The 53,643-nt window shown below is 67.6% G+C and carries 58 protein-coding genes, 1 other RNA gene and 1 pseudogene (2 of these 60 cut by a window edge); 29 read left to right on the top strand and 31 right to left on the bottom strand.

Annotation, left to right across the window (positions count from 1 at the left end):
• From ileS to tipF, 7 genes are all read right to left on the bottom strand, one after another.
• On the bottom strand, positions 1 to 2,235 hold the 5' portion of the coding sequence (gene ileS / locus ACODSL_RS08160) for an isoleucine--tRNA ligase (protein WP_488900167.1). The gene continues 681 nt to the left of window position 1, outside the view; only the first 2,235 of its 2,916 coding nucleotides appear in the window; it begins with the start codon at positions 2,233 to 2,235; its stop codon lies beyond the left edge, outside the window.
• 69 nt (positions 2,236 to 2,304) lie between these two features.
• Positions 2,305 to 2,349, bottom strand: a complete 45-nt coding sequence (locus ACODSL_RS08165) for a hypothetical protein (RefSeq protein ID WP_488900297.1) — start codon at positions 2,347 to 2,349, stop codon at positions 2,305 to 2,307.
• Positions 2,350 to 2,502: 153 nt separating this feature from the next.
• Entirely contained in the window at positions 2,503 to 3,579 is a 1,077-nt protein-coding gene (locus ACODSL_RS08170; RefSeq protein WP_488900168.1) for a S1C family serine protease, read from the bottom strand.
• 206 nt (positions 3,580 to 3,785) lie between these two features.
• Positions 3,786 to 4,718 carry a bifunctional riboflavin kinase/FAD synthetase gene (locus ACODSL_RS08175; protein ID WP_488900169.1) on the bottom strand — a complete coding sequence of 311 codons (933 nt, stop codon included), beginning with the start codon at positions 4,716 to 4,718 and terminating at the stop codon, positions 3,786 to 3,788.
• Positions 4,718 to 5,140, bottom strand: a complete 423-nt coding sequence (locus tag ACODSL_RS08180) for a MaoC family dehydratase (RefSeq protein WP_488900170.1) — start codon at positions 5,138 to 5,140, stop codon at positions 4,718 to 4,720. Before ACODSL_RS08180 ends, ACODSL_RS08175 begins: the two co-directional genes overlap by 1 nt.
• A gap of 26 nt (positions 5,141 to 5,166) precedes the next feature.
• On the bottom strand, positions 5,167 to 6,027 hold the full coding sequence (locus ACODSL_RS08185) for a TIGR01459 family HAD-type hydrolase (RefSeq protein WP_488900171.1): 861 nt from the start codon (positions 6,025 to 6,027) through the stop codon (positions 5,167 to 5,169).
• A gap of 158 nt (positions 6,028 to 6,185) precedes the next feature.
• Positions 6,186 to 7,445, bottom strand: coding sequence for a flagella assembly cyclic-di-GMP phosphodiesterase TipF (gene tipF / locus ACODSL_RS08190; protein WP_488900172.1), 1,260 nt, complete (start codon positions 7,443 to 7,445; stop codon positions 6,186 to 6,188).
• 151 nt (positions 7,446 to 7,596) lie between these two features.
• Here tipF and ACODSL_RS08195 point away from each other — a divergent pair, with 151 nt between their 5' ends.
• Together ACODSL_RS08195 and feoB are read left to right on the top strand one after the other, a co-directional pair.
• A complete protein-coding gene (locus ACODSL_RS08195) occupies positions 7,597 to 7,935 on the top strand; it encodes a FeoA family protein (protein WP_488900173.1) in 339 nt (112 codons plus the stop codon).
• A 26-nt stretch (positions 7,936 to 7,961) separates the two neighbouring features.
• Complete coding sequence (gene feoB / locus ACODSL_RS08200; protein ID WP_488900298.1) at positions 7,962 to 9,806, top strand: ferrous iron transport protein B; 1,845 nt, start codon at positions 7,962 to 7,964, stop codon at positions 9,804 to 9,806.
• Between the two features lie 4 nt (positions 9,807 to 9,810).
• On the opposite strand, the gene ACODSL_RS08205 is transcribed toward feoB, so the two are convergent.
• Positions 9,811 to 10,686 carry a 3-hydroxybutyryl-CoA dehydrogenase gene (locus ACODSL_RS08205; protein WP_488900174.1) on the bottom strand — a complete coding sequence of 292 codons (876 nt, stop codon included), beginning with the start codon at positions 10,684 to 10,686 and terminating at the stop codon, positions 9,811 to 9,813.
• A 129-nt stretch (positions 10,687 to 10,815) separates the two neighbouring features.
• Complete coding sequence (locus tag ACODSL_RS08210) at positions 10,816 to 11,700, bottom strand: LysR substrate-binding domain-containing protein (RefSeq protein ID WP_488900175.1); 885 nt, start codon at positions 11,698 to 11,700, stop codon at positions 10,816 to 10,818.
• Between the two features lie 122 nt (positions 11,701 to 11,822).
• On the opposite strand from ACODSL_RS08210, the gene ACODSL_RS08215 reads away from it, so the two are divergent.
• From ACODSL_RS08215 to ACODSL_RS08225, 3 genes are all read left to right on the top strand, one after another.
• Positions 11,823 to 12,191 carry a TonB C-terminal domain-containing protein gene (locus ACODSL_RS08215; protein ID WP_488900176.1) on the top strand — a complete coding sequence of 123 codons (369 nt, stop codon included), beginning with the start codon at positions 11,823 to 11,825 and terminating at the stop codon, positions 12,189 to 12,191.
• A 122-nt stretch (positions 12,192 to 12,313) separates the two neighbouring features.
• Positions 12,314 to 12,589, top strand: coding sequence for a type II toxin-antitoxin system ParD family antitoxin (locus ACODSL_RS08220; protein WP_488900177.1), 276 nt, complete (start codon positions 12,314 to 12,316; stop codon positions 12,587 to 12,589).
• Positions 12,586 to 12,879, top strand: coding sequence for a type II toxin-antitoxin system RelE/ParE family toxin (locus ACODSL_RS08225; RefSeq protein WP_488900178.1), 294 nt, complete (start codon positions 12,586 to 12,588; stop codon positions 12,877 to 12,879). The genes ACODSL_RS08220 and ACODSL_RS08225 overlap by 4 nt, the downstream gene beginning before the upstream one ends.
• A gap of 66 nt (positions 12,880 to 12,945) precedes the next feature.
• Here the strand turns inward: ACODSL_RS08225 and ACODSL_RS08230 are convergent, their stop codons facing one another.
• Both ACODSL_RS08230 and ACODSL_RS08235 read right to left on the bottom strand, forming a co-directional pair.
• Positions 12,946 to 13,875, bottom strand: a complete 930-nt coding sequence (locus ACODSL_RS08230) for an electron transfer flavoprotein subunit alpha/FixB family protein (RefSeq protein ID WP_488900179.1) — start codon at positions 13,873 to 13,875, stop codon at positions 12,946 to 12,948.
• The gene (locus ACODSL_RS08235; RefSeq protein ID WP_488900180.1) at positions 13,875 to 14,624 is read right to left on the bottom strand and encodes an electron transfer flavoprotein subunit beta/FixA family protein; all 750 of its coding nucleotides are present in this window, start codon (positions 14,622 to 14,624) and stop codon (positions 13,875 to 13,877) included. The genes ACODSL_RS08230 and ACODSL_RS08235 overlap by 1 nt, the downstream gene beginning before the upstream one ends.
• Positions 14,625 to 14,771: 147 nt before the next feature.
• Between ACODSL_RS08235 and ACODSL_RS08240 the strand changes: the two genes are divergently transcribed.
• A complete protein-coding gene (locus ACODSL_RS08240; protein ID WP_488900181.1) occupies positions 14,772 to 15,110 on the top strand; it encodes a hypothetical protein in 339 nt (112 codons plus the stop codon).
• Between the two features lie 46 nt (positions 15,111 to 15,156).
• Here the strand turns inward: ACODSL_RS08240 and ACODSL_RS08245 are convergent, their stop codons facing one another.
• A complete protein-coding gene (locus ACODSL_RS08245; RefSeq protein ID WP_488900182.1) occupies positions 15,157 to 15,735 on the bottom strand; it encodes a cob(I)yrinic acid a,c-diamide adenosyltransferase in 579 nt (192 codons plus the stop codon).
• Between the two features lie 4 nt (positions 15,736 to 15,739).
• The gene (locus ACODSL_RS08250; RefSeq protein ID WP_488900183.1) at positions 15,740 to 15,946 is read right to left on the bottom strand and encodes a twin transmembrane helix small protein; all 207 of its coding nucleotides are present in this window, start codon (positions 15,944 to 15,946) and stop codon (positions 15,740 to 15,742) included.
• 306 nt (positions 15,947 to 16,252) lie between these two features.
• On the opposite strand from ACODSL_RS08250, the gene ACODSL_RS08255 reads away from it, so the two are divergent.
• From ACODSL_RS08255 to ACODSL_RS08265, 3 genes are read left to right on the top strand one after another with little or no spacing between them, the layout of a single operon-like run.
• On the top strand, positions 16,253 to 16,474 hold the full coding sequence (locus ACODSL_RS08255; protein ID WP_488900184.1) for a hypothetical protein: 222 nt from the start codon (positions 16,253 to 16,255) through the stop codon (positions 16,472 to 16,474).
• Positions 16,471 to 17,118, top strand: coding sequence for a TetR/AcrR family transcriptional regulator (locus tag ACODSL_RS08260; RefSeq protein ID WP_488900185.1), 648 nt, complete (start codon positions 16,471 to 16,473; stop codon positions 17,116 to 17,118). The genes ACODSL_RS08255 and ACODSL_RS08260 overlap by 4 nt, the downstream gene beginning before the upstream one ends.
• A 55-nt stretch (positions 17,119 to 17,173) precedes the next feature.
• Positions 17,174 to 17,776, top strand: coding sequence for a TetR/AcrR family transcriptional regulator (locus ACODSL_RS08265; protein WP_488900186.1), 603 nt, complete (start codon positions 17,174 to 17,176; stop codon positions 17,774 to 17,776).
• A 40-nt stretch (positions 17,777 to 17,816) separates the two neighbouring features.
• Here the strand turns inward: ACODSL_RS08265 and ACODSL_RS08270 are convergent, their stop codons facing one another.
• Positions 17,817 to 19,508: an acyl-CoA dehydrogenase family protein gene (locus ACODSL_RS08270; protein ID WP_488900187.1), complete on the bottom strand. Its 1,692-nt coding sequence runs from the start codon at positions 19,506 to 19,508 to the stop codon at positions 17,817 to 17,819.
• 144 nt (positions 19,509 to 19,652) lie between these two features.
• Between ACODSL_RS08270 and ACODSL_RS08275 the strand changes: the two genes are divergently transcribed.
• Positions 19,653 to 20,279 carry a glutathione S-transferase family protein gene (locus ACODSL_RS08275; protein WP_488900188.1) on the top strand — a complete coding sequence of 209 codons (627 nt, stop codon included), beginning with the start codon at positions 19,653 to 19,655 and terminating at the stop codon, positions 20,277 to 20,279.
• 138 nt (positions 20,280 to 20,417) lie between these two features.
• Here ACODSL_RS08275 and ACODSL_RS08280 read toward each other — a convergent pair whose 3' ends face one another.
• The 6 genes from ACODSL_RS08280 to cysS all read right to left on the bottom strand — a co-directional run bounded on the left by ACODSL_RS08280 (position 20,418) and on the right by cysS (position 26,238).
• Positions 20,418 to 21,194, bottom strand: coding sequence for an alpha/beta fold hydrolase (locus ACODSL_RS08280; RefSeq protein ID WP_488900189.1), 777 nt, complete (start codon positions 21,192 to 21,194; stop codon positions 20,418 to 20,420).
• 189 nt (positions 21,195 to 21,383) lie between these two features.
• The gene (gene thrS, locus ACODSL_RS08285) at positions 21,384 to 23,306 is read right to left on the bottom strand and encodes a threonine--tRNA ligase (RefSeq protein ID WP_488900190.1); all 1,923 of its coding nucleotides are present in this window, start codon (positions 23,304 to 23,306) and stop codon (positions 21,384 to 21,386) included.
• The gene (yidD, locus tag ACODSL_RS08290) at positions 23,303 to 23,542 is read right to left on the bottom strand and encodes a membrane protein insertion efficiency factor YidD (protein ID WP_488900191.1); all 240 of its coding nucleotides are present in this window, start codon (positions 23,540 to 23,542) and stop codon (positions 23,303 to 23,305) included. Before yidD ends, thrS begins: the two co-directional genes overlap by 4 nt.
• A 58-nt stretch (positions 23,543 to 23,600) precedes the next feature.
• A complete protein-coding gene (locus tag ACODSL_RS08295; protein WP_488900192.1) occupies positions 23,601 to 24,053 on the bottom strand; it encodes an iron-sulfur cluster assembly scaffold protein in 453 nt (150 codons plus the stop codon).
• Between the two features lie 156 nt (positions 24,054 to 24,209).
• A complete protein-coding gene (locus tag ACODSL_RS08300; RefSeq protein WP_488900193.1) occupies positions 24,210 to 24,659 on the bottom strand; it encodes an SRPBCC family protein in 450 nt (149 codons plus the stop codon).
• 196 nt (positions 24,660 to 24,855) lie between these two features.
• Positions 24,856 to 26,238, bottom strand: coding sequence for a cysteine--tRNA ligase (gene cysS / locus ACODSL_RS08305; protein ID WP_488900194.1), 1,383 nt, complete (start codon positions 26,236 to 26,238; stop codon positions 24,856 to 24,858).
• 165 nt (positions 26,239 to 26,403) lie between these two features.
• Here cysS and folE point away from each other — a divergent pair, with 165 nt between their 5' ends.
• On the top strand, positions 26,404 to 27,036 hold the full coding sequence (folE, locus tag ACODSL_RS08310; RefSeq protein ID WP_488900195.1) for a GTP cyclohydrolase I FolE: 633 nt from the start codon (positions 26,404 to 26,406) through the stop codon (positions 27,034 to 27,036).
• 85 nt (positions 27,037 to 27,121) lie between these two features.
• On the opposite strand, the gene ACODSL_RS08315 is transcribed toward folE, so the two are convergent.
• Positions 27,122 to 28,003: a DUF817 domain-containing protein gene (locus tag ACODSL_RS08315; protein ID WP_488900196.1), complete on the bottom strand. Its 882-nt coding sequence runs from the start codon at positions 28,001 to 28,003 to the stop codon at positions 27,122 to 27,124.
• A gap of 42 nt (positions 28,004 to 28,045) precedes the next feature.
• On the opposite strand from ACODSL_RS08315, the gene hisI reads away from it, so the two are divergent.
• Positions 28,046 to 28,447, top strand: a complete 402-nt coding sequence (gene hisI, locus ACODSL_RS08320; RefSeq protein ID WP_488900197.1) for a phosphoribosyl-AMP cyclohydrolase — start codon at positions 28,046 to 28,048, stop codon at positions 28,445 to 28,447.
• Positions 28,448 to 28,535: 88 nt separating this feature from the next.
• On the opposite strand, the gene ACODSL_RS08325 is transcribed toward hisI, so the two are convergent.
• Positions 28,536 to 30,206 carry an alkaline phosphatase D family protein gene (locus ACODSL_RS08325; protein WP_488900198.1) on the bottom strand — a complete coding sequence of 557 codons (1,671 nt, stop codon included), beginning with the start codon at positions 30,204 to 30,206 and terminating at the stop codon, positions 28,536 to 28,538.
• A gap of 175 nt (positions 30,207 to 30,381) precedes the next feature.
• Here ACODSL_RS08325 and ACODSL_RS08330 point away from each other — a divergent pair, with 175 nt between their 5' ends.
• The 3 genes from ACODSL_RS08330 (at position 30,382) to rpoH (ending at position 32,960) form a co-directional block, all read left to right on the top strand.
• Positions 30,382 to 30,693, top strand: a complete 312-nt coding sequence (locus tag ACODSL_RS08330; RefSeq protein ID WP_488900199.1) for a ferritin family protein — start codon at positions 30,382 to 30,384, stop codon at positions 30,691 to 30,693.
• On the top strand, positions 30,690 to 31,709 hold the full coding sequence (locus tag ACODSL_RS08335) for an RluA family pseudouridine synthase (protein ID WP_488900200.1): 1,020 nt from the start codon (positions 30,690 to 30,692) through the stop codon (positions 31,707 to 31,709). Before ACODSL_RS08330 ends, ACODSL_RS08335 begins: the two co-directional genes overlap by 4 nt.
• Positions 31,710 to 32,072: 363 nt before the next feature.
• A complete protein-coding gene (rpoH, locus tag ACODSL_RS08340; RefSeq protein ID WP_488900201.1) occupies positions 32,073 to 32,960 on the top strand; it encodes an RNA polymerase sigma factor RpoH in 888 nt (295 codons plus the stop codon).
• On the opposite strand, the gene ACODSL_RS08345 is transcribed toward rpoH, so the two are convergent.
• The 4 genes from ACODSL_RS08345 to ACODSL_RS08360 form a co-directional block, all read right to left on the bottom strand.
• The gene (locus tag ACODSL_RS08345; RefSeq protein WP_488900202.1) at positions 32,961 to 33,767 is read right to left on the bottom strand and encodes a response regulator; all 807 of its coding nucleotides are present in this window, start codon (positions 33,765 to 33,767) and stop codon (positions 32,961 to 32,963) included.
• Positions 33,768 to 33,837: 70 nt separating this feature from the next.
• Complete coding sequence (locus tag ACODSL_RS08350) at positions 33,838 to 34,971, bottom strand: hypothetical protein (protein ID WP_488900203.1); 1,134 nt, start codon at positions 34,969 to 34,971, stop codon at positions 33,838 to 33,840.
• 69 nt (positions 34,972 to 35,040) lie between these two features.
• Complete coding sequence (locus ACODSL_RS08355; RefSeq protein ID WP_488900204.1) at positions 35,041 to 36,327, bottom strand: adenylosuccinate synthase; 1,287 nt, start codon at positions 36,325 to 36,327, stop codon at positions 35,041 to 35,043.
• 150 nt (positions 36,328 to 36,477) lie between these two features.
• Positions 36,478 to 37,305, bottom strand: coding sequence for a tetratricopeptide repeat protein (locus tag ACODSL_RS08360; RefSeq protein WP_488900205.1), 828 nt, complete (start codon positions 37,303 to 37,305; stop codon positions 36,478 to 36,480).
• A gap of 80 nt (positions 37,306 to 37,385) precedes the next feature.
• On the opposite strand from ACODSL_RS08360, the gene ACODSL_RS08365 reads away from it, so the two are divergent.
• Both ACODSL_RS08365 and ACODSL_RS08370 read left to right on the top strand, forming a co-directional pair.
• On the top strand, positions 37,386 to 38,762 hold the full coding sequence (locus ACODSL_RS08365) for a leucyl aminopeptidase family protein (RefSeq protein WP_488900206.1): 1,377 nt from the start codon (positions 37,386 to 37,388) through the stop codon (positions 38,760 to 38,762).
• Between the two features lie 81 nt (positions 38,763 to 38,843).
• Positions 38,844 to 39,610: pseudogene (locus ACODSL_RS08370) on the top strand (IS5 family transposase).
• 121 nt (positions 39,611 to 39,731) lie between these two features.
• Here the strand turns inward: ACODSL_RS08370 and ACODSL_RS08375 are convergent.
• Entirely contained in the window at positions 39,732 to 40,655 is a 924-nt protein-coding gene (locus tag ACODSL_RS08375) for a hypothetical protein (RefSeq protein WP_488900207.1), read from the bottom strand.
• A gap of 94 nt (positions 40,656 to 40,749) precedes the next feature.
• Positions 40,750 to 41,421, bottom strand: a complete 672-nt coding sequence (locus ACODSL_RS08380) for a c-type cytochrome (protein ID WP_488900208.1) — start codon at positions 41,419 to 41,421, stop codon at positions 40,750 to 40,752.
• 167 nt (positions 41,422 to 41,588) lie between these two features.
• Between ACODSL_RS08380 and ACODSL_RS08385 the strand changes: the two genes are divergently transcribed.
• The 3 genes from ACODSL_RS08385 to ACODSL_RS08395 all read left to right on the top strand — a co-directional run bounded on the left by ACODSL_RS08385 (position 41,589) and on the right by ACODSL_RS08395 (position 43,767).
• Positions 41,589 to 42,329 (top strand): 3-deoxy-manno-octulosonate cytidylyltransferase, encoded by a 741-nt coding sequence (locus ACODSL_RS08385; RefSeq protein WP_488900209.1) that lies wholly within the window; start codon positions 41,589 to 41,591, stop codon positions 42,327 to 42,329.
• Entirely contained in the window at positions 42,326 to 43,174 is an 849-nt protein-coding gene (locus tag ACODSL_RS08390) for a prephenate dehydratase (protein ID WP_488900210.1), read from the top strand. The genes ACODSL_RS08385 and ACODSL_RS08390 overlap by 4 nt, the downstream gene beginning before the upstream one ends.
• Positions 43,175 to 43,326: 152 nt before the next feature.
• Positions 43,327 to 43,767: an MAPEG family protein gene (locus ACODSL_RS08395; RefSeq protein WP_488900211.1), complete on the top strand. Its 441-nt coding sequence runs from the start codon at positions 43,327 to 43,329 to the stop codon at positions 43,765 to 43,767.
• A 3-nt stretch (positions 43,768 to 43,770) separates the two neighbouring features.
• Here ACODSL_RS08395 and nudC read toward each other — a convergent pair whose 3' ends face one another.
• A complete protein-coding gene (nudC, locus tag ACODSL_RS08400) occupies positions 43,771 to 44,703 on the bottom strand; it encodes an NAD(+) diphosphatase (protein WP_488900212.1) in 933 nt (310 codons plus the stop codon).
• A gap of 227 nt (positions 44,704 to 44,930) precedes the next feature.
• On the opposite strand from nudC, the gene ffs reads away from it, so the two are divergent.
• The 7 genes from ffs (at position 44,931) to def (ending at position 50,917) form a co-directional block, all read left to right on the top strand.
• An RNA gene (ffs, locus tag ACODSL_RS08405) (signal recognition particle sRNA small type) lies at positions 44,931 to 45,029 on the top strand.
• Positions 45,030 to 45,095: 66 nt separating this feature from the next.
• Positions 45,096 to 46,946, top strand: a complete 1,851-nt coding sequence (locus ACODSL_RS08410) for a DNA polymerase III subunit gamma/tau (protein ID WP_488900213.1) — start codon at positions 45,096 to 45,098, stop codon at positions 46,944 to 46,946.
• A gap of 171 nt (positions 46,947 to 47,117) precedes the next feature.
• On the top strand, positions 47,118 to 47,927 hold the full coding sequence (locus tag ACODSL_RS08415; protein ID WP_488900214.1) for an SDR family oxidoreductase: 810 nt from the start codon (positions 47,118 to 47,120) through the stop codon (positions 47,925 to 47,927).
• A gap of 197 nt (positions 47,928 to 48,124) precedes the next feature.
• On the top strand, positions 48,125 to 48,727 hold the full coding sequence (gene recR, locus ACODSL_RS08420; RefSeq protein ID WP_488900215.1) for a recombination mediator RecR: 603 nt from the start codon (positions 48,125 to 48,127) through the stop codon (positions 48,725 to 48,727).
• Positions 48,724 to 49,068, top strand: coding sequence for a RidA family protein (locus ACODSL_RS08425; protein ID WP_488900216.1), 345 nt, complete (start codon positions 48,724 to 48,726; stop codon positions 49,066 to 49,068). Before recR ends, ACODSL_RS08425 begins: the two co-directional genes overlap by 4 nt.
• Before the next feature lie 32 nt (positions 49,069 to 49,100).
• Positions 49,101 to 50,366 carry a DNA recombination protein RmuC gene (locus ACODSL_RS08430; RefSeq protein WP_488900217.1) on the top strand — a complete coding sequence of 422 codons (1,266 nt, stop codon included), beginning with the start codon at positions 49,101 to 49,103 and terminating at the stop codon, positions 50,364 to 50,366.
• 5 nt (positions 50,367 to 50,371) lie between these two features.
• On the top strand, positions 50,372 to 50,917 hold the full coding sequence (gene def / locus ACODSL_RS08435) for a peptide deformylase (RefSeq protein WP_488900218.1): 546 nt from the start codon (positions 50,372 to 50,374) through the stop codon (positions 50,915 to 50,917).
• Between the two features lie 120 nt (positions 50,918 to 51,037).
• Here the strand turns inward: def and ACODSL_RS08440 are convergent, their stop codons facing one another.
• Positions 51,038 to 51,352 (bottom strand): cell surface protein, encoded by a 315-nt coding sequence (locus ACODSL_RS08440; protein ID WP_488900219.1) that lies wholly within the window; start codon positions 51,350 to 51,352, stop codon positions 51,038 to 51,040.
• 102 nt (positions 51,353 to 51,454) lie between these two features.
• Between ACODSL_RS08440 and fmt the strand changes: the two genes are divergently transcribed.
• Positions 51,455 to 52,381 (top strand): methionyl-tRNA formyltransferase, encoded by a 927-nt coding sequence (fmt, locus tag ACODSL_RS08445; RefSeq protein WP_488900220.1) that lies wholly within the window; start codon positions 51,455 to 51,457, stop codon positions 52,379 to 52,381.
• Complete coding sequence (gene truA / locus ACODSL_RS08450; RefSeq protein ID WP_488900221.1) at positions 52,381 to 53,136, top strand: tRNA pseudouridine(38-40) synthase TruA; 756 nt, start codon at positions 52,381 to 52,383, stop codon at positions 53,134 to 53,136. Before fmt ends, truA begins: the two co-directional genes overlap by 1 nt.
• Here truA and dapE read toward each other — a convergent pair.
• Positions 53,112 to 53,643, bottom strand: partial view of a succinyl-diaminopimelate desuccinylase gene (gene dapE, locus ACODSL_RS08455; RefSeq protein WP_488900222.1) — the end only. The gene runs 620 nt beyond the window's last position; 532 of the gene's 1,152 nt are visible here — the last part of the coding sequence; the start codon falls outside the window, past its right edge; the stop codon is at positions 53,112 to 53,114. The genes truA and dapE overlap by 25 nt on opposite strands.

Below are 53,643 nucleotides of genomic sequence, written 5' to 3' on the forward strand. Positions count from 1 at the left end.
GTAGGCCTTCCGCACTTCGCCATCGAGCTGCCAGAGCCGGTGAAGGATATACTGCTCCAGCGGCGGCATGTCGGCGACGGCGACGCGCTCGGCGTCTTCGAAACCGTTCAGGGCTCCGAGCAGGTAGCGCAGGGTGTTGCGCAGCTTGCGATAGGCGTCGGTGGTGGTGGCCAGGATCGTCTTGCCGATCCGCTGGTCCTCCCGGTAGTCGACCATGGCGACCCACAGGCGGAGAATCTCGGCGCCGCTTTCGCGGAAGATGATCTCCGGGTCGATCACGTTGCCCTTCGACTTGCTCATCTTCTCGCCGTTCTCGTCCATGGTGAAGCCATGGGTCAGGACGGTGTCGTAGGGCGCGCGACCGCGGGTGCCGCTGCTTTCCAGCAGTGACGACTGGAACCAGCCGCGATGCTGGTCCGAGCCTTCGAGATAGAGGTCCGCCGGCCAGCGCGTATTGGCCCGGCCTTCGAGGGCGAAGGCGTGGGTCGAGCCGCTGTCGAACCAGACGTCGAGGATGTCCTCGACCTTTTCGTAACGGGCGGGATCGTGGTCGCCGAGGAAGTCGGCGGCCGGGCGCTTGAACCAGGCGTCGGCGCCCTCGGCCTCGACGGCCGCGATGATCCGGGCGTTGACGGCCGGATCACACAGCGGCTCGGCGGTATCCTTGTCGACGAACATGGCCAGTGGCGCGCCCCAGGCGCGTTGACGGCTGATCAGCCAGTCCGGACGGCTCTCGACCATCGAGCGGATGCGGTTGCGACCGCCCTCGGGCACGAAGGTGGTGGCGTCGATGGCTGACAGCGCCACCTCGCGCAGGGATGCCCCGCCGTTGATCGGCGCGTCCATGCGGATGAACCACTGCGGGGTGTTGCGGAAGATCACCGGCGCCTTGGAGCGCCAGCTCATCGGATAGCTGTGCTCCAGCCGGCCGCGGGCCAGCAGGTTGCCGGCCTCGATCAGCTTTTCCATCACCGCGCCATTGGCGGGCCCGAACTTGCCGACCTTCTTGCCTTCGGTCTCCAGCACCTTGAGGCCCGCGAACAGCGGCACGTCATGGTAGTAGGCGCCGTCGGGGCCAACCGTCTCGGGGATGGTCGCATCGATGCCGGCCGCATCGAGCTGGGCCTTGCTCTTGAGCCAGATCAGGTAGTCGTCCGCGCCATGGCCAGGGGCTGTGTGCACAAAGCCCGTGCCGGCGTCGTCGGTGACATGATCGCCCGCGAGCATGGGCACCTTGAAGCCGTAGCCTGCGTCGAGCTTCGCGAGCGGGTGGGCCAGGGTGTAGCTGGCGCAGTCGGCGGCTTCGACGCGCGTCCATTTCGCCACTTTGGCGGCCTTGAACACGTCCTCCGCCAGCTTGTCGGCCAGGATCAGTCGGTCGCCCGGCGCGGCCCAGGGGGCGAACTCGAGGCCTTCTTCCAGCGCCTCGACCTTGTAGACGCCGTAGGCGATGCGCGGGCTGTAGCTGACGGCGCGGTTGGCGGGGATGGTCCAGGGCGTGGTGGTCCAGATCACGACGCTGGCCCCATCTGCCTTGAGGGGGCCACCGACAACCGGGAACTTCACCCAGACCGTCGGGCTGACGTGATCGTGGTACTCGACCTCGGCGTCGGCCAGGGCGGTCTGTTCCACCGGGCTCCACATCACCGGCTTGGAGCCGCGATAGAGCTGGCCGCTCATCATGAATTTGTGGAACTCCGAGACGATCACCGCCTCCGAGCTGAAGTCCATGGTGGCGTAACGGTTCTCCCAGTCGCCCAGGATGCCCAGCCGCTTGAAGCCGCCCATCTGCACGCCGATCCAGTGTTCGGCGTAGGTGCGGCAGCGCTCGCGGAACTCGGTCGGCGACACGTCGCCCTTGCGACGGCCGGCGGCGCGCAGCTCCTCCTCGACCTTCCACTCGATCGGCAGGCCGTGGCAGTCCCAGCCCGGCAGGTAGTCGACGTCGTAGCCGAGGGCGAACCGCGAGCGGACGGTGAAGTCCTTCAGCGTCTTCTGCAGCACATGGCCGATGTGGATCGCGCCATTGGCGTAGGGCGGGCCGTCATGCAGCACGAACGGCGGCGCGCCGGCCGCCTGCCGCGTCTTGCGGACGGTGTGATAGAGGTCCTGCCCGGCCCAGGACTCGAGGATCTTCGGCTCGAGGGTCGGCAGACCGGCCCGCATCGGGAAGGCCGTCTCTGGAAGGAATACGGTTTCGCGGTAGTCGCGCTGGGAAGCGGCGTCGTCAGCCATGGGACTTTCTCGGAAATCTGGAAGGAACGGGTTTCGCGACCCGGCGTGCATCGCCTTCGTCCAGCGACGTCACGCCGGGCGGATAATTCGCGAAATCTTCCGAACCGAAGTCATGGCCGGGCTGTAGCAGAGGGCGCGGATGTTTGCGAGTACCCCAACGCCCGCTCATCCCGGCGAAGGCCGGGACCCAGGTTTTTTCGGGAACCCCCAGACCTCGACATTCAGATCAAAACGCCTGGGCCCCGGCCTTCGCCGGGATGTGCGGATTTATGATTTCTTCCGCGCCTTCGGTGTCACGGTGACCTTCATCCGTGTCCCGGCCCGGACGATGTCGAGCCCCAGCGGCTTGTCGATGCTGGCGGGGCCCAGGGCGCGCAGCAGATCGTCCAGGCCGGTGATCAGCTTGCCGTCGGCGGCCACGATCAGGTCGCCGGCCGCGATGCCGGCCTTCTCGGCCGGGCCACCGGCGTCGACCGAGGCGACCCAGACGGCGTAGGGCTGGATAACGCCGGCTGATTTGGCGATGGCCGGCGGGATCGGGGTCTGCTGTGCGACGACGCCGATGGTGCCGCGCCGCACGTGGCCGTGCTTGGCGATCTCGGCCATGACGAACGAAGCGGTGTTCGAGGCGACCGCAAAACACAGCCCCTGGGCGCCCATGATCACGGCGGTGTTGATGCCGATCACCTCACCATTCGAGCTGACCAGCGGTCCGCCCGAGTTGCCGGGGTTGAGCGCCGCGTCCGTCTGGATCAGGTCCTCGATCAGCCGGCCCTTCTCGGCGCGCAGCGAGCGGCCGAGCGCAGAGACCACGCCGGTGGTCACGGTGGCCTCGAAGCCCAGCGGCGCGCCGATGGCGATGACCAGCTGGCCGCGACGCAGCTTCTTGGAGTCACCGAGCCTGGCGAACGGCGCCTTGACCGGCTGCTCGACCTTGAGCACGGCGATATCGGTATCCGGGTCGTCGCCGATCGGCCGGGCGGTCAGGGCGCGGCCTTCGGCGGTGATCACCGCCAGACGCGAGAAACCGCCGACCACGTGGCTGTTGGTCACGATCAGGCCGTCAGCCGAGACGAAGAAGCCCGAGCCCTCCCCGGCGAAACTGCCGTCGGTGGTGATCGGGGCGACGCGGACCACGGCCGGACCGACCGTCTCAACCGCCTTCACCACGGCGTCGGAGTAGGCGTCCAGCAGGTCCATCTCGCCGCGCACCAGCCGCGGCTCGACGCGGGTGTCGAGTACGAACGAGGCATCGGGCGGGAAGGCGAACGATTCGGGCTTCACCCGCGTCGCCGCGGGGCGTCGCGCGCGGGCGAACAGTTCGTACTTGCGTGCCTTGGACATCGGGCCCCCACCGGATTGGTTAACAGGGAACACGAGCAGGGCCGCGGCGCCAAGGGGCGTTCGCCCGGAGGGGGAATAAGTGCGTGGTTCGAGACGCTCGGCTGATGCCTCGCTCCTCACCATGACGAACGATCGTGCAGTCCAAACCCTCAACGTCATCCTGAGGAGCGATCCCTCAGGATCGCGTCTCGAAGGACGCAAGCTGACTATGCCCCGAGAATCCCCCGCGCCTTCGTCTCGTCCCGGCGGATCTGCACGACCATCTCGTCGATCGAGGCGAACTTTTCTTCCGAACGAAGGAACGCGATGAGCTCGGTCTCGATGACCTGGCCGTAGAGGTCCTCATCGAAGTCGAACAGCCAGACCTCGAGGCGGGTCTCCACTTCGCCGGTCGTCGGGTTGTTGCCGATGTTGGCGACGCCTGCATAGACCCGCCCGTCGGGCAGGCGCGTGCGGGTAGCGTAGACGCCGAGTTTCGGCACGACATAGTCAGCCATGAAGACATTGGCGGTCGGGAAGCCCAACGTACGGCCCAGCTGCTGGCCGCGACGCACAACGCCCTCGATGGCGAACGGGCGGCCGAGAATCGCCGTGGCGTCTTCGGGATGGCCGGCCCGCAGCGCGGCGCGGACGGCCGTGGAGCTGAACTTCTCCGCCCCCTCCCCAGCCGCCTCGGCGACCGAGACAGTGAAGCCCAGTTCGTCGCCGTAGGCCTTCATCGCCTCCGGACTGCCCGTGCGGCCCTTGCCGAAGGAAATGTCGAAACCGACCGCCACATGCCGCACGCCCAGGCCCTCGTGCAGCACATGCTCGACGAAGCCACGATCGGAGAAGTTGGCCATCTCGAAGTCGAAGTTCAGGACGTAGAGGATATCCACGTCCATCTCGCCCAGCGCCCGGGCCTGCTGCTCGACGGTCATCAGCCGGAAGGCCGGCTCGTCGGGCTGGAACAGGCGGCGCGGATGGGGGTCGAAGGTGATCACGGCCAACGGCGCGCCGGTGGCCTTCGCGGCCGCCGCCGCGCCGGCGATCACCTGCTGGTGACCCCTGTGAACGCCGTCGAAGTTGCCGAGCGCCACCGCCGCCCCGCGATCAGCGGACGCCAGATGCTTCCAGCCGTGAACGATCCTGGGCGTCATCAGGCGGGCCGGCGGGGAACCATGATTGTCGCCTCGCCATCGAGCACGGCCTTGCCGCCGACGGTGCAGACCGTCGACAGGACAGCGCGAGCCTTTTCGGCGTCGAGGCTGGTGATGGTGGCGGTGACGGTCACCTCGTCGCCGATCTTCACCGGACGTTTGAAGGTCAGGGTCTGGCCGAGATAGATCGCGCCCGGCCCCGGCAGCTTGCCGGCGATCAGCGCCGAGATGTAGGCGGCCGACAGCATGCCGTGGGCGATGCGACCCTTGAACTGGGTCGTCGAGGCGAACGCCTCGTCCAGATGCACCGGATTATGGTCGCCGCTGACGTCAGCAAAGGCCTGAATGGCCGCCTCGTCGACGGTGCGTGTCAGGTCCGCCGACTGGCCGACGGTGAGGTCCTCGAAGAACAGGGCCGACATCTCGCGCATCCTCTTGTTGTTGTCCGCTACCAGACCAGATCGGCCACGGCATAGCGCGCCTTGACGCCCTCGGCCGCCAGCAGGGCGTCGACGGCGGGAGCGGACAGCGTTCCATCCGGCCCCATGGCGGCGTCGCCATGAATGCCCTTGGCGACGAACAGACAGTCCAGCCCGCGCTCTTCCGCACCCTGGACATCCGTATGCACGCCATCGCCGATGCACAGCACCCGCGCGAGGTCGGCGTCGCGTCCCAGCAGCCGGGCCGCCTCGGCGAGGCTCAGCTCGTAGATCGGGGCGTAGGGTTTGCCGGCCATCAGAACCTCGCCGCCCATGTCCTTGTAGAGGTCCGCCAGGGCGCCGCCGCAGTAGATCAGCTTGCTGCCCCGCTGGACGACCCGGTCGGGGTTGGCGCAGATCATCGCCAAGCCCCGGGCGGCCGGGCCGACGAACCGATCGCGGTAGTCCTCGGGCGTCTCGACCTCGTCATCGAACGGTCCGGTGCAGGTGATGAAGGCGGCTTCATGCGGCTCGGCCCAGCTCAGGCCGAGGCCTTCGTACAGGGTGTTGTCCCGCTCCGGTCCGATGACCCAGGCCGGCCCCGGCGCGCGCTGGGCCAGCAGCAGGCGGGTGGCGTCTCCAGAGGTCACCAGGGTGCTCCAGGCCTCGCGCGGCACGCCGAGCGCGTCCAGCTGGGGGATCACGTCATGCGCCGGACGCGGCGAGTTGGAGATCAGCACCACGGGTCCACGCTCAGCCCGGAACCGCGCCAGGGCGGCGCAGGCCTCGGCGAAACTCTCACGGCCATTGTGGATCACCCCCCAGACATCGCTGAGCAGGACGTCATAATCGTTGGCGAGGTCGGCGAGGCCGGAAGGCAAAGCGGTCATGGGGTTCCGGCTAACGAACCGACCGCGCCGGGTCAATGATGCGTGGTTCGAGACGCTCGCTTGAGGCCCGCTCCTCAGGATGACGAACAGAGGCTGGCTTCAAAGGTATCCGTCATGGTGAGGAGCGATCCCTCGGGATCGCGTCTCGAACCACGCAGCTACCAGCCGGATGCGCGGCGCAGACTGGTGCGCATGAAGTCGGCGGGCGGATCAGCCTCGGCGAGAATGGCGTCGCGGATGGCCCGGGGTTCGCCGAACAGGTGGCCCTGGCCGAACGCCATGTCGAGCTCGAGGATGTCGACGATCTGCCGCTCGCTCTCGACCTTCTCGATGATCACCTCGACGCCGTAGCGGCGCGTCAGGCGGGCGAAGTCGTTGGCGTGCAGGTCGGGCAGCGAGCGGATGACCAGGCGGCCTTCGCTCTCCTCGAGCTGGTCGAGCAGCATCTGGGCGCCGATCTTGATGAACTTGATGTCCGAGCGGGCCAGGTCCTGGAAGTCGAGGTCGAGGTCGGTGACCTTGTCGAGGCTGAAGCGGAAGCCGAGGTCGGCCAGCCGCGCCATGTGACGGGCCTCGACCGCGCCGCGGCGTTCGAACGCCGCCTGGCCCAGTTCGAAGATCAGGGCGCCGGCCATGTCCTTGTTGGCCGACAGGAAGTCGAGGAACTGCGGGAAGAACTGCTCGTCCGACAGGCTGGCCAGCGAGATGTTGCAGAAGATGCCGACCTTGCGGTCCTGCTTGGCCAGACGACGAACAATCTGCACGCAGCGGAACAGCAACAGGTTGTCGATCGCCGCGACCAGCCCCTCGGGCTCGGCCACCGACAGATACTCGGCGGGCATCATCACCCGGCCGGTCTCGTCGCGCAGACGCGAGAAGCTCTCGTAGAAGACGGTGCGGCGCTGCGGCAGCGAGACGACCGGCTGCAGATAGAGGTCGACACGGTTGCCGGCGAGCGCGTCCTTGACCGTATCGAGCAACGCGGCGGACTGCGGTCCCCGGCCCAGCGCGTTGGGACCGGCGGCGGCGACGCGGCTCGACAACTGCGCCTCCATCTTCTCGGCCATCTTCTGGACGGCGTCCTCAAGCGAGTGCACCTCGCTGGTCAGCGCCTCCGACCGGCGCAGGGCGTCGGTGGTGACCGTGTCCACGACCTCGTTCAGGCGCGCGTCGATCCGCTCCAGCTGGCGGGCGATGATCAGGTGAGCTTCGCGGATATTGGAAAGGTCGTCTTTCAGCCGGACGCTGTTGATCGCGCCCTCGATGAGTCCATGGAAGGCGAAGGCCAGAGCCAGACTGCCGACCAGGGCCGCGATGCCCGCACTCCATTGGCCGCTGCTCCGCCATAGGCCGATAGCGACGATCAAGGACAGTGAAAGGTAGGCGCCGCTCAGCAGCGCAAGGGTAAGCCGTCGCATCGTTTCGCCTGCACGAATCGTCCGGAGTATCCGATGCGATAGATCATGGTGTCCAAGATATTAACGCCGCACTCTCGACCGCACCGGATTCTGCGGAATCGACACCGCGCGTCCGAAATGATAATCATTCGCAATGACCTTCGGGATTGCCATGACTGACGCCGCCATCCTCGAACCGCCGGCCGCCATCGCCGGGGACATCGCGATCGAGGCCGAGATCATAAATCTCGGCGCGCTCAGCGCCGCTTCGGTCGGCGACCGTGGCGTGATCGCCCGGGTCTCGGCCTTCGAAGGCGCCCTGCCCGCCGCAGAACTGGAGCGCCGCCTGCTGGAACTCGGGTTCGTCGAGGGCGCGACCATCGAGGTGCTGCAGGAAGGCCTGTTCGGCCGCGATCCGATCGCCGTCCGGCTCGATGACATGCGCGTGGCGATCCGCCGTCGCGAGGCCGCCGCCATCCAGATCCGCTTCGATCCGAAGGCCGACGCTTGACCGACACGGCCCTCGCCCCGACGCGCATGGCGCTCGTGGGCAACCCCAACACGGGCAAGACCGCCCTGTTCAACGCCCTGACGGGCAGCCGTCAGAAGGTCGCCAACTACGCGGGCGTTACCGTCGAGCGGAAGGAGGGCGTGCTCACATCGCCCTCTGGCCGGATCATCAACGTGATCGACCTGCCGGGCACCTACTCCCTGCGCGCGCGCAGTCCGGACGAGGCGGTGACCCGCGACGCGGTGCTCGGCCGCCTGACCGGCGAGACGCCGCCGGACGTGATCGTCTGCGTCGCCGACGCCACCAACCTGCGGCTGGTGCTGCGGCTTGCCCTCGAACTGAAGCAGGTCGGCCGGCCGTTCGTGCTGGCGCTCAACATGTTCGATATCGCCCAGCGTCAGGGCCTGCGCATCGACCTGGAGGGTCTGGCGCGCGAGATCGGCGCCCCGATCGTCACCACGGTCGCCACGCGCAAGCGCGGCATCGAGGACCTGGTCGCCCGGGCCGAAGCGCTCGCCGACACCGTGCCGGTGGGCGACAATATCTGGCATGAACCCTCGGCCGCCGAGATCCGGCACGCCCATGCCGAAGCCCAGCGGGTCCTGAAGATCTATGTCCGACCGCCCGAGCGACCGGACACCTGGACCAGCCGGATCGACAGCGTTCTGCTGCACCCCGTGGGGGGCCTGCTGATCCTGTCGGCGGTCATGTTCGTGATGTTCCAGGCCGTGTTCGCCTGGGCCACGCCGGTGGCTGATCTGATCGAGGCCGGCTTCACCGCCCTTGGCGGCCTCGTCGCGACGGTGACGCCGGAGGGCCTTTTGCGCAGCCTGCTGGTCGATGGCCTGATCGCCGGCGTCGGCAGCGTGCTGGTCTTCCTGCCGCAGATCCTGACCGTGTTCTTCTTCATCCTGCTGCTGGAAGACAGCGGCTACATGGCCCGGGCAGCCTTCCTGATGGACCGCATCATGGGCGCGGCTGGCCTGCACGGACGCGCCTTCATCCCGCTGTTGTCGAGCCACGCCTGCGCCATTCCGGGCGTCATGGCCGCGCGGGTGATCGACCAGAAGCACGACCGGCTGACGACGATCCTGATCGCGCCGCTGATGACCTGTTCTGCGCGGATCCCGGTCTACACCCTCATCATCGGGGCCCTGATCCCCCGCACGACCGTCTGGGGCTTCCTGAACCTGCAGGGGCTGGTGATGTTCGGCCTCTACGCAGCCGGCATCCTGTCCGGGCTCCTCGTCGCGACCGTGATCCGGACCCTGTTCTGGCGGAGCGCGTCCGAGCCCTTCATGATGGAGCTGCCGACCTACCGCTGGCCTGATCCGGAAAACGTCCTGCGCAATCTGTGGCAGCGGGCGATGATCTTCATCAACCGGGCGGGCCGGATCATCCTGCCGCTGATGGTGCTGGTCTGGGTGCTGTCGACCTTCCCCTACCCGCCCGAGGGCGCGACCGGCCCGGCCATCGACTACAGCTTCGCCGGCATGATAGGGCATTTCATCCAGCCCCTCCTCGCCCCGATCGGCTTCAACTGGCAGATGGCCGTGGCCCTGGTGCCCGGCATGGCCGCCCGCGAAGTCGCGGTGGCGGCGCTGGGGACGGTCTATGCGGTCGGCGCCGCCGACGGCGCGGGTCAGGCGACGCTCGCCTCGATTCTTCATACCCAGTGGAGCCTGGCCACCGGCCTGTCGTTCCTGGCCTGGTACGTGTTCGCGCCGCAGTGCGTGGCGACACTCGGCGTCGTCAAGCGCGAGACCAACGGCTGGCTCTGGCCGACGGTGATGTTCAGCTACATGTTCGCCCTGGCCTACGCGGCCTCGCTGGCGACCTACTGGGGCGCGGTGGCGCTGGGCTGGGGTTGACGCTCTAGCGCGTCGGAACCGGCACGTCGCCGCGGTAGTCGTAGAAGCCGCGACCGACCTTCTTGCCCAGCCAGCCGGCCTCGACGTACTTCACCAGCAACGGGCAGGGGCGGTACTTGCTGTCCGCCAGGCCCTCGTGCAGCACGTTCATGATCGACAGCACCGTGTCGAGGCCGATGAAGTCGCCCAGCTCAAGCGGGCCCATCGGATGGTTGGCGCCCAGCTTCATCGCCGTATCGATCGAGTCGACGGTCCCGACGCCCTCGTACAGCGTGTAGATCGCCTCATTGATCATCGGCACCAGAACGCGGTTGACGATGAAGGCGGGGAAGTCCTCGGCGTTGGTCGTCGTCTTGCCCAGCGACTGGGCGAAGGTCACAGCCGTCTCGTAGGTGGCGATGTCGGTGGCGATGCCGCGGATCACCTCGACCAGCTTCATCAGCGGGACGGGGTTCATGAAATGCAGGCCGATGAACCGCTCGGGCCGGTCGGTCGTCGAGGCCAGTCGCGTGATCGAGATCGACGAGGTGTTCGACGCCAGCAGAGTGTTGGGGCCCAGGTGCGGCAGCAGCGAGCGGAAGATGGCCTTCTTGGTCTCTTCGTTCTCGGTCGCCGCCTCGATAGCGATGTCCGCGCCCGCCACCGCTTCGATCGAAGCCGGCTTGATGCGGGCGAGCGCCGCTTTCATGGCTGCATCGTCGATCAGCCCGCGGCCGACCTGGCGGGCCATGTTGTGTTCGATCTGGTTTAGCCCGGCGGTAATCCGGTCGCTGTCCAGGTCATTGAGGAAGACGTCGTAACCGGCGAGCGCGCTGACGTGCGCGATGCCCGATCCCATCTGGCCCGCGCCGATGACGCCGACCGACCTGATAACCGCCATGAAGTTTCGCCCTTGACGGCGGCGCGGTGACTTTTGGGGAGGTCCACGCCGCAACTCTTGTGGCGGCTTTCTAGCACGAGAGTCCTAACAGCCGCCAAGGCCTTTGCTGCGATGCAGCGCAACAGCGGGTCAGGCCGGCGCGTTGAGCGCCGCGGCCTCGGCCAGAAGCCAGTCCCGCAGCGCCAGAATGCGCGGCAGCTTGGCGCTGTCCGCCCGCCAGACGAAATGATAGCCGCCCTCGATCCCGACCTCGCCGGCGACGGGGCGGACGAGGCGGCCGGACAACAGGTCCTCTTTCACCAGCCCCCCGCGGGCCAGCGCGACGCCCAGCCCCTGTGTCGCGGCCTCGATCAGCAGGGCCGAGTCGTCGAAGATCAGACCACCTGCCTCCTCGGGGGCCTCAAGCCGCATGAGCTGGAACCACAGACTCCACCGCCAGACCGTGTGGCGCAGCAGCGGAACCCGGCGCAGATCCGCAGGGTCGCGGATCGCATGCCGCGCCAGAAAGTCCGGACTGCAGACGGGGAACAGGGTCTCAGGAAACAGCGGCGCCGAGGACAGGTCCGGCCAGGGCCCGACGCCCATGCGAAGCGCGGCGTCGACGCCGTCGGAGACCAGATTGGCCATACGGGCGTCGACCTGCATCTGGATATCGCCCACGGCCGGAGGCAGGCGGCCGAGGCGCGGTGCGAGCCACCGCCCCGCGAACGCCGGCACGGTGCTCAGCACCAGGGGACCGCAGCAGGCGTCATCGGTCAGGGTCGCGACCCCGTCATGCAGGATGCCGACGGCCTCGGCCACCCTGGCGGCCAGCGCGGCGGCGGCCGGGGTCGGCTCCATGAGGTTTCCGCGACGAATGAACAGGCGGGTCCCGAATGTCTCCTCCAGGCGCCGTATCTGCTGGCTAACGGCGCCGTGGGTCACCGCCAGTTCATCGGCGGCGCGGCTGTAGCTGCGGTGACGCGCGGCCGCCTCAAGGGCGCGAAGAGCGATGAACGGCGGCAGACGGCTCATGCAGCGTTGTTAGCGGACCTCACAAGCCCGAGCAAAAGGTATCGTTCGTAACAAGCGCCCGGGACGCCCAAATTCCTGTTGCGACGCCGCTTCCTCCCAACCGAAACCCGAGAGACAAGACCATGAAGACCGAGCCTATCGCGCTCGCGGCCGGCGCCCTGCTGTCCGTTGCGACACTGACCATCGCCCATGCCTCGCCCGCCGGCGACCAATGGCTGACCGACGCCCGCGCTTCGCTGGAAGCCCGCCTGGCCGCCGATGATGCGCCGGACGCAGGTCGCAGCATCGTCGTGAAGCTGAACGCCACCACCGAGCCCCGCACCTACAATCTGCGGATCGTGCACTCGAGCGGCTCCCCCGAGTACGACGACGCAGCCCGCCGCGCCCTTCGTGGTCTGAAGCTGACCGCGCCGCCCGAGGAGTTGCGCGGGCGCAGCGTGACCTTTGCCCTGGGCGGCACGGCGGCCGGAGCCTCGGCCGCCGCCCGGTGACAGCCCGGGGCGGGCCTTCTGATGGAGCACGAAGGCCGACGCGCGAGCGCCGGGCTTTTGCGCTTCGCATCAAGCGGTCTCAATGGTAGGAAGAAGTGCTACCAATTTTGCTGGAGGCGGACATGGCCAAAGTCGACAAGATCAGCGTGGCCCTGCCCTCGGAAATGGTCGACGGTGTCCGCGAGGCCGTTGAATCGGGCGAGTACGCCACGGTCAGCGAAGTCATTCGCGATGCGCTGCGCGACTGGAAGATCAAGCGTCGGCTCACGGGGATGGAAATCGAAGAACTTCGCGGCCTGATCCGGGAAGGTATGGAAAGCGGCCCGGACCAATCCGCCGACGCGGTGTTCGCACGCCTCACGGCCAAGTACGCCGCCATGGCGGATCTGACCAAATGAAGGTGGTGTTTTCTCCGCGGTCAGAAGAGGACCTGGAGGAAATCGCAGACTTCATCGCTCGCGATAGTCCACGACGCGCAGTCCGCTTCATCGCCGAAGTCCGGGCGACCTGTGAGAAGATCTCCGATGCGCCGTTGGGATACGAACTTCAGCCGCAGCTGCAACCGGGCATTCGCCGCGCGGTGCACGGTCGCTACCTGATCTTCTATTCAGTCAATGCGGACCTGATCCGCGTCGAACGCATCCTGCATAGCGCCAGGGATCTGAACGAAGATATGTTCGACATATAGCGGCCAGCGAAAAGGCCCGGAGCACGCGCTCCGGGCCTTCGTCGTTTCAGGCCCTGAGCGGGGCCATCAGCCCAGCGCGGCCATCAGCTCCGGCACGGCGGTCTTGTAGTCGGCGACCAGGCCGTAGTCGGCGACCTGGAAGATCGGCGCGTCGGCGTCCTTGTTGATCGCGACGATCACCTTGGAGTCCTTCATGCCGGCCAGGTGCTGGATGGCGCCCGAGATGCCGATGGCGATGTACAGCGCCGGGGCGACGACCTTGCCGGTCTGGCCGACCTGGTAGTCGTTCGGCGCGTAGCCGGCGTCGACCGCGGCCCGCGAGGCGCCGACAGCGGCGCCAAGCTTGTCGGCCAGCGGCTCGATGACCCGCTGGAACTCTTCGGCCGAACCCATGGCGCGACCGCCGGAGACGACGATCTTGGCGGCCGTCAGTTCCGGGCGGTCCGACTTGACCATCTCTTCGGAGACGAACTTCGCGCCGGAACCGGCGGCGGCGGCGGTCTTCTCGACCGAGGCTGAACCGCCTTCAGCGGCGGCCTTGAAGGCCGTCGGGCGAACCGTCAGGACCTTCTTGGCGTCCGAAGTCTGGACCGTTTCCAGCGCGTTGCCGGCGTAGATCGGCCGGACGAAGGTGTCAGCGCTGACCACTTCGATGACGTCAGAGATCGGCGAGGCGTCGAGCTTGGCCGCCACGCGGGGGGCGAAGTTCTTGCCGGCCGAGGTGGCCGGGACCAGCAGCGCGTCATAGCCGCCCATCAGGCCGGCGATCGTGTCAGAGATGGCTTCCGCCAGCCCGTGACCCACGTCCGCGCCCTCGGCGAGGATGACCTTGCGCACGCCGGCGATCTTGGCGGCGGTGGCGGCCACGGCGTCAGCGCCCTGGCCCAGGACCAGAACGTCGACGTCGCCCGACATCTGCAGGGCGGCGGTGACGGTCTTGTGGGTAGTGTCGCGCAGGTGCGCGTTGTCGTTATCGGCGACGACGAGAACGGCCATCAGAGGACCCCCGCTTCAGTCTTCAGCTTGCTCACCAGATCGGCAGCGGTTTCGACCTTGATGCCGGCCGAGCGCTTGGCGGGCTCGGTGACCTTCAGGACCTTCAGGCGCGGCGCGACGTCGACGCCGTAGTCGCCGGTCGCCTTGACCGCGATTTCCTTCTTCTTCGCCTTCATGATGTTCGGCAGCGAAGCATAGCGCGGCTCGTTGAGACGCAGGTCGGCGGTGATCACCGCCGGCAGCGCGACTTCGAGAACCTGCAGGCCGCCGTCGACTTCACGGGTCACGGTGGCTTTGCCGCCGGCGATCTCGACCTTGGAGGCGAACGTCGCCTGCGGCCAGCCGAGGATCTGCGAGAGCATCTGGCCGACGGCGTTGTTGTCGCCGTCGATGGCCTGCTTGCCCATCAGCACCACGTCCGCGCCTTCTTCCTTCGCCACGGCGGCGAGGAGCTTGGCGACGGCCAGCGGCTCAACATCGACGTCCGACTGGATCAGGATGCCGCGATCGGCGCCCATGGCCAGAGCCGTACGGATGGTTTCCTGCGCCTGGGTCGGGCCGACGGAGACGGCGATGACCTCGGTGGCGACGCCCTTTTCCTTGAGACGGACGGCCTCTTCGACCGCGATCTCGCAGAAGGGATTCATGGACATCTTGACGTTCGCCAGGTCGACGCCCGACTGGTCGGGCTTCACCCGAGCCTTCACGTTATAATCGATAACCCGTTTGACCGGGACCAGCACCTTCATGGGTTTGTCCGCCCGTGTTTGTTGCGTTGCGAAAAATTTTGCGCGGGGAAGGCTGATAACGACTCCGCCGCGCAATGCAAGTTTCCGTCAGGGTCAAGCTAGGCCGGAAAATTGCCGTCGCCAGCCTGTTCGTATAGACGGCCTCCCATGAACCCGACGATCAATCGCCTGAAGATCCTGTTCCTGATCCTCTTCGCCATCGGCGCGGTGGCGATCTGGGGCTACCAGATCTTCTACGTCTGGCCGGCCCAGAAGTGCGACGACCGGGAAGGCTGGTGGGATCGCAAGAGCCGCATCTGCGCCTCGCCGATCTACATTCCCAGCATCACCGGCCGCCCGGCCGGCATGAGCCGCAAGGAATGGTCGGAGCGGCAGGCCGCAAGGGAGGCGGTTCACGAACGCGAAGGCTATCCGGCGCCGGACAGCTCGCCGGCGGCTGACGCTCGGGCTCCGGCGGCCAAGGCGGATACCCCCGCAAAGAAGTAGGCGCGCCGCCGTGCCGAACCACGCAGAGACGCCGTAGCGCGGCTGCCTACCGGCTTCCGCCCGGGACCCAGAGCACATCCCCCGCGCCCTTGTCGTTGGCCCAGCGGCCGGCGACAAACAGCAGATCCGACAGCCGGTTCAGGTATTTGATCGCCGCGGCGCTGACCGGCTCGTCGGGCTGGCCTGCCAGCGCGACACAGGTGCGCTCGGCCCGGCGGCAGACGGTGCGCGCCTGGTGCAGCGCCGCAGCAGCCGGCGTCCCGCCCGGCAGTACGAACGAGGTGAGGTCCGACAGCTCCTCGTTCAGCCGGTCGATCTCGGTTTCCAGACGGTCGACCTGGGACTGCAGGATGCGCAGCGGCTCCCATTCGACAGGTTTGCCGCGATCGGGCGTGGCCAGATCGGCGCCAAGGTCGAAAAGGTCGTTCTGGATTCGCCCCAGGATCGGATCGAGCACCGCGTCCGCGGCGGTGTGCAGCCGCACCAGACCGAGGCAGGCGTTGGTCTCGTCCACGCCGCCGTAGGCCTCGACCCGCAGGCTGTCCTTGCGCGCCGGCTCGCCGGTCGCCAGCCGGGTGACGCCGTCGTCGCCCGTGCGGGTGTAGATGCGGTTGAGCGTGACCAAGCCGCTAGACCGCGTGGCTCTTGCGCCACCACAGGGCGGCGACCAGGACCAGAATGGCGATGAACTGCAGCAGTACGCGCAACCGCATGAGCTTGTTTGAGTAGGACCGCCCGAAGTCCCCGCCCCTGAACAGGGCATAGAGACCGAACAGCAGGGCGCCGAGCACGGCGGCCAGCGACACGGGGATCAGAATATCGAAGAGCTTGTCCATGTCCCGCAACCTAGCGCGCGCGAGGGGCTCCGGCCACAGGGGCGGTGACAATCCGCCGCAGCCCGCTTTCGACGAATACGTTCATTGGGCGAATGTGTCGCATTCTTGCGTTCACGGAACGGGATTACCCCTGCCCTTGCGCTGATCGACCTGATTCTCGCCACGAAATTTGTGTTTGACGAGTATCAGTGTTCGCTATAGACGCCGCACCCCACTGCTCAATGAGCATGTTCAATGAACGCGATCAACTCCTCACCGTGGGTCGCGAGCTTTCATCCATAACGGGGAGGACGAGACGGAGAAGTCATGGGCCTGCCCCAAGTCGCCGCCGCCGTCCCTGGCGCGGACCGAGATGAAACCATTGCCGAGGTTCGGCAGTTGATCATGGACCTGCGCGACGCCGCGCAGGACGGCCGGGAGCTCGCGCGGCGCTACGCCGACGTCCTGCAGAAGGTCGTCGATGAGTACTGCGGAGAATTCGAAAAGCGCGCCGAAGCCGCGCTGGCCCGTTTGGAGGCGGTCCGATGAACCATATCCCGATGCGCATGACTGCGCCGCAGCTGCGGCCGCAGAAGCTGACCCGCCGCGCGATGGCCAAGCAGCAGACCCGGGAAAAGGTCCTGCAGGCCGCCCGCGAGATGTTTATCGAGCGCGGCTACGAAGGCGCGACCATCCGTGACATCGCCCGCGCCGCCGGCATGTCGACGGGCGCCGTGTTCGCCAGCTTCACGGACAAGCCCGAACTGTTCGACGCGATCCTGAGCGAGGACTTCGCCGCACTGTTCGACCCGATGCGCGACGCCGCTGTCTCGGCTCCGTCCGCCCGCGAAGCCCTGGTGGCCATGTTCAGCGCCGCCTACCGCGCCCACAGCGCCCAGCTGCCGCTGATCCAGGCCGCGCTCGCGGCCTCCTGGACCCGGACCCCGGAAGCCGAGCAGCTGCGCCGCGAATCGCTTCGCCCGCTACGCGTCCTGGTCATGGAAGTTCTGGAACGTGGTCTTGAGCGCGGCGAACTGACCCGCCGGTTCGACCTGCGGCTGGTCTCGGACGTTCTGTGGGACCTGTATCTGGCCGGATACCGGCCCGCGGCCTTCGAAGGTCTCTCAGTCGAGATCCAGACCGACAGGCTCGCGGACCGGATTGATTTGGTGCTGGCGGGCGTGAAGGCCTAGAGCGGTCTCAGAGCGGCGTCCGGATTCGGACGCCGCCACTCCCGGGGGGGAACGGTTGGCAGGCGTTCGAGAGACGCAGAAACAGGGTACGCGCCGAAAGGTCCTCGAGGCGGCGCGCGACCTGTTCAACGAGATCGGCTACGACGAGACCACAATCCGCGCCATCGCGGAGCGGGCGGGCGTCTCGGTCGGCAGCGTTTTCACGACATTCGCCTCAAAAGCCGACGTGCTCAGCCAGGTCATGGATGACCGGGTCGACGCCCTCTACGCCGAGCTGGACCGCGTGATACGCCACCTGCGCGGCTCCGTGGTCGACCGCATCAGCTCGGTGTTCGCTATCCACTACGATTTCGAATGCCGGCGGGTGAAATTGTTCCTCGCCCATGTCGCGGCCTCGTTCAGTCCGTCGCTCGACGCCTCAACGGTCCCGTTCGGTCGCAACGCGCGGTTCAAGGGCATGCTGATCGACATCATCGTTGATGGCGTGACGCGCGGCGAAGTCCGACCGGACTGTGACCACGACCTGGTGCTGGACACCCTGATGGCCGCCTACGCCTGGAACTACCGCCTCGCGGCCCAGAAGGGCGCCGACGCGGTGCGGATGACCGAGCTAATGGAGCGGCAGGTGGCGCTGATCTTCGAAGGTCTGCGGCCCTGAGCCGCGGGGACATGTACCGCAGGTACGTGTCCCCGTGGTCTCAGTTCCCGTCTTCCAGAAGCCGCCGGGCGATGACCTGCGCCTGGATCTCGCCGGCGCCTTCGAAGATGTTGAGGATGCGGGCGTCGGCCAGCACGCGGCTGATCTCGTATTCCATCGCGAAACCGTTACCGCCATGGATCTGCAGCGCGTTGTCGGCGGCGGCCCAGGCGACCCGGGCGGCGATCAGCTTGGCCATGCCGGCCTCGAGGTCGCAGCGCTTGCCCTCGTCCTTCTGGCGGGCGGCGAAATAGGTCAGCTGGCGCACGGCCATGATCTCGCAGGCCATCATGGCCAGCTTGTTCGACACGCGCGGGAAGCCGAAGATCGGCCCGCCGAACTGCTTGCGGTCGAGGGCGTAGTTGAGCCCGAGTTCCAGCGCCCGCTGGGCCACGCCGACGGCGCGGGCGGCGGTCTGGATGCGGGCGCTCTCGAAGGTCGCCATCAGCTGCTTGAAGCCCTGGCCCTCGACGCCGCCCAGCAGATTGGCCGCCGGCACGGTGAAGCCGTCGAAGCCGATCTCGTATTCCTTCATCCCGCGATAGCCGATCACGCCGATCTCGCCGCCGCTCATGCCGTCGGTCGGGAAGGGGTTGGCGTCGTCGCCGCGCAGCTTGGGGGCCAGCAACATCGACAGGCCGCGATAGTCGGTGGTGTTCGGATCGGTGCGGACCAGCAGGGTCATGACATCGGCGCGGGCCGCGTGGGTGATCCAGGTCTTGTTGCCGGTGACCACATACTGGTCCCCGTCACGGACGCCGCGCGTGCGCAGGCTGCCCAGGTCGGAACCGGTATTGGGCTCGGTGAACACGGCCGTCGGCAGGATCTCAGCGCTGGCGATCTTGGGCAGCCACTCGGCCTTCTGTTCCGGGGTGCCGCCGGTCAGGATCAACTCGGCGGCGATCTCCGAGCGGGTGGCCAGCGATCCGACGCCGATCCAGGCGCGGCTGAGCTCTTCTGACACCACGCACATGGCGGTCTTGCCCATGCCCGCGCCATCGAATTCCTCGGGGATGGTCAGGCCGAACACGCCGAGGTCGCCGAGTTCCTTGACCAGCGCCATCGGGATCAGTTCGTCGCGCAGGTGCCAGCCGTGGGCGAAGGGAACGACTTTCTCCTCGGCGAAGGCGTGGAACTGGTCGCGGATCATCTCGAAGGTTTCGTCCAGACCGGTCTTCTCGACGGTCGGCTTGCCGCGGGCGGCGGCCACCAGGTCGGCCAGGCGGGTCTTGACGGCCTGACCGCCGCCCTGGGTCATCAGCTGGACCAGGGCAGGGGCGAACAGCCGGTTCATGACATCGCGGCTGGCGGTCAGGTCGGCGGGGCGGATCATCTCGCCCTGATTCATCGGGATACCGCCGACCAGCTGGGTGCAGTATTCGGCGAACAGCAGCTGGGCGAGCAGGGCCTCGGTTTCGCCGAAGGCGCCCTCGGCCTCCAGGCGGGCGGCCCAGCCGGCGACCTGGTTCAGCAGCTCGGCGTAGCTGGCGTACCAGCCGAAGCCGTGCACGGCGTGTTGCTCGACGTCCGCCAGCACGCGGTCGATCTTGCCGCCAGTCGAAACCCGCGCCTTCACGTCGCCCTTGGCATCGGCCACGAAGGCGCCGGCGGCGTCGGCCGCCTGCTGCAGCAGGGCGGTCAGACCCGGGATGACCAGGGAGTCGGTCGTGGTTTCGACGGCGGCGGCGCTCATGGGTGCTTTCTCCCCGGATTTTGTTGCGGCGCACTATATGCATTTCGCAAGCGCACACAATCTGACCTCGGCACAGGTAGAATTTGCCACGCCCAAGGCGAGGCCTATGTTGCCGTTCAACCAGACTTTTCCCGGGGAATCGCCGTGCTGACTGTTCACCATCTCAATGAATCGCGCTCACAGCGCATCCTCTGGCTGCTGGAGGAGCTGGGCGCGCCCTACGAGATCAAGTTCTACAGCCGCGACGCGACGACCCGCCTGGCGCCGCCTGAACTGAAGGCCGTCCATCCGCTCGGCAAGTCGCCGGTGATCACCGATGGCGACCAGACGGTCATCGAGTCGGGCGCGATCATCGACTACATCATCCGCAGGCACGGCGGCGGCCGGATGGCCCCAACGCCCGGCACGACCGATCACGAGGCCTACCTGCAGTGGCTGCACTACGCCGAGGGCAGCGCCATGCTGCCCCTGATGCTGAGCATGTACGTCATGCGGCTCGGCGAAGCCGGCGCGCCGCTGCATCCGCGCATCGAGAGCGAGATCGCCAACCACATGAGCTTCATCGAGGGCGCGCTCGACGGCCGCGACTGGCTGATCGGCGACGGCCCGACCGGCGCGGACGCCCAGATGAGCTTTGTCCCAGAGGTGCTGAAGGCGTTCGGCAAGCTCGACAGCTATCCGAACATGGCCGCCTGGATCGCCCGCATCCACGCCCGGCCGGCGTGGCAGGCGGCGCTCGACAAGGGCGGGCCGTATCTGATGGGGCGGTAAAGCTCACCCACGACCGTCATCCTCGGGCTTGTCCCGAGGACCCCTTGCTCAGCCGTACATACAGATCTCCAGCTAGCGCCGTTCGAAACACGTCGAGAGGGGTCCTCGCCACAAGGGCGAGGATGACGGCGGTGTGGGCTAACGCAGCGGGTCGTCCAGGTAGCCGTCCAGAAAATCGAACACGGTCGCCTTGAGAAGCCCGTGCGGGATGGCGTTGAAGTGGTCGCATCCCGCCAGCGACACGGCCTTGCCGCCCGCGATCAGATCGGACAGGCCATGCGGATCGCCGGCCAGGTCATCGCGTGACCCGGCCACGACCAGCGTCGGCGCGGAAATGGTCCGGACATCGTCCCGTGTCGCCGCGTCGCCACGACCGCGGGTGAAGGCGGCCAGGGCCAGCCGGTCCTCGCCTTGTTCGTCGGCGAAATGGCGAAAGCTCTTCAGCATCGGCTCGGCAATGCTGTCAGCGCTGTCGGCCTCCATGGCCACGGCCATCGGCTCGCCCGGGGGCGGCGGGTCGAAGAACGCGCCGCCGACGCCGCCCAGGATCAGGTAGCCGACCCGTTCCCGCTCGTGGATCGCCAGCGACAGCGACAGCCGGGCGCCCATCGAATAGCCGAACACATTGGCCCATTCGACGCCCAGATGATCGAGGAGGCCGGTGATGTCGCCGAGCAGAATATCGCGGCCATAGGCGGCCGGGTCATGCGGCTTGCCGCTCTCGCCGTGGCCGCGCAGGTCCAGCGCGACCAGCCGCTGTCCGCGCTGGGCGATGGCGGCGTACCAACCGGTGCGCTTCCAGGCCTCCTGCCGGTTCGACGAAAAGCCGTGGATCAGCAGCAGCGGCGGCGACCCGGCCGGGCCGGTGTCATCGTAGGCGATCGAAACGCCGTCGACGGTGGTGAAACTGGGCATCCGGGGTTGGTCCCCTCCCCGCGCGACTCTCTGCGGACCCGCAGCTGACAGCGTGGCGCGTCGTGAGTCAGCGTCAACCCAAATCGTCATCCCGGAAGCCGCGCAGCGGCTATCCGGGACCCGGATTCGGCCGACCTTTGATCTGGGTCCCGGCTCGACCCTTCGGGCCGGCCGGGACGACAGGTGAGGCTAGCCGCGCAGATCCGGCGGCGTCGCTTCCTCGGTCAGCAGGCGGATCGCCTCCTCGACCGAGACCACCGCCTGGTCCTGCGAGCCCAGCCGGCGGATGGCGACCGTTCCCTCCTCGGCCTCCTTGCGGCCGACCACGGCGATGGTCGGCACCTTGGCGACGCTGTGCTCGCGGATCTTGTAGCCGACCTTCTCGTTGCGCAGATCGACCTCGACCCGCAGGCCGGCGGCGCGGAACTTCGCCGTGACCTCCTTAGCGTAGTCGTCGGCCTCCGAGACGATGGTCGTGACCACGGCCTGGACCGGCGCCAGCCACATCGGGAAACGACCGGCGTAGTTCTCGATCATGATGCCGATGAACCGCTCCAGCGAGCCGAGGATCGCCCGATGCAGCATCACCGGCCGCTGCTTGGAGCCGTCCTCGGCGATGTACTCGGCGCCCAGGCGTTCAGGCAGGACGTAGTCCAGCTGCAACGTGCCGCACGTCCATTCGCGGCCGATGGCGTCCTGCACGATGAAGTCGAGCTTCGGAGCATAAAAAGCCCCGTCGCCCTCGGCGATCACCGGCTCGACGCCCGCCTGTTTGGCGGCCTCGGCGAGCATGCCCTCGGCACGATCCCAGAACTCGTCCGAGCCGGCGCGGATTTCAGGCCGCGTCGCCAGGGCGATGTACTTGGTGTTCATGTCGAAGTCGGCGTGAATCATCCGCGTCAGGCGGATGAAGCGCTCCGTCTCCTCGACGATCTGGTCCTCGCGACAGAAGATGTGGGCGTCGTCCTGCGTGAAGGCGCGCACCCGCATCAGCCCGTGCAGGGCGCCGGACGGCTCATAGCGGTGGCAGGCCCCGAACTCGGCCATGCGCATCGGCAGTTCCTTGTAGGAGCGCTGGCCGACATTCCAGATCTGCACGTGGCCCGGGCAGTTCATCGGCTTGAGCGACAGGATCTCGCCCTCGACCGTCTCGCAGACGAACATGTTGGGACGGTACTTGTCCCAGTGGCCGGAGTTCTCCCAGAACGTCTTGTCGAGCACCTGGGGCGTCTTGACCTCGATGTAGCCGGCCGCGTCGAGACGGCGACGCATGTAGGCTTCGAGCGTGCGCCACAGCTGCCAGCCCTTGGGGTGCCAGAAGACCATGCCCCGGCCCTCTTCCTGCATATGGAAGAGGTCCATGGACCGGCCCAGCTTGCGGTGGTCGCGCTTCTCGGCTTCCTCAACCCGTTGCAGATAGGCGGCGAGGTCCTCCGGCGTGGCCCAGGCCGTGCCGTAGATCCGCTGCAGCTGGGCGTTGTTCTGGTCGCCGCGCCAGTAGGCGCCGGCCAGCTTCGTCAGCTTGAACGCCTTGCCGACGTGCTTCGTCGACGGCAGGTGCGGCCCGCGGCAAAGGTCGGCCCAGTTGCCCTGACGATAGAGCGTCACGTCCTGATCGGCCGGGATGCCCTCGATGATCTCGGCCTTGTACTGCTCGCCGATGGCCTTGAAGTGGGCGATCGCCTTGTCGCGCTCCCACACTTCGCGGACGATCTTCTCGTCGCGGTCGACGATCTCGGCCATGCGCTTTTCGATGGCCGCGAAGTCGTCCGTGCTGAACGGCTCGTCGCGGGCGAAGTCGTAATAGAAGCCGTCCTCGACGTTCGGGCCGATCGTCACCTGCGTGCCGGGAAACAGCTCCTGCACGGCCTCGGCCAGCACGTGGGCCGTGTCGTGGCGGATGGTGTCGAGCGCGTCGGGGTCATTGCGGTCGACGAACTCGACCTTGCCGCCGCCGGGCAGCGGGCGGTCGAAGTCGAGCAGCTGGCCGTCGAGACGGACCAGCAGCGTGCGTTTGGCCAGCGAGGGCGAGATGGCCGTGGCCACGTCACGGCCGCTGGAGCCTTGCGGATACTGACGGACGGAGCCGTCGGGGAAGATCAGGTCGATCATAGCGGTTCACACTTTCGCGGCGGCACCGGATCGTATCCGGAGCGGCCCCAGGGATGGCAGCTGCACAGACGCTTCGTGGCGAGCCAGCCGCCGCGAACGGGTCCATGCGTGATCAGGGCCTCGCGCGCATAGTCCGAACAGGTCGGCAGGAAGCGGCACTGGCGTCCGATCAACGGGGACAGCGTCAGCTTGTAGGCGCGGTGCGCCAGCGTAACGCTGCGTTCGTAGAGGGTCATGCCGACACGAGGGTGGGTGAACGAGTCCCGGCGCTTATCGACGCGCCAGCGCGCGCGATCAAGCCGCGTCGGCGCCGCTAGTTCGTGTGCCGGCCTGACGGACAGCCGCGACCGCGGCCTCGAACGCCAGAAGCGTCGAGGCATGTCGGGCAGGATAGTCCTTCACGGGCGCCAGCACGGCCAGATCCTCAAACCGTCCGGTCGGCGCGGGGCCGCCGGACTTCAACATCGCGGCAAGCTGATCGCGCGCGGTTGAGATTTCGTCAAGTCCCGCGCCGATGACGTTGGCGCCGAGGACCGCCGCCGAAGCCTGGCCAAGGGCGCAGGCCTGGACATCCTGGGCGAAGTCCGCGACCCGGCCGTCCCCGTCCAGGGCCACGTCGACGACGATCCTGCTGCCGCACAGCTTGGCGACCTTTTCCGCCGAGCCCTGCGGCACAGCCAGCCGCCCCGCGTGCGGCATGTTGGCCGCCAGGGTCAGGATACGGGCGCTGTAGAGGTCATCGATCATGACGCATACATAACTACCGCTCATCCTCGCGAAAGCGAGGGCCCAGGTGTTTTTGACCCAGCAGCTCACCTGTCGGGTCAGGCGGCATCCTTGCCTGAACCGTGAGCCGAAGCTCTGAAAAAGCCTGGGCCCTCGCTTTCGCGGGGATGAGCGGATCTATTTTCTGCTCTTCCACAAGGCTTCGCATCGGTGCTTGAGCACCTCGTTCATGGTCTCGAACGCCTCGACGATCTGCCGGCGCTGGCGACGGGCCGTCCAGGACCCCAACAGGCCGTCGTAGATCTCGCCGTTGGAGAAGATCACATTCTCCGGCCCCATCTTCTCGATTTCCAGGTAGCGCACCGTCCGCACCCAGCCACGCATGGTGTCCAGTCGCCAGTGGATATGGTCGTAGGGCGCCCAGTCGAGGATCACCGGATTGATGGTGCGCACGGCTTCGCCCGGCAGCCGGATATCCACCGTCCAGCGGTTGCCGATGCGGATCTCGCCCTCGGCCCTCGGATACATCGGCGCCCAGCTCGCCCAGCCGGGAATGTCCGACAGGATCTCCCAGACGATCTCGTCGGGGGCCTGGATGCCTATGCGGCGTTCAAGTTTTACTGCCATTTCCGTTCCGGGGCCGTGGTGGTCAGGTTTCTCATACTGCCCCCTTCCCCCTCGATGGGGGAAGGGTCGGGAATGGGGGTGAATGCAGGGTGTTGCGGGAAAGGCGCGGGAGGCATCGAGCCCAATAGCGCCCCTCGCCCAACGACAGCGGCCACACCTCCACCCCTGCCCCTCCTCCATCGAGGAGGAGGGGTTTTTAGGTCGGCTCCTTCAACCGCCAGGTGGCCCCAGTCGGGGAATCCATGACGATCACGCCCAGCGCGTCGATCTCGCCACGGATGCGGTCCGCCTCGGCCCAGTTCTTGTCCGCGCGGGCCTCCACGCGGGCTTCCAGCAGAGCCTCGACCTTGGTCTTGAGATCCTCATCCGCCCCGCCGGCGAACCAGACATCCGGATCGGCCTTCAGGAAGCCCAGCAGGTTGGCGGCCGCCAGCAGGTCGGCCTTCGCCGCCGCCTTGCCGTCGCCGTGGGCCGTTTCCAGCGTCTTGGCCAGGGCGAACAACTCGGCATAGGCCTTGGGCGTGTTCAGATCATCCGAGAGGGCCTCGATGAAGGCCGCCGGCGGATCGCGCACCTCGACGTCCAGCCCCTTGACCCGCTGCAGCGCGCCATAGAGCCGGTCGAGCGCCTTGCGGCTCTGCTCGATCAACTCGCCGGTCCAGTCCAGCGGCTGGCGATAGTGGGCCGCCAGCAGGGCCCAGCGCAGCACCTCGCCCGGCACGGTCTTCAGCAGATCGTGCGGGATGATGACGTTGCCGAGGCTCTTGCTCATCTTCTCGCCGGCCATGTCGAGGAAGCCGTTGTGCATCCAGTAGTTGGCGTAGACCGGGATGCCGTGGGCGCAGCGCCCCTGGGCCAGCTCGTTCTCATGGTGCGGGAACTGCAGATCGATGCCGCCGCCGTGAATGTCGATCGGCAGACCGAGCACGGCCTCGATCATCGCGGAGCACTCGATGTGCCAGCCCGGCCGACCGGCGCCCCAGGGCGAGGCCCATTCCGGCTCGCCCGGCTTGGACGGCTTCCACAGCACGAAATCGGCCGGGTGACGCTTGTAGGGCGCCGGATCGACCCGGGCGACCTGGACCATGTCGTCCATCGGCCTGCCCGACAGCTTGCCGTAGTCTGCGAAGCTCTGGGTGTCGAACAGCACATGGCCCTCGGCGGCGTAGGCGCTGCCGCGCTCGATCAGCGCGCCGATCTGCGCCAGCATGGCGTCGATATTCTCGGTCGCGCGTGGCTGCAGCGTCGGCGGCAGCGCGCCCAGCGCGCCCATGTCTTCCTCATAGGCCGCCAGATAGCGGTCGGTGATCACCCGGATATCGACGCCCTCGTCGATGGCCTTCTGGTTGATCTTGTCATCCACGTCGGTGACGTTGCGGGCGTAGACCACGTGATGCTCGCCATAGAGCTCGCGCAGCAGCCGGAACAGCACGTCGAACACGACCACGGGCCGGGCGTTGCCGATGTGGGCGTAGCCATAGACCGTCGGTCCACAGACATACATCGTCACCCGCTGGGGATCGGCGGGAACGAAGGGCCGCTTTTCGCGGGCCATGGTGTCATAGAGCTTCAGGGTCATGTCCGTCTGACGTTGGGTAAGAACTTGCCGGTTCGCCGGTGAGCCCCATATAGCTTTCAGGCGCGAGCGAAGCCACGGCTGCTCGCGTTGTGAATGGGGTGGCACGCGTCATTCCGGGGCGACAGGCGCCCTGGCGCAACTCAGCCCCGGGAAGATCCTCTCGAAATGGACGCCATGAGCCGCGAGCGAACCCTGATCGGCGATGCCGGTCTTGATCTTGAACCCGCCAAGCGCCCGTCGCGCGAAGAGGCGATGGACGCCGTCCGGACGCTGATCGCGTGGTCCGGCGACGACCCCCGCCGGGAAGGCGTGATCGACACGCCCAAGCGCGTCGTCGACGCCTACGCCGAATGGTTCGAAGGCTATGCCGCCGACCCGGCGAAGGAGCTCAGCCGCACCTTCGAGGACGTGCAGGGCTACGACGACATCGTCATGCTGCGCGAGATCGAGGTGGAGAGCCACTGCGAGCACCACATGGCGCCGTTCCTCGGCAAGGCCTACGTGGCCTACATGCCGACCAACCGCGTCGTCGGCATCAGCAAGATCGCCCGCGTGGTCGAGATCTTCGCCCGTCGCCTGCAGACCCAGGAAACCATGACCCAGCAGATCGCCGACGCGATCTGCGACAGCCTGAAGCCGGCCGGCGTCGCGGTGCTGATCGATGCCGCGCACCAGTGCATGACCACCCGCGGCGTGCACCACCGCCACGTGACGACCATCACCACCCAGTTCCGCGGCGTGTTCAAGACCGACGCGACGCTGCGCCAGCGCTTCCTGGACTTCGTCAACCGGGGCTAGGAAGCACGGGGACATGTACCGCAGGTACGTGTCCCCCAATCGAGCCGCGGGGTTAGGGGACACGTACCTTCGGTACATGTCCCCTCTAGTCCAGACCGGCCACCACGCGCCTCGGCGCGTCGTCGGCGTCGCGGGGCGTCCGCACGGCCGACACAAGCACGAAGCTGAGCAGCATCAGCAGATACCAGCTGCCCATCTTGGCCAGTGAGACCATGTGCCAGCCGGCCCGCTGTGACGGATAGCTCCAGCCATCGGCCAGGGTGCCCAGGTTCTCGGCGATCCAGATAAAAAAGGCGACCAGCAGGAATCCCGCCAGCATCGGCATCCGCCGGGCGGTCAGGTCCGGCGTGAACCGGATCCATGTCCGGCCGAACAACGCCGCCGACAGTACGAACAGCGGCCAGCGCAGGTCCTGCATGTAGTGGTGGCTGAAGAAGTTGAGATAGGCCGCCACCGCCAGCACCCAGGTCGTCCAGACCGGCGGATAGTGCTCGAAGCGGATGTCGAACAGCCGCCAGGCCCGGGCGATGTAGCTGCCGACGCAGGCGTACATGAAGCCGGAGAAGAGCGGCACGCCGCCGATGCGGATCAGACTGGCCTCGGGATAGATCCATGAGCCTTGCGCGGTCTTGAACAGCTCCATCACCGTGCCGACGATGTGGAAGACGAGGATCACCAGCGCCTCGTCCGGATGTTCCATCTTCAGGGCCAGCAGGGCCAGCTGGATGGCGAGCGCGGCGACGACGAGGAAATCGTAGCGGTGCAGGGCGGCGCCCTCCGGCCACAGCAACCTTGAGCCCACCAGCAAGGCCAGCATCAGCCCTCCGAACAGGCAGGCCCAGCCCTGTTTCAGGCCAAACAGCAGGAATTCGTAGGCCCAGCCATGCCACCGCGACCGACCGGCCCAGGGCCGGCAACGGCGGTCGAGGGCGATCACCATGCCCTTGATCCGGTCGTTCAGGCTCATAAGGGGCTGGCCCGATCGGGAACAGCGGCGCCATATGCGGTCATGACCGAGCCCCTTTTCCCAACCGCCCCTGACACCGCCGCGCTTGAGCGCGGGCCGGTTCTGGCCCCCCGTTTCGACGCCGCCGGCCTTGTCGCCGCCGTGGCCCAGCACGCCGACACCGGCGAGATGCTGATGCTGGCGTGGATGAATGCGGAAGCGCTCAAACTGACCCTCGATACCGGACTGGCGCACTATTTCAGCCGTTCGCGCAACGCTCTCTGGAAGAAGGGCGAGACCAGCGGCCAGTTACAGGACGTCGTCGAACTGCGCGTCGACTGCGACCAGGATGCGGTCCTGATCAAAGTCCGCCCTCGCGGAGACGGTGGAGCCTGCCACGTGGGCTTCCGGTCCTGTTTCTATCGTGTCGCGATGCAGGACGGGACGCTGGAGGAGCGGGGGTAGCGCGCTCTCACCCAATTTCGCCCGTCATCGTCGGGCTTGTCCCGACGATGACGGGTTTGGGTGCGCCGGGATGAACGGCGTTGGAACCCTACCCCGCTTTCAGCCCGCTCACCCCGCCGCCGGCCACGGGCGTTACCGTAAACGTGCGCATCGCCGCCGCGGTGTAGGTCTCCGACTGGATGGTCGACACCGCCATGAATTCCGCCTTTGCCTCGGCTTTCGTCAGGGTCAGCAGGATGTAGCCCTTGGCGCTGTGGTCGGTGAACACGACCTCGGCGTTCTTCTCCTCGAAGCCCTGATTCAGCGGCACGCCCTTGATGACGTCGCCAGCGCCGGGGCTGGTCACGCCGGTCGTGCCGAATTCGGCGGCAACCAGTGCGCCGCCCGCGTCGTGCAGCTCGTTGGCCCAGTAGGCGTGGCTGTCGCCGGCCAGCACCAGCGGATGCGCGCCCGCCGCCTTGCAGGCGCCCAGCACGCGTTCCCGGTCGACCGGATACCCGTCCCAGGCGTCTAGATTGTAGGGCAGGCCGAAGGCGCCGAGCGCCGACAGCTGGGCCACGGGCTTGCGGTATTCCTCGGGCAGGCCGGCGACCATCTCGCCGAATTTCGCGTCGCCCATCTGACTGCGGAAGTCCGGGCTGGCCACCCGCGCCATGACGATCTGGTTGCCCAGCACCTGCCAGGTCCGGCCGGCCGCGACCGAGCCCTTCAGCTCGCCAGCCAGCCAGGCCAGCTGGTCGGGGCCCATGAGACGACGCTCCGGATCGAGCCATTTGGTCTTGAAGGCCGCCGCGTCAGGCTTGCCGTCAACGATCGGCAGATCCTCGGCGTAGCGCAGCTGTTGGGACCGCGCGGTCAGACGTGTTTCGACCATCATCAGCGACGCCAGGTCGCCGAAGTGGAACGACCGGTTGATCATCTCGAGGGTCCGGCCCGACTCCGGCTCGCGGATCGGCAGCCACTCGTAGTAGGCCTTCAGCGCGGCGGCCTTGCGGGTCGAGAAATCGCCCTCGCCCTTGTCGGGGTTGTGGTTCTCCCCGCCGCCTTTCCAGGTGTCGTTGCAGACCTCATGATCATCCCAGACGACGATCCACGGAGCTTTCGCGTGGGCCGCCTGCAGCTGCGGGTCGGACTTGTACTGGGCGTGACGCCGCCGGTAGTCCGTCAACGTCAGGCATTCGTGCGGCGGGTCATGGGGCCGGTCAAAGCCGCGACCCGGCTCGTCGCCGTAAGAGCCCGGACCGCCATATTCGTAGATGTAGTCGCCGAGGTGCACGACCGCGTCGACCCGGTCGAGTTCGGCGATCGCGCCATAGGCGTTGAAGTATCCGTTCGGATAGAGCGAGCAGGAAGCGACGGCCAGAACCACGTCCTTCGTCGGCCCGGCCGGCAGGGTGCGGGCGCGACCGACCGGCGACAGATGCCCATCGAAATCGAAGCGATAATAGTAGTCGGTCGCGGGCTTCAGCCCGTCGACATCCGCCTTGACCGTCCAGTCCCGGTCCGATGTCGCGGTGACCGCCACGGCGCGGGCGCCCTTTAGGTCGGCGGTTGTTCCGATCAGCAGCTTTCCGGTCATGGGCAGGGTGTTGGGCGTGGTCACCCGCGTCCAGAAGACGACCCGGTCCTGCAGTGGGTCGCCGCTGGCGACACCGTGATGGTAGGTCGCCGAGGCCAGTTTGGTCGCTTCCGCCGGGCTGGCCGCGACCCCGGCGCCCGCGCCGAGCATCGCCAGCAAGCCGCGTCTGTTGATGGCCATGGTCGTATCCCCCGGTGGTTGTCTGTTTGACCGGGACAGTGCGACGGCTGACCCGGCCCGTCCAGTCCGTCCCGCCACATCTGGTCGCCGTCCGAACCCGTATCTGCGGATGCACGGGCGAGCGTTGACCTGTTATGGGTTGGCGATCGATCCACCGCCAAACCGGAGTCCCCCAATGTCGAGTGAAGGCCTTCACGTCCCCCGTGAGAAGCTGAGCCAGAAGACCCTGCTGCAGCACTACGCCATCACCTCGTTGATCGAGGAACTCGAAGCGGTGGACTGGTATCGCCAGCGGGCCGACGACTGCGAGGACGAGGAGCTGAAAAAGATCCTGCTGCACAATGCCGCCGAGGAGCTGGAGCATGCCTCGATGGCGCTCGAGTGGCTGCGCCGCAGCGATCCCGAGGTCGACAAGAACCTGCGCGAATACCTGTTCAAGGAAGGCTCGATCACGGGCCACGAAGAGAAGGCGACCGGCAAGGCGTGACGCTGACCGGGGGGCTGACTGACGACGAAGAGGTCGACGCCGGGTCCGACGAGGAGCGGCTGATCACGGTCGCGCCGGAGGACGCCGGCGGGCGGCTGGACAAGGTCCTGGCGGACCGCGCGGGCGAGCTGTCGCGGGGCCGCATCCAGGCCCTGATGGCCGCTGGTCGGATCAGTCTGGGCGGCAAGGTCCTGACCGACCCCTCGTCGAAGGCCGCGGCGGGTGACTACAGCCTGCAGGTCCCGGCCCCCGTCGCGGCGGAGCCGCTTCCCGAAGCGATTCCGCTGACGGTGCTGTTCGAGGACGAGCATCTGATCGTCGTCGACAAGCCGGCGGGCATGGCTGCTCATCCCGGCCCCGGCACGCCGGGCGGCACCCTGGTCAACGCGCTGCTGCATCACTGCGGGGCCAGCCTGTCGGGCATCGGCGGAGTCGCCCGGCCGGGCATCGTCCACCGCCTGGACAAGGACACCAGCGGGGTGATGGTCGCGGCGAAAACCGATGCGGCGCATCAGGGACTGTCGGCCCTGTTCGCCACCCATGACATCGACCGGCTGTACATCGCCCTCACCCGCGGCGCGCCGAGCCCCTCGAAGGGGACGATCACGACGCAACTGGGCCGCAGCCAGCACGATCGCAAGAAGATGGCCATCCTGAAGACGGGCGGTCGTGAAGCGATCACCCACTACCAGGTTGCAGCGACCTTTGGCCCGCAGGCCAAACCGCTGGCCGCGCGGGTGTCCTGCCGGCTGGAGACCGGCCGCACACACCAGATCCGCGTGCATCTTGCGAGCAAGGGCGCGCCCTGCCTCGGCGATCCGACCTATGGCTCCGGCCCACCGGCCCCGGCGGTCCGGGCCGCCATGGCCGCCGCCGGCCTGACGCGCCAGGCTCTGCACGCCGCCGTGCTGGGCTTCGTTCACCCGATCACCGGCGAGCTTCTGCGGTTCGAAACGCCTCTCCCTCAGGACATGCTGGCGCTGGAAGAAGGTCTGGGACGACTTCCTTCTCCCTGAGGGAGAAGGTGTCGGGCGGAGCCCGACGGATGAGGGTTTACGGAGAATGCCGGCCGCGTCGTAATCCCTCACCCTCCCGTCGCTGCGCGCCGGGTCCCTCCCTCTCCCGCTGGGAGAGGGCGCCGCGACACGAGACTCCCGGGACCGATAAGGCCGGGACAATCACGGGACATCCGCTCCCGACCCGTCGTGGATTTTTTCTGACAACCCACAGACACAATCTCGATACCCGAGCGCCACAGTCAGGGATTACAAATCGGTCACTGGCCTTCAAACGGCCGGAACGGCTTCCTATCTCGGAGGTTAGGGGGGCGCGGGACCACGGTTGTCGGCCACGCACCCGAGTGAAAAGGGGACTGCACAATGGCCACAACGTCTCTCGCCGTGATGACGCCCGATGGCGGCCTCTCGCGCTATCTGACCGACATTCGCAAGTTCCCCATGCTCGCCCGCGACGAGGAGTTCATGCTCGCCAAGGCCTGGAAGGAACACCAGGACTCCGAAGCGGCCCACCGTCTCGTCACCAGCCACCTGCGCCTCGTGGCCAAGATCGCCATGGGCTACCGCGGCTACGGCCTGCCGATCGGGGAAGTGATCTCCGAAGGCAACGTCGGCCTGATGCAGGCCGTCAAGAAGTTCGAGCCTGAGAAGGGCTTCCGCCTGGCCACCTACGCCATGTGGTGGATCCGCGCCTCGATCCAGGAATACATCCTGCGCAGCTGGTCGCTCGTGAAGATGGGCACCACGGCGGCGCAGAAGAAGCTGTTCTTCAACCTGCGCAAGGCCAAGGCCGAGATCAGCGCCTTCGAGGAAGGCGATCTGCACCCCGAGCATGTGAAGACAATCGCGACCCGCCTGGGCGTGCTGGACGACGAGGTCATCTCGATGAACCGCCGTCTGTCCGGCGGCGACGCCTCGCTGAACGCGCCGATGCGCGCCGACGGCGAAAGCGAGTGGCAGGACTGGCTGGCCGACGACAACGCCGTCAGCCAGGAGACCCAGGTCGCCGAGGCCGAGGAAAGCAGCCTGCGCATGGACCTGCTGCAGGAAGCCATGGCCGAGCTGTCGGACCGCGAGCGTCACATCCTGACCCAGCGGCGTCTGAAGGATGATCCGACCACGCTGGAAGAACTGGCCGCGGAGTATGGCGTCAGCCGCGAGCGCGTTCGCCAGATCGAGGTCCGGGCGTTCGAAAAGCTGCAGAAGACGATGCGCGCGGCCGCCCTTGAGCGGAACCTCGTCGAGGCCTGATCAGGCGGCCTTCTGGTTGTCGCGCTCTTCCGGGGGCATGAACACCAGCAGGCTGCCGATGGCCCCGTTCAGCGCGGTGCGATCGATCGCGCCCTCGTCCGTCAGCTGACGGCTGAGCGCCGCAGCGGCCGTCATCATCGTCATGTCATTGACCGACACGGCCACCTTCTGGATGTCGGCGGCCTGGGCCAGCAACGCCCGGCGGGCCTGCGGCCAGTCGCTGTCCAGCGCGCCGGCGGCGGCCCTGACGATCTTCAGGGCCTGGACGAGGCGGGCCTGATCCGGCGTCTTGCGCGCGTCGGACTTCCGCTTGCGGGGGCCGGCGTAGTCGCCCGAGTTGAACCGCCGACGGTCGGGCCCGACGTATTGAACGGCCTCGACCCAGTCTCGCGGCTTGAGCGCGACCGCCTCGAGGCGTCGCAGCAGGTCCTTGATGGTGAACGGCTTGCGCAGGAACTCATGCACGCCGGCGTCGCGCGCGCCCAGGATCGCCCCGGCCGTAGCCTCGCCGGTGACCATGATGATCGGGGCCTTGCGACAGGCAAATTCACTGCGACGGATCGCCCGCGCCAGCTTCGCCCCGTCGAGGTTCTGGCCCGAATGCTCCATGAAGATGATCTGCGGATCGAACATCCCGGCCAGCTGAAAGGCCTTCTGGTCGGTCTGGGCGGTCACCAGCTGCGTTGAAGCGATCGAACGGAGCAGATCGCCGAGCAGCTTTGTCGCCGCCTGCTGCGGATCAACGATCAGCACCCGCTGCAGATGCGGGGCCAGTCGCTGGTGCAGCTTTTCATCGGCGTTGAACAAGTCGGGCTCCGCTAACCTCGTTTCGAAGCCCCACATTGGCGTGAACCGGTAAAGATCGGCTTGACGCTAGTTAGATCGCGAGGCTTTCGCAAAGGCCGCCTTCGAAGTCCTGGAAGATGTCGATGGCCTCATCGACCATGACCACCGCCGGTCGATTGGACGGGAAGCGGTAGCGCCAGAAGCTGGCGATATGGGAAACCTGGCCGACCTTTTCGCCGAGCGACATGAACTGTCGGGGAGCGTCGAGCAGAAAGCGCCGGAAGGCGCCCGGATCACCGCGCTGGGTCAGGCCGTCGAACGCCCGGTCGTAGGCGGCCAGCGCCCTGTCGATCTCCGCCCGCTGGCCGAGGATCGCCCGCTTCAGCCGCTCGCGGGCGGCCTCGATGTACTGGCCGGTTTCCAGATCGCGCGGACCGGACACGATCAAGGTGCCGATTTCACGCGCCACGGACGCCAGCTGCGGCTGGAGCACCGTGAGCATCCATTTGTAGTAGAGGAAGCCCTTCCAGCTGAAGACCCCCTCGCTGAAGTCATGGCCTTCGAGCATGAAGGTCACGCGCAACGGTTCCAGACGTTCGTCGATGTCGGTCGACAGAAGGGCTTCGACCAGTCGACCGGTTACGTTGCCCTGCCCTGGATTCTGGCAGGCCAGTTTGACCAGTTCCTCGACCTGCATGGCGACATAGCCGTGCATGGCTTCCAGGTCAGCCGGCGATATGGCGAAGTAGCAGGGCGCGACATGGTGGTTGTGTCGCCGCAGGTGTTCGCGAAGCAGGAACGGATCGAGCGACGGCAGGCTGTCCATCATCCGCAGAACGGCCACGTCGTGGTCGAGGGCGCGGCCGTCCGCGCAGGCCTCGCGAAGCAGGTCCATCCAGCCCCGCTGGCCGATGAAGAACGACTGTCCGCCAAGGGCCAGATCGCTCCGTTCGAACGGGATGATGATCTTGGTCGCCGACGTCCGGTAGTCGTCGAAGACGTAGGTCTCGTCGGGTCTCAGGCGGTGCTTGAGAATCATCGACGCGTTCAGGACGCGATTGCGGAACAGGGGCCGTTCCGCCCAGTCCGGCCGGCCGCCGCTCTGGGCCGCGATGGCCAGCAGGTTCAGGACGCGGCTGGTCGACGCGGTACGTTCCAGCGACCGCAGACTGCGTGCTGTACGGTCCGTCGCCGCCGCCAGTTTCGCTCTGCGTCTTGCCCGCACGGTGTCCCCCTGAGCGGAGAACGCTAGTCTACGGGCCTGAGCATTCGATTACCGGACAGGGTTAACGATTTACCCCTGGAAGGGATCGCGCATCAGGATCGTGTCGTCCCGCTCCGGGCTGGTCGACAAGAGCGCCACCGGCGCGCCGATCAGTTCCTCGATGCGGCGGACGTACTTGATCGCATTGGCGTTCAGGTCCCGGAACGACCGGGCGCCCTGGGTGCTCTCCGACCAGCCTTCCATTTCCTCGTAGATCGGCACGGCCGCGGCCTGGTCGCGCATGCCGGCCGGCAGGTAGTCGAAGACCGTACCGTTGATGTCGTAGCCGACGCAGATCTTGAGGGTCTTCAGGCCGTCCAGCACATCCAGCTTGGTCAGCGCGATGCCGGCGATGCCGTTGATAGCAACCGACTGACGCACCAGCACCGCGTCGAACCAGCCGCAGCGACGTCCCCGACCGGTGTTGGTCCCGACCTCCCGGCCGACGGTGGCGAGGTGCTGGCCGACCTCGTCCTTAAGTTCGGCGGCGAAGGGCCCCTCGCCAACGCGGGTCGTGTAGGCCTTGACGATGCCCAGCACGTACCCCGGCCCGCGCGGGCCCATGCCCGACCCGGCGGCGGCCTGGCCGGCGACGGTGTTGGACGAGGTCACGAACGGATAGGTGCCGTGGTCGACGTCCAGCAGCGCGCCCTGTGCGCCCTCGAACAGGATGCGGCGGCCGGCCTTGTAGGCCTGGTCCAGCAGACGCCAGGCCGGCTGGGCGTAGGGCAGAATCTTCGGCGCGATCTCCAGCAGGTCGGCCAGCAACGCCTTGCCGTCGGCTTCAGGAAGTCCGAGGCCGCGACGCAACGCGCCGTGATGCGACAGCAGGCGGTCGATCTTGGCCTGCAGGGCTTCAGGATCGGCGAGGTCCGCGACGCGGATCGCCCGGCGACCGACCTTGTCCTCATAGGCCGGGCCGATGCCACGGCCGGTGGTGCCGATTTTCTGGGTCGACTGCGCTTCGCGGGCCTGGTCGAGGTCCTTGTGCACCGGCAGGATCAGGCAGGCGTTGTCAGCCAGCACCAGCAGGTCCGGCGTGATGGCCACGCCCTGTTCGGCGATCTTCTCGATCTCGCCCAGCAGGTGCCAGGGATCGACCACGACGCCGTTGCCGATCACCGACAGCTTGCCCTGGACCACACCCGACGGCAGCAGCGCCAGCTTGTAGACCTTGCCATCGACCACCAGCGTGTGGCCGGCATTGTGGCCGCCCTGGAACCGCACGACCACGTCGGCGCGGTTGCTCAGCCAGTCGACGATCTTGCCCTTGCCCTCGTCGCCCCACTGGGCGCCGACAACGGTCACATTGGCCATGGATACGATCCTCCCGCCTGCCGGGACGATCCAGCGCGCCCTTCGACAGGCTCCTCGGCGCGTGGACTTGGGATCAGTTGTAGGGCCGCGCGAAGCGGCCGCGGCGGCTATAGCAACGCGGAGCGGCCGGCGTCCATCCCCTACGAACCGTCAGGAACCGCCGCCGCGGGTCACCGCTGTCCAGGAGCGGCCCTCGCCGGTCGGCGCGCGCGCCGTCGCGGCGCGCAGCCAGGCGATGTTGTTGGCCGCCTGATCCGGCGGCAGATCCTGCCGGACCAGCTGTTCGGCTTCCGGCAGCCGGCCCTGCAGGCCGACCACCAGGGCCAGGTTCTGCCGTACACGCGCGTCGGCCTTCGGCAGAGCCGCGGCCTGACGCAGCAGACGCTCGGCCTGGGGCAGGTCGCCGTGGGCGGCATAGTAGAGGGCGAGATTGGTCAGGATCGCCGGCTCGTTCGGCGCCAGCGCCAGCGCCTGGCGGTGGGCCGCCAGCGCCTCGTCATCCCGGTCGGCCTGCTCGTAGGCGACCGCCAGCAGCGCCACGGGACGCCAGTCGCGCGGCGCCAGCGTCTGGGCATGGCGCGCGGGCTCGATGGCGTAGAAGCCCTGCCCACGGGCCACCTGGGCGCGAGCGGCTTCCAGCAGGGCGTCCATGTTGTCAGGATCGATCACCAGCACCTGGCCGGCCGCGTCAAAGGCCTCGGGGTAGCGGCCCAGCTGACGCAGGGCGACGGCGAGGCCGAGGCCGGCCTGGGTGTCGCGGGGATCGATCTCGAGTTCACGGGCCCAGAAGGCGGCGCGCGCGAGCGGATCGACGCGGCCGACCTCCGCGCGCTGCGCAGCGGTCGCCTTCACGCGCGCCACCGGCCCGGCCGGCGCGGCGGCGGCCGGAGGCGCAGAGGCGGAGGCGGGCGCAGCGGCCAGGGCCGGCCCGGCAACGAGGGTCAGAATGGTTGCGGCAAGGGCCGGCATGCGACACATGGGAGGCGAGCCTTTGGCGAAGTCTGACCCGCAGCCTCGTCGGTTCGGCTCAAGGAATCGTTAAGCATAAATCGGCGCCCATGACCGAAGTCCTTCTCACCGCTCCCGAGGGCGAGACCCTCCCCATTGTCCTGGTCGCCGACGGCGATCTATCCGGCCTGTCGCCGTTCGAGCAGGGTCTGGCGGCTGCGGCCGATTTCAAGGGCAAGGCGGGGCAATTGCTGACCGTCCCGGGAACCGACGGCAAGACCACCCGCGTGCTGTTCGGGCTGGGCGACCCCCGAAAGACCGACGCCATGCTGTTCCGGGGGCTCGCGTCACGCCTTTCGGCCGGGGACTACCGCCTCGAAGGCCTCCCGGAATGGCTGGACCCGACCCAGGTGGCGACGGCCTTCGCCCTGGGCGGCTACCGTTTTGATCGCTATCGCAAGAAGGGCGAGGTGAAGGCGCGGCTGGTCGCGCCCGCCGGCGCCGATGTCGGCGAGGCCCGCGAGACCGCCCACGCCTGCGCCCTGGCCCGGGACATGGTCAACACACCGGCCAACCACATGGGCCCGCTGCAGATCGAAACCATCGCCCGCGAGATCGCGGAACGGCATGGGGCGACAATCTCGGTGGTGACCGGCGATGCCCTGCTCGACGAGAACTATCCGTCGATCCATGCCGTCGGTCGCGCCGCGGATCCGTCGCGCGCGCCCCGCATCATCGAGATCGGCTGGGGCAGACCGGGCGCGCCCCTGGTCGCGCTCGTGGGCAAGGGCGTCGTGTTCGACACCGGCGGCCTGGATATCAAGCCGTCGGCCGGCATGCGGCTGATGAAGAAGGATATGGGCGGAGCGGCCCATGTGCTCGCGCTGGCGCGGATGATCATGGCCGCGGATCTGCCGGTGCGGCTGGCGGTGCTGGTCCCCGTGGTCGAGAACGCCATCAGCGGCGACGCCATGCGGCCGGGCGACGTCCTGGCCACCCGCAAGGGCCTGACCGTCGAGGTCGGCAACACCGACGCGGAGGGCCGGTTGATTCTTTCGGACGCCCTGACCCGGGCGGGCGAGCTGTCCCCGGCGTTGACCATCGACATGGCGACCCTGACCGGCGCGGCGCGCGTCGCGCTGGGACCGCAGGTGATTCCGTTCTTCACCGATGACGACGTCCTGGCCGACCAGATCACGGCGGCCTCCAGGGCCGTCAACGATCCGCTGTGGCGGCTGCCGCTTTGGGCCGGCTATGAGGAGGCTCTGGATGGGGACGTGGCCGACCTGAAGAACGATCCGGACGCCTGGGCCCAGGCCGGTTCGGTGACGGCTGGCCTGTTCCTGAAGCGCTTCGCCCCGCCGGGCCCGTGGGTCCATCTGGACATCTTCGCCTGGAACCCGAAGGGCCGGCCGGGCTACCCCGTCGGCGGCGAGGCCCAGGCGGTGCGGGCCTTGTTCGCGATGATCAGGGGGCGGTTCGCCTAGGTCCAATCGACATTCAGGGATTCACGGGCTGCGGGATGCGTGATTCATAGGTCTCCGCTTTGGCGGAGGTCTGTGATGGGCGTGAAGCGGTATGAACTGAGCGATGCGCAGTGGGTTCGGATCGAGCTGCTGTTGCCGGGCAAGGCCTCCGACCCGGGCCGAACGGGCTCCGACAACCGGCTGTTCGTGAACGGAGTGTTGTGGGTGTTGCGGTCGGGCGCGCACTGGCAGGACCTTCCCGAGCGCTATGGCAAGTGGAAGACAGCGCACAAGCGCTTCAGCCGCTGGGCGGCGGCCGGGGTGTGGGAGAAGGTGTTCGGCGACCTGACCAAGGATCAGGACAACCAGTACCTGATGCTGGACTCAACTCTGGTGCGGGCCCACCAACAGGCGACGACCGGTCGGGGCTCCGGCCTAAAAAGGGGGGCCTCGACCCGGCTGTGGGGCGCTCCCGAGGTGGACTGACGACCAAGGTTCACATGGCCTGCGACAGTCTGGGGCGACCGGTCCGCTTCCTCATCGCGCCCGGCCAGAGCCACGACATTCTCGCCGTGCCGGCCCTGCTCGAAGGCCATCGACCCGCCGCCGTGCTCGCCGATAGGGCTTACGACGCCAACAGCCTGCGTCGCCATCTCGACCAGATAGGGGCCGAGGCCGTCATCCCCTCGACCCGCTCACGCAAGGCCCAGATCCCCCACGACCCACTGATCTACAAGCTCCGCAATCGCGTCGAGCGCTGCTTCAACCGCCTCAAGCACTTCCGCCGCTTCGCAACGCGCTTCGACCGGCTCGCGAGCCACTACATCGCCTTCATCCACATCGCCGCTTCAATGCTCTGGATGCGCTGAATGTCGATTCGTCCTAGCGCCCGGTCCAGTCTGACTGTCTGAATCGGATCGGGCAGGAACGGCTACCAATGGAAAGTCCGGACCATTTGGTTCCGATAGCCGCTTCACGCTTGCTGGAACGCTAGTCGGGCAAAACTCCTGTCAACCAATGCGCAAGGTTCAGCAGCAGCTGCTTGTTGCGCGGCGCGCGCGGGTTGTTGAACCCGATCGGCTGCCGGCCAGGACCCGCGAGTTGGGCCGAGAACATCGCCGCCTCGCCGAAGACGGCCATCCGGCCTTTCCCAATTCGCATGACCGCCCCCTGCAGGGCGCCGCCAACGTCGCGGCTGGGTCCATCGTCAGAGATGTCCCCTGCCGCATCGGGGGTCAGAAGGCGTGAGCCCGCCGGCAGGACCAAAATCGGTCGGGCGCCTGGGGGCGCGACAAACGCCGAGCCGGTGAAGGTGCCCACGACATCAACCGCCTCCGCCGCACTTGCGCCCCGCAGCACTGGGTCATCCATCAAGGTAGCGGCGTCGGGACTGAACAGGTCCGGCAAGGGCCCGGTTCGTGGAATGCTGACGTAACCATTGGCGAACTTGACGCCAAAAGCCCGCGCCAGGTCGGCGGCCGCACCGGCGAAGGGCATGTGGTCAGCGATCAGGAGCAGCGAACCTCCACCTTCGACCCACGCCTTCACCGCGGTGATCTCTTCTGGGCTGAAGGCCGACTGCTGAGGATCCGCCGCAGGATCAGCGCCGTTCGGCGGAGCCGCGTTGGCGATGACCAGAAGACCTACGCCGGCGAGGGACTCGGCGCTGAAAGGCGCCGTGAAGGCCTCCACGCGATAGCCGTCGTTTCGGAGCACCGCGGCAAACGGCGCGTAGCGGCCATTGACGGTGTGAAAGTTCCGATGCTGTCCGTCGATGGCCACGACGGGGCCCTTGCTCACGGGGAAGGCCGGATGAACCACGGTCACGTCGACGTCGGGGTCGGGTATCTGTTGGGCCGACGCTCCCGCCGTGAGCGCCAGAGACATGACAAGGGCTGCTGTGAACGCGCGCATGGTCGTCTCTCCATCGTGAGTCCAGCAAACGCGAAAAGGGCCGTGGCGGACAAGCCGGCCACGGCCTTTGAAAGATTAATTCGCTGTTAGACGGCTATTTGGCCGGAGGGGTCGCGGGGCCCGGAACCGTGGGCGCGGCGCCCGCGGTGGTCGGAGCAGCGCCCGGGACCGCAGCGCCAGCCGGGGCCGCGCCTTCGGCGGGCGCGGCGGCCGGGGCGGCGACCGGAGCCGGCGCCGGGATCGGCAGGGTCGAGCCAAGCGTGTGCAGGTAGGCCAGCATCGCGACGCGGTCTTCCTGCTTCTTCAGGCCGACGAAGCCCATCTTGGTGCCCGCGACGTGTTTCTGCGGCGCCTTGATGAACTGGTCGAGTTCATCCCAGGTCCAGACAGGATGGGTCGCGGCGAAGGTGGTCATGCCGGGCGAGTAGGCGAAGCCCGGGTGCGAGCCGACCTTGCGGCCGAGCACGCCGTACAGGTTCGGGCCGGTCCCGTTCGCGCCGCCGGCGTCGAAGTTGTGGCAGGAGCCGCACTTGGCCGAAACGGCCTTGCCGACTTCAGGATTGGTCACCGGGATCACCGTGCCCCAGTCCGGCGCGACTTCCGCCGCCGGGCCTTCGCTCGTCGATTCCGCCACCGCCACGGCATAGCCGGGCTTCTCGAGCGGTTCCTTCTCGAACACGATGGTGGTCAGCTCGCGCAGGCCGAAAATGACGAGTCCTGTCGCCAGCAATCCGCCGGCGATCTTGTTGAACGTCAGATCGCTCATGTCCGCCTGTCTCAGTCCTCTAGACGGCCCGGCGCTCGGGCCTGAACCGGCGCCAGGGGAATCCCCCAACGCGCCCCTTGTTGCGCCGCGCTCTCTTACACGCTACCGCCCCTCGCGCAAGCCGGGGTCCTGTTCCGGTTGGCCCGAATTGATCCAGGTCGCGAGCCATGAACCCGATCACCATCATTCCCGCCCGCATGGCGGCGACCCGACTGCCGAACAAGCCGCTGGCCGACATCGGCGGCGTGCCCATGATCGTCCGGGTCCTGAGACAGGCCGAGAAGGCCGGTATGGGCCCGGTGCTGGTGGCCGCGGGCGATCAGGCGATCGTCGACGCCGTTACCGCGGCCGGCGGCAAGGCTGTGCTGACGGACCCCGATCTGCCGTCTGGCTCGGACCGGATTCTGGCGGCGCTGGAATCCTTTGATCCCGACGAAGCCTACGACGTGGTGATCAATCTGCAGGGCGACATGCCCTTCGTCGATCCGGCGATCGTCGGCAATCTGGTCAGCCGGTTCAGGGAGCACCCCACGCTCCAGATGGCGACCCTGATCGCGCCCGAGGCCTCGACGGCCGACCGGTCCAATCCCGACGTCGTCAAGGCTATCGTCTCGCTGGCGCGCGGCGCCGACTTCGGCCGGGCGCTCTACTTCACCCGCTCGACCCTCTACGGCGACGGCCCCGTCTGGCGACACATCGGCCTGTACGGCTATCGGCGGGACACCCTGCGCCAGTTCGTCGAGGCCGCGCCGCCGACGCCGCTCGAAGTCCGCGAGAAGCTGGAACAGCTGCGGGCCCTGGAGCTCGGCGTGGAGATCTGGGCCGCCATCGTCGACGCCGCCCCGATTTCCGTCGACAACCCGTCCGACCTCGAAGCCGCCCGCGCCTACGCGAAAGCCCATCCATGAGCCCTCTTCCCAAGATCGCCTTCCAGGGCGAACCCGGCGCCAACAGTCACGAAGCCTGCCGGACCTACTTTCCGGACCACGAGGCCGCGCCCTATCCGACCTTCGAGGAGGCCTTCGAGGCCGTGAAGTCCGGCGCCTGCGCCCTCGGCATGATTCCGGTCGAGAACTCGATCGCGGGCCGCGTCGCCGACGTGCACCATCTGCTGCCGAGCTCTGGCCTGAAGATCATCGGCGAGCGGTTCAAGCCGATTCGCTTCCAGCTGATGGTCAACAAGGGCGTCAGGCTGGAGCAGGTGACGACCGTCTCCAGCATGGCCATCGCCCTGCATCAGTGCCGCAACTCGCTGAAGAAGCTGGGCGTGAAGACCGAGGCCGTCGGCGACACCGCCGGCGCGGCGCGGGCTCTGGCGCAGCATCCTGATCCCACGCACGGCGCCATCGCCCCGGCGCTGGCGGCGGAAATCTATGGCCTCGACATCCTGCTGCGCGATATCGAGGACGAACGGCACAACACCACCCGCTTCCTCGTGATGACGGCCGACAAGGCCCCGCCGCCGCCGCCCTTCACCAGCCGCTGCATCACCAGCTTCTGCTTCAAGGTGAAGAACATCCCGGCCGCGCTCTACAAGGCGCTCGGCGGCTTCGCGACCAACGGCGTCAACATGACCAAGCTGGAAAGCTACATGGAAGGCGGGGCTTTTACGGCGACCTTCTTCTACGCCGAGGTCGACGGCCGCCCGGAAGACCGGGGCCTGGCGCTGGCGCTGGAGGAGCTCGGCTATTTCTCCGAGACGATCGAGATCCTCGGCGTGTTTCCGGCCGATCCGTTCCGGGACCGAGTGTAGGGAGTAGGGGCTAGGGCGTAGGGAGAAGTTCGACCGGTGCGAGCCGCCGGCGCCGCGCCTCCCGTTTGCTACTCCCTACCTCCCTACTCCCTTTCGCGGCGCCAGCGCCCGGCGTAGCCTCCCCCCCTCAAACAATCGCTGGGGAGGCGATCATGATCCAGGGCAAGCCCCTTCTTGAATCCGTTCTGGCGCCGGTTCTGGCGCTGATCGTCTGGTCGCTGGTGATGTGGCTGTGGATGTACATCACGCGCATCCCGGCCATGAGCAAGGCCGGGATCAAGCCGCAGGACGCGCGGTTTCCGGGGTCGTTGAGCGGGCTGCCGGACGGCGTCCGCGCCGCGGCGGACAACTACAATCACCTGATGGAACAGCCGACGATCTTCTACGCCATGGCGGTCCTGACCTATCTGCTGGGGCTGCAGAGCCCGCTGACGGCCGGTCTGGCGTGGCTCTATGTCGGCCTGCGGGTCGTCCACAGCCTGGTGCAGGTCACGCTCAATGCCGTGACCGTGCGGTTTCTCGTCTTCGTCCTGTCGACGATCGTGCTGGCCGTCTGGACGACCAGCGTCGTGCTGGACCTGGCGAAGGGGTAGCTTCTACCCCTCTCCCTCGGCCCAGCTCTTCACCAGCTGATGCGCGATGGCGAGCGGGGGTGGGGCGAAGCAGCCGTCGTAGCCGCCGTTGATCAGCTGGCGGGCTTCCTCGCGCGTGAACCAGCGGACGGCTTCCAGTTCGGTCTGGTCCGGCCGGGCGTCGGCGCTGTCGACCTCGGCGATCAGGCCGATCATCAGCGAATTCGGATACGGCCACGGCTGGGTCGAGTGGTAATGGACCTTCGTCGCCGTCAGCGCCGCTTCCTCGAACAGCTCGCGGGCGCAGGCCTCTTCCATGGTCTCGCCAGGCTCAAGAAAGCCGGCCAGAGCCGAGTACATGCCCTTGGGCCAGATGGCCTGGCGACCCATCAGGCACTTGCCCTCGAACGTCGCCAGCATGATCACCACGGGGTCGGTGCGGGGGAAATGCTCGGCCTTGCAGCTGGTGCAGATCCGCTTCCAGCCGGCCTCCGCGACTTCGCTCTGCTGTCCGCAGGCCGCGCAGTGCCGGTGCTTGCGGCGCCATTCGAACATACCCTTGGCCGTGGCCGTGATCGCCGCCTCGGCGGGGGGAAGGGTCATGGCGACGGCGCGCAGGTCCTTGAAGGTTCCCACTCCTTCCAGAGGGCCGTCGCAGGGATCGAGACCGCCTTCCATGTCGACGGCGAACACCGCGGTGTCCTTCCAGAGACCGAGGAAGAGCAGCCGCTCCCAGACGCCGCCGGCCAGCTCCAGGCCCATTTTCGCCGGCACATAGGCCAGCTGGACGCCGCCGTCCTTGCTCTTCTCGGTCAGGGGCTGACCATTCCAGAGCGGGATGGCGAGAGACGCCGGATCGGCCAGCAGGCCGTCGAGCCATTCCTGGTCGCCGCGGCGCTCGCTGACGCGGTTCAGGGGGTTGCCGGAAAAGACGTTGGAGATCGCTGAAAGAGCCATGGGCGCTTGTTTCCACCAACGGCGTTGCGAGGCAAGCCCTCCCTCCCCTTCATGGGGAGGGACGACCGCGAAGCGGTCAGGGTGGGGCGGCGCGGATCATTCTGGAGGCATCAGGGCGGTATTCCACTTCCCCACCCGGCCGGGCTTCGCCCGTCCACCCTCCCCACGAGGGGGAGGGAGATAGAGGGGGAGGTTGCATCCGCCCCTTCGATCCACGATATAGGCCTCGGAGATCGGCGACGGGCGGACGCCTCGCCAACCTGGTCAGGGCCGGAAGGCAGCAGCCACAACGAGATTTGCTCCGGGTCGTTGTCCGGTCTCCACCCTTCCCATAAGTTCTTTTGCTGTTCTCCGCCTTCGCGGGGATGAGCGGGTGTGAGACCATAGGGTCGATGGCCGATTCCGATATCTCCGCTGAACCACCGCCCTGGGAGGAAGACCTCCCGGAGCGCGATCCCGACACCGCGGATATCTTCGGCGCGCCGGAACCCGAACCCCCGCTCGCGCCGCCGCCGGTTCCGGCCCCTGTTGTCGCGCCCGCCGACCAGGGCGCGGCCTACACCGTGCTGGCCCGCAAGTACCGGCCGCGCACCTTCGAGGACCTGATCGGCCAGGAGGCCATGGTCAGGACCCTGACCAACGCTTTCGCCAGCGGCCGCATCGCCCACGCCTTCATGCTCACCGGCGTGCGCGGGGTCGGCAAGACGACCACGGCCCGCCTGCTGGCCCGCGCGCTGAACTTCGAGAGCGACACCGTCCATCAGCCGTCGGTCGACCTGACCACCGACGGCCGCCACTGTCGGGCCATCGTCGAGGGACGGCACATGGACGTGCTGGAGCTCGACGCCGCCAGCCGCACCAAGGTCGACGAGATGCGCGAACTGCTGGACGGGGTGCGCTATGCCCCGACGGAGGCGCGCTACAAGGTCTACGTCATCGACGAAGTGCACATGCTGTCGACGGCGGCGTTCAACGCGCTGCTGAAGACGCTGGAAGAGCCGCCGCCGCACGCCAAGTTCATCTTCGCCACCACCGAGATCCGCAAGGTGCCGGTGACCATCCTCAGCCGCTGCCAGCGCTTCGACCTGCGCCGTGTCGAGCCGGACGTGCTGGTCAAGCATCTGGGCCGTATCGCCGAGGCCGAGGGCGCCCTTGTCGACGCAGAGGGGCTGGCGCTGATCTCTCGCGCGGCCGAAGGTTCCGTGCGCGACGGCCTGTCGCTGCTCGACCAGGCCATCGTCCAGGCCGACCGCGGGCAGATGGTCACCGCCGCCGTGGTACGCGACATGCTGGGCCTGGCCGACCGCGCCCTGACCATCGCCCTGTTCGAACATGTCATGAGCGGCAAGACCGGCGAGGCGCTGGCCCAGTTCCGCGACCTGTGGGGCTTCGGGGTCGACCCCGCCCAGGTGATGCTCGACCTGCTGGAGCACAGCCACGCCGCCTCGGTGTCCAAGGCCCTCGGCCCGGACGCCCTGCACCTGCCGAAGGACCAGGCCGCGCGTCTGACCGCCATCGGCGCCACGGCCTCGGCCGGTGCTCTCTCGCGGCTGTGGCAGATGCTGCTCAAGGGCTACGAGGAGGTGCGCCGCGCGCCAGATCCGCAGGCCGCCGTCGAGATGGCCTTGATCCGGCTGTGCTACGCCGCCGACCTGCCCGGCCCTGAGGAGGCGCTGAAGGCCCTGCGAGACGGGGAACCCGTCGGCGGCGGCGGTGGCGGCCATGCCCCATCAGGCGGCGGCGGCGCGAGCGCCTTCGGCCCCGCCGGCGCGATCGCCCAGGCGCGCATCGCCCCGCCTGTCGCCCAGGCCTCGGCGGAAGCCGCCCCGACGCTCGCCTCGTTCGACGACGTGCTCACGCTGATCCAGTCCAAACGCGACATCACCCTGCTGATGGACGTGCAGCAGTTCGTCCGGCCGATCAGCTTCCGCCCCGGGGCCATCGAGTTCGAACCCGCGCCCCGCGCGCCGGCCGACCTGACGCGTCGCCTGTCGCAGAAGCTGAAGGAATGGACCGGCCAGACCTGGCTCGTCGCCACCGCCGGTGGCGGCGGGGCCGAAAGCGCCTGGGAGCGCCAGAAGCGCGAGGAGCGCGAGGCCAAGGCCGCCATCCTCGCCGACCCCTTCGTCATGTCCGTGATGGACGCCTTCCCCGGCGCCGAACTGCTCGGTGTCAGGCAGCTTGCGGTTCCGCAGGGGGAAGCGGTTAGCGTCAATCCCGATGAGGACATCGAGGAGGACTGAGCCTTCCTGCGTGCTTCGAGACGCGGACCCGAGGGTCCGCTCCTCAGCATGACGGGCAGTGTCGAGTATCTCTCGTCGTCATCCTGAGGAGCGAGCCTCAAGCGAGCGTCTCGAAGGACGCACAGCTCATCCGCGCCACCAGATGCGTGGAGAGCTACAGGGAGTTGAACCATGTCCAAAGCCAACGGCCGCAAGGCGATCTTCATCACGGGCGCGGCCTCGGGCATGGGGCTGGAGACGGCCAGGCTGTTCGCGGAACAGGGCTGGTATGTCGGCGGCGTAGACGTCAACAAGGACGGCCTGCGCGCGCTCGAACAGGAGCTGGGCTGGGACAACTGCATGGTCCGCGAGCTGGATGTCACCGACCGGGACGCCTACCGCGCCACCCTTTCAGACTTCGTCGAGGCGACCGGCGGCACGCTGGACGTGATGTTCAACAACGCCGGCATCGGCCGGGGCGGACCGTTCGCGGACATGTCCTGGGAAGACGTCATGGCGGTGATCAACATCAACCTGGTCGCCGTGCTCAGCGGCATCAACCTGGCCATCCCCTATCTGAAGGCCACGCCCAACTCGCTGTGCTTCTCCACCTCGTCGAGCTCGGCCATCTTCGGCATGGCCGGCATCGCGGTCTATTCGGCGACCAAGCATGCGGTGAAGGGCTTCACCGAGGCCCTGTCGGTGGAACTGAAAGCCGCCGGCGTCCGCGTCGCCGACACCCTGCCAGGCCTGATCGACACCCCGATCCTGCCCGACGAAGCCAAGGTCAACGCCCCGACCGAAGGCATGTGGCGCCTGACCCCGCCGCGCGCGGTGGCCGAGGCCGTCTGGTCGGCCTACCACACCGACAAGATCCACTGGTACGTGCCGACCGAGCTGGAAGCCTATGATCTGGTGGTCACCCAGCATCCGGAAATGGTGCGGGACCAGATGGTCCAGATGGGCATGTTCAACCGGGTCGCCGGCGATCCTGCCGAGTAGGCCATTGCGTCCTTCGAGACGCTCGCTTGCGGCTCGCTCCTCAGGATGACGAAGAGGGGTGGCATTGGAGGCCATTCGTCAGGGCAAGGAGCGCAAACTGCCTCTTGATCCATCGTCATGGTGAGGAGCGAGGCATCAGCCGGGCGTCTCGAACCACGCACCCTTCCCCCGATGCCCCAGCCTGCTAAGACTGCCCCATGGCCGCCACCGCCGGACCCGAGATCGAGCGACTGATCGCGCTGCTGGGCAAGCTGCCGGGGCTGGGGCCCCGGTCGGCGCGCCGTGCCGCGCTGGCGTTGCTGAAGCGGCGGGAACAGCTGCTCGACCCGCTGACGGACGCCATGGTCGACGCCCGGGCAAAGGTGCGCACCTGTTCGACCTGTGGCTCACTCGATACGTCGGACCCCTGCTCCATCTGCGCCGACCGCACGCGTGACGGCGGGTTGCTGTGCGTGGTCGAGGAGGTCGGGTCGGTCTGGGCGCTTGAGCGGGCCAGCGCGTTCCGCGGCCGCTACCACGTGCTGGGCGGCCTGCTGTCGGCGCTCGACGGCATGGGGCCGGACAAGCTGCGCGTGGCCGAACTTCTGAGCCGCGCCGCGGCCGGCGACGTGCGCGAGGTGATTCTCGCCCTGCCCGCCACCGTCGACGGCCAGACGACGGCCCATTATCTCGCTGAACGCCTTCAGCCCTCCGGCGTGCCGGTGACGATGCTGGCGCGCGGCGTGCCGGTCGGCGGAGACCTCGACTGGCTGGACGATGGCACCATCGCCCAGGCCCTGCGCGCGCGGCGGCCGGCATGACGGTCACCCGCATTCCCGGCTCGGTCGCGACCCGCAGCCGTGCGGTGATCCACGACGGCACTGTCTATCTGGTCGCCACGGCGCCGCTGAAAACGGCTTCCGTCGAGGACCAGATGCGCCAGTCTCTGGCGCTGATCGACGAGAGCCTCGCGCTTGCCGGAACCGACAAGAGCCGGGTTCTGATGGTGACGGTCTACCTCACCGACATGAGCGCCAAGGCGGACATGAACCGCGCCTGGGAAGAATGGGTGTCACCCGGCCATGCCCCCGTCCGGGCCTGTATCGGCGCGGCGCTGGCCGATGGCGACCTGATCGAGCTGGTGGTGACGGCGGCGGTCTAGCCGCCTTCTCCAATTCCCGCTAGGAACGGAGCATGAACGATCCGACGATGATCGCCCTCGGGGCCGCTGCTGTTTTCGCCGTCGCCTTCCTCGGGGTGCTGGTCCTGTGGCTCCGCGAGCGCGGACAGTCGGTGAAGCTGGCGACCGAGCTGGCCGGCGCCGTCGAGCGGGCACGGCTGCAGGAGGACGCGCGGGCGACGATGAGCGACTATCTGCGGGCCCAGGCCGAGCAGACCGCCACCGCCACGGCCGAAGCGCTGCTCAAGCGCACCGACGAGACCTTCCGCAATCGCGAGCTGCTGCACCAGGAGCGTCTCGCGGCGCAGCTGAAGCCGGTCGCAGAGTCGCTGGCGAAGTTCGAGGCCCATGTGACGGCTGTCGAAAAGACCCGCGCCGAGGAAACCGGCGGCCTGCGCGAACAGCTGGCGCTGCTGATGACCGCCTCCACCGCCACCCGCGACGAAGCGCGCCGGCTGACCGAGGCGCTCAAGGGCAACACCGGCCGCCGCGGCCGCTGGGGCGAGCAGACATGCCGCAATGTGCTGGAAGCCGCCGGCATGGCCGGGCGGTTCGATTACGAGGAGCAGCGGTCCGAGGCCAATGACGACGGCCGCCAGACCCGGCCGGACTTCATCATCCACCTGCCGGGCGGCGGCAAGTTCGTCATCGACGCCAAGGTGTCCCTGGCCTTTGCCGACGCCGCCGACGGCGACGAGGACGCGCAGCAGACCGCCGTCTCGATGCGCACCGCCGTCAGCATGAAGAACCATGTGCGACAACTGTCGTCCAAGGCCTACCAGGACCAGTTCAAGCCCAGCCCCGACTTCGTGGCGATGTTCGTGCCCGGTGACGCCTTCCTGGCGGCGGCCCTCGACCATGAGCCGGACCTGATGAACCAGGCCATGGCCTCGCGGGTGGTCATTGTCACGCCCACGACCCTGTTCGCCCTGTGCAAGGCCGTCTCCTACGGCTGGCGGGTCGAGGAGCAGGCGGCCAACGCCGACAAGATCGCCGCCCTCGGCCGCGAGCTCTACAAGCGCCTGTCGGTGATGGGTGGCCACGCCGCCGGCCTCGGCAAGGCTCTGGAGACCGCGGTCAGCCGCTACAACCAGTTCGTCGGTTCGCTGGAGGCCCAGGTGCTGACCCAGGCCCGCCGCTTCGAGGACCTGAAGGTCGACCACGAGGGCAAGGAAATCTCGCTGGTCGAACCGGTCGAGACCGCCGTTCGGCCCCTCACCAAGCTGCCTGGCGGCGATATGCCCGCCTTGACGGTTTCGGACGCCGCCCCTACCTCCTGACCATCATGTCTCTCCGCCGCATCCTCACCGTCGACAACGCCGCAGACCTGTCTGTGCTCAAGCAGATTTCCACCCCGGTCGAGGGCGGCGTGACCGATGGTCTGCGCGCCCTGATGGATGACATGCTGGAAACGATGTACGCGGCGCCGGGCATCGGCCTGGCCGCCGTGCAGGTCGGGGAGCCGAAGCAGATCATCGTCATGGATCTGGGCGACCGCGAAGCTGCCGAGGGCGACGACGAGGGCCGACGCAATCCGCGCTACTTCGTCAATCCGGAGATCATCTGGTCGTCCGACGATCTGGCGTCCTACGAAGAAGGCTGCCTGTCGGTGCCGGACATCTACGACGACGTCGAGCGTCCGGCCCGGGTCAAGATCCGCTACCTCAACTACGCCGGAGAGGCGGTCGAAGAGGACGCGGAGGGCCTGTTCGCCGTCTGCATCCAGCACGAGATGGACCATCTCAAGGGCGTGCTGTTCATCGACCATCTGTCGCGCCTGAAGCGCGAACGGGCGATCAAGAAGGTCGAGAAAGCCGCCCGCGCGGCGTAGCCATACTGCCGCTCACCCCGGCGAAGGCCGGGGCCCAGATCAAGGGGCGGCCTGCCAACAGACTGACATCGAGAACGGTCATCCGGATCCCGGCCTTCGCCGGGATGAGCGGATCTGGGCTTACCGCTTCGTCGTGTCGCCGGTCGCCGCGCGGGACTCCTCCGCCTCACGCTTGGCGTCAGCCGAGGCGTCGGCGACGCCTTCCTGAACATCGGCGGCGGTATCCTTCACCGCGTCCGCGGCTTCGGCCCCGGCGTTGCCGATCGCCGCGCCGGCTTCCTTCACATCCGGGTCTGCCGCGATCTCGTGCGCGGCCTCCTTGATCTCGCCGCCCGCCGCGGCGGCGCCTTCACCGACCTGGGCGCGGTCTTCCTTGGAGCAGGCGCCGAGCGCCAGACCGGCGACGGCCAGCGAGACGATGATGATGGTGCGCATGAGGTGTTCCCTTCCCGAGTTTTGTTCCCGTGTTCAACGAACCGTGAAGCGCGGAGTTCCCTGAGCCTTTCGCCGAGCCCCGGCGGCCGCTAAACCCCGCCCATGCGCCTCGCCTTCCTGGGAACACCCGATTTCGCCGTCCAGAGCCTCGCCGCCATACTCGCGGCCGGGCACGAGGTCGTCTGCGTCTATTCCCAGCCGCCCGCGCCGCGCGGACGTGGCCAGACGCTGCAGCCTTCGCCGGTGCATGCCTTCGCCGAGACGCGCGGCCTGATGGTGCGCACGCCCACATCAATGAAGACGCCCGAGGCCATCGCCGATTTCCAGGCCCTGAACCTCGACGCCGCCGTGGTGGTGGCGTTCGGTCAGATTCTCGTCGCTGAAGTGCTCGATGCGCCAAGGCTTGGCTGCTTCAACGTCCACGCCTCGCTCCTTCCGCGCTGGCGCGGCCCCGCGCCGATCCAGCGGGCGCTGATGGCCGGGGATGCCGTGACCGGCGTGCAGGTCATGCGCATGAGCGTCGGCCTCGACGAGGGCGCGGTTCTGGCCACGGAGACTGTCCGCATCGGCCCGCTCGATACCGCCGGGACCCTGCACGATCGCCTGGCCGAGGCCGGCGCCCGGTTGCTGCCGCCGACCCTGGCGGCCATCGAAGCCGGAACCGCGATCGAAACGCCCCAGGCCGCCGAGGGCGTGACCTATGCCAAGAAGGTCAAGCCGGCCGAGGCGCGCATCGACTGGAACCGCCCGGCCGCCGAGGTCGATCTGCATATCCGCGGCCTGTCGCCCTTCCCCGGCGCCTGGTTCACGGCGGCCTCGGACAAGGGGCCGGTGCGGGTGAAGGCGCTGCTCTCGCGGGTCGAGGACCGCGCCGGACCCGCCGGCCAGACCCTCGATGACAGCCTGCTGATCGCCTGTGGCGACGGCGCGGTGCGGCTGCTGCGGGCCCAGCGCGAGGGCAAGTCCGCGCAGGACGCCGCCGACTTCCTGCGCGGTTTTCCGGTCGCCGCCGGAACGGTTCTGGACTGATGCCCCGCTACCGGCTGACCATCGAATATGACGGCCGGCCCTATCGCGGTTTCCAGGCCCAGGGGGGCCTGCCCAGCGTGCAGGGCGAGATCGAGAAGGCCGTGCTCGGGTTTACCGGCGAGACGCTGCGTATCCACGCGGCCGGCCGAACCGACACCGGAGTCCACGCCACAGGCCAGGTCATCCACGTCGACCTGAACCGGGCCTGGCCCGCCGATGTCGTGCGCGACGCCATGAACGCGCATCTGCGCCCCGAACCGATCGCGGTGCTTGAGGTCGAGGACGTCTCTGACGACTGGCACGCCCGCTTCTCGGCCAACGAGCGGCGCTACCTGTATCGCATCCGCAACCGGCCCGCGCCGCCGGCGCTGGACAAGGGCCGCGTCTGGCATGTGCGCAAGCCTCTGGACGCGGAGGCGATGCACGATGCAGCCCAGGTGCTGACCGGCCACCACGATTTCACGACTTTCCGCGACATGCAGTGTCAGGCGAAGTCACCGATGAAGACGCTGGATGTGGCCACCGTTCGTCGCGTGGCTGACGAGGTGCATCTGACCTTCGCCGCGCGGTCGTTCCTTCACCGTCAGGTCCGCTCGATGGTCGGCTCGATCGCCGAGGTTGGCCTTGGCCGCTGGACAAGGGCCGAACTGAAGACCGCTCTTGACGCGAAGGACCGCACCGCCTGCGGCACGGTCGCCCCGGCCGACGGCCTGTATCTGACCGGCGTGGGCTACCCCGAAAACGTCTCGAAGTAGCGTTCGATGATCCGCTGGTAGGCGGCCTGAAGGTCACGGATCTGGCTGACCGGAACCCGCTCGTCGACGGCATGCATGGTCTCGCCGACGAGGCCGAATTCCAGCACCGGGCATAGGTCGCGGATGAACCGCGCGTCGGAGGTGCCGCCCGTGGTCGACATGTCCGTCGTCTCGCCGGTGGTTTCGAGGATGGCGGCGGCGACCATCTCGGTGAACGGACCCTGCCGGGTGAGGAAGGCCTCGCCGCTGATGATTGATTTCACCTCGACCCGGCCCTTGAACCCGTCGCCGGCGGCGGCGGCCGTCTCGGCGATCCAGGCCTCGAGCTCGGCGCCCTTGTGAGCCGGGTTGAAGCGGATGTTCAAGCGGGCCTTCGCCTCGCGCGGGATGATGTTGGTCGCCGTGTTGCCGACATCGATGGTGGTGACCTCGAGGTTCGACGGCTGAAAGCCCTCGTAGCCGTCGTCGAGCACCCGCGCCTGCAGCCGGGACAGGATGTCGATCAGC

Source organism: Caulobacter sp. FG121, assembly GCF_057809815.1.

What these genes read in the sequence shown, in the direction of transcription:
- ACODSL_RS08170 (WP_488900168.1), bottom strand. Translation starts at nt 3,579, where the DNA reads ATGTCCAAGGCACGCAAGTACGAACTGTTCGCCCGCGCGCGACGCCCC.
- ACODSL_RS08175 (WP_488900169.1), bottom strand. Translation starts at nt 4,718, where the DNA reads ATGACGCCCAGGATCGTTCACGGCTGGAAGCATCTGGCGTCCGCTGAT.
- ACODSL_RS08180 (WP_488900170.1), bottom strand. Translation starts at nt 5,140, where the DNA reads ATGTCGGCCCTGTTCTTCGAGGACCTCACCGTCGGCCAGTCGGCGGAC.
- ACODSL_RS08185 (WP_488900171.1), bottom strand. Translation starts at nt 6,027, where the DNA reads ATGACCGCTTTGCCTTCCGGCCTCGCCGACCTCGCCAACGATTATGAC.
- tipF (WP_488900172.1), bottom strand. Translation starts at nt 7,445, where the DNA reads ATGCGACGGCTTACCCTTGCGCTGCTGAGCGGCGCCTACCTTTCACTG.
- ACODSL_RS08195 (WP_488900173.1), top strand. Translation starts at nt 7,597, where the DNA reads ATGACTGACGCCGCCATCCTCGAACCGCCGGCCGCCATCGCCGGGGAC.
- feoB (WP_488900298.1), top strand. Translation starts at nt 7,962, where the DNA reads ATGGCGCTCGTGGGCAACCCCAACACGGGCAAGACCGCCCTGTTCAAC.
- ACODSL_RS08205 (WP_488900174.1), bottom strand. Translation starts at nt 10,686, where the DNA reads ATGGCGGTTATCAGGTCGGTCGGCGTCATCGGCGCGGGCCAGATGGGA.
- ACODSL_RS08210 (WP_488900175.1), bottom strand. Translation starts at nt 11,700, where the DNA reads ATGAGCCGTCTGCCGCCGTTCATCGCTCTTCGCGCCCTTGAGGCGGCC.
- ACODSL_RS08215 (WP_488900176.1), top strand. Translation starts at nt 11,823, where the DNA reads ATGAAGACCGAGCCTATCGCGCTCGCGGCCGGCGCCCTGCTGTCCGTT.
- ACODSL_RS08220 (WP_488900177.1), top strand. Translation starts at nt 12,314, where the DNA reads ATGGCCAAAGTCGACAAGATCAGCGTGGCCCTGCCCTCGGAAATGGTC.
- ACODSL_RS08225 (WP_488900178.1), top strand. Translation starts at nt 12,586, where the DNA reads ATGAAGGTGGTGTTTTCTCCGCGGTCAGAAGAGGACCTGGAGGAAATC.
- ACODSL_RS08230 (WP_488900179.1), bottom strand. Translation starts at nt 13,875, where the DNA reads ATGGCCGTTCTCGTCGTCGCCGATAACGACAACGCGCACCTGCGCGAC.
- ACODSL_RS08235 (WP_488900180.1), bottom strand. Translation starts at nt 14,624, where the DNA reads ATGAAGGTGCTGGTCCCGGTCAAACGGGTTATCGATTATAACGTGAAG.
- ACODSL_RS08240 (WP_488900181.1), top strand. Translation starts at nt 14,772, where the DNA reads ATGAACCCGACGATCAATCGCCTGAAGATCCTGTTCCTGATCCTCTTC.
- ACODSL_RS08250 (WP_488900183.1), bottom strand. Translation starts at nt 15,946, where the DNA reads ATGGACAAGCTCTTCGATATTCTGATCCCCGTGTCGCTGGCCGCCGTG.
- ACODSL_RS08255 (WP_488900184.1), top strand. Translation starts at nt 16,253, where the DNA reads ATGGGCCTGCCCCAAGTCGCCGCCGCCGTCCCTGGCGCGGACCGAGAT.
- ACODSL_RS08260 (WP_488900185.1), top strand. Translation starts at nt 16,471, where the DNA reads ATGAACCATATCCCGATGCGCATGACTGCGCCGCAGCTGCGGCCGCAG.
- ACODSL_RS08270 (WP_488900187.1), bottom strand. Translation starts at nt 19,508, where the DNA reads ATGAGCGCCGCCGCCGTCGAAACCACGACCGACTCCCTGGTCATCCCG.
- ACODSL_RS08280 (WP_488900189.1), bottom strand. Translation starts at nt 21,194, where the DNA reads ATGCCCAGTTTCACCACCGTCGACGGCGTTTCGATCGCCTACGATGAC.
- thrS (WP_488900190.1), bottom strand. Translation starts at nt 23,306, where the DNA reads ATGATCGACCTGATCTTCCCCGACGGCTCCGTCCGTCAGTATCCGCAA.
- yidD (WP_488900191.1), bottom strand. Translation starts at nt 23,542, where the DNA reads ATGACCCTCTACGAACGCAGCGTTACGCTGGCGCACCGCGCCTACAAG.
- ACODSL_RS08295 (WP_488900192.1), bottom strand. Translation starts at nt 24,053, where the DNA reads ATGATCGATGACCTCTACAGCGCCCGTATCCTGACCCTGGCGGCCAAC.
- ACODSL_RS08300 (WP_488900193.1), bottom strand. Translation starts at nt 24,659, where the DNA reads ATGGCAGTAAAACTTGAACGCCGCATAGGCATCCAGGCCCCCGACGAG.
- cysS (WP_488900194.1), bottom strand. Translation starts at nt 26,238, where the DNA reads ATGACCCTGAAGCTCTATGACACCATGGCCCGCGAAAAGCGGCCCTTC.
- folE (WP_488900195.1), top strand. Translation starts at nt 26,404, where the DNA reads ATGGACGCCATGAGCCGCGAGCGAACCCTGATCGGCGATGCCGGTCTT.
- ACODSL_RS08315 (WP_488900196.1), bottom strand. Translation starts at nt 28,003, where the DNA reads ATGAGCCTGAACGACCGGATCAAGGGCATGGTGATCGCCCTCGACCGC.
- hisI (WP_488900197.1), top strand. Translation starts at nt 28,046, where the DNA reads ATGACCGAGCCCCTTTTCCCAACCGCCCCTGACACCGCCGCGCTTGAG.
- ACODSL_RS08325 (WP_488900198.1), bottom strand. Translation starts at nt 30,206, where the DNA reads ATGGCCATCAACAGACGCGGCTTGCTGGCGATGCTCGGCGCGGGCGCC.
- ACODSL_RS08330 (WP_488900199.1), top strand. Translation starts at nt 30,382, where the DNA reads ATGTCGAGTGAAGGCCTTCACGTCCCCCGTGAGAAGCTGAGCCAGAAG.
- rpoH (WP_488900201.1), top strand. Translation starts at nt 32,073, where the DNA reads ATGGCCACAACGTCTCTCGCCGTGATGACGCCCGATGGCGGCCTCTCG.
- ACODSL_RS08355 (WP_488900204.1), bottom strand. Translation starts at nt 36,327, where the DNA reads ATGGCCAATGTGACCGTTGTCGGCGCCCAGTGGGGCGACGAGGGCAAG.
- ACODSL_RS08360 (WP_488900205.1), bottom strand. Translation starts at nt 37,305, where the DNA reads ATGTGTCGCATGCCGGCCCTTGCCGCAACCATTCTGACCCTCGTTGCC.
- ACODSL_RS08365 (WP_488900206.1), top strand. Translation starts at nt 37,386, where the DNA reads ATGACCGAAGTCCTTCTCACCGCTCCCGAGGGCGAGACCCTCCCCATT.
- ACODSL_RS08375 (WP_488900207.1), bottom strand. Translation starts at nt 40,655, where the DNA reads ATGCGCGCGTTCACAGCAGCCCTTGTCATGTCTCTGGCGCTCACGGCG.
- ACODSL_RS08380 (WP_488900208.1), bottom strand. Translation starts at nt 41,421, where the DNA reads ATGAGCGATCTGACGTTCAACAAGATCGCCGGCGGATTGCTGGCGACA.
- ACODSL_RS08385 (WP_488900209.1), top strand. Translation starts at nt 41,589, where the DNA reads ATGAACCCGATCACCATCATTCCCGCCCGCATGGCGGCGACCCGACTG.
- ACODSL_RS08390 (WP_488900210.1), top strand. Translation starts at nt 42,326, where the DNA reads ATGAGCCCTCTTCCCAAGATCGCCTTCCAGGGCGAACCCGGCGCCAAC.
- ACODSL_RS08395 (WP_488900211.1), top strand. Translation starts at nt 43,327, where the DNA reads ATGATCCAGGGCAAGCCCCTTCTTGAATCCGTTCTGGCGCCGGTTCTG.
- nudC (WP_488900212.1), bottom strand. Translation starts at nt 44,703, where the DNA reads ATGGCTCTTTCAGCGATCTCCAACGTCTTTTCCGGCAACCCCCTGAAC.
- ACODSL_RS08410 (WP_488900213.1), top strand. Translation starts at nt 45,096, where the DNA reads ATGGCCGATTCCGATATCTCCGCTGAACCACCGCCCTGGGAGGAAGAC.
- ACODSL_RS08415 (WP_488900214.1), top strand. Translation starts at nt 47,118, where the DNA reads ATGTCCAAAGCCAACGGCCGCAAGGCGATCTTCATCACGGGCGCGGCC.
- recR (WP_488900215.1), top strand. Translation starts at nt 48,125, where the DNA reads ATGGCCGCCACCGCCGGACCCGAGATCGAGCGACTGATCGCGCTGCTG.
- ACODSL_RS08425 (WP_488900216.1), top strand. Translation starts at nt 48,724, where the DNA reads ATGACGGTCACCCGCATTCCCGGCTCGGTCGCGACCCGCAGCCGTGCG.
- ACODSL_RS08430 (WP_488900217.1), top strand. Translation starts at nt 49,101, where the DNA reads ATGAACGATCCGACGATGATCGCCCTCGGGGCCGCTGCTGTTTTCGCC.
- def (WP_488900218.1), top strand. Translation starts at nt 50,372, where the DNA reads ATGTCTCTCCGCCGCATCCTCACCGTCGACAACGCCGCAGACCTGTCT.
- ACODSL_RS08440 (WP_488900219.1), bottom strand. Translation starts at nt 51,352, where the DNA reads ATGCGCACCATCATCATCGTCTCGCTGGCCGTCGCCGGTCTGGCGCTC.
- fmt (WP_488900220.1), top strand. Translation starts at nt 51,455, where the DNA reads ATGCGCCTCGCCTTCCTGGGAACACCCGATTTCGCCGTCCAGAGCCTC.
- truA (WP_488900221.1), top strand. Translation starts at nt 52,381, where the DNA reads ATGCCCCGCTACCGGCTGACCATCGAATATGACGGCCGGCCCTATCGC.